This is a genomic window from Kitasatospora sp. NPDC006697 (genome assembly GCF_042869935.1).
GTDB lineage: Bacteria > Actinomycetota > Actinomycetes > Streptomycetales > Streptomycetaceae > Kitasatospora.
In genome coordinates, this window is sequence record NZ_JBIAGU010000030.1 from 1 (window position 1) to 54,988 (window position 54,988).

At 73.5% G+C, this 54,988-nt stretch carries 50 protein-coding genes, 1 tRNA gene and 1 pseudogene (1 of these 52 cut by a window edge); 25 read left to right on the top strand and 27 right to left on the bottom strand.

The annotated features are described in order from the left end of the window. Positions 1-106: 106 nt before the first annotated feature. From ACFYNO_RS31575 to ACFYNO_RS31590, 4 genes are all read left to right on the top strand, one after another. Entirely contained in the window at positions 107-583 is a 477-nt protein-coding gene (locus ACFYNO_RS31575) for a (2Fe-2S)-binding protein (RefSeq protein WP_388020424.1), read from the top strand. Positions 584-627: 44 nt separating this feature from the next. Further along, on the top strand, positions 628-1,200 hold the full coding sequence (locus ACFYNO_RS31580) for a DUF1990 family protein (RefSeq protein ID WP_388020427.1): 573 nt from the start codon (positions 628-630) through the stop codon (positions 1,198-1,200). A gap of 33 nt (positions 1,201-1,233) precedes the next feature. Further along, positions 1,234-1,839: a GrpB family protein gene (locus tag ACFYNO_RS31585; protein ID WP_388020430.1), complete on the top strand. Its 606-nt coding sequence runs from the start codon at positions 1,234-1,236 to the stop codon at positions 1,837-1,839. Positions 1,840-2,058: 219 nt separating this feature from the next. After that, positions 2,059-3,051 (top strand): aldo/keto reductase, encoded by a 993-nt coding sequence (locus ACFYNO_RS31590; protein ID WP_388020433.1) that lies wholly within the window; start codon positions 2,059-2,061, stop codon positions 3,049-3,051. Between the two features lie 68 nt (positions 3,052-3,119). On the opposite strand, the gene ACFYNO_RS31595 is transcribed toward ACFYNO_RS31590, so the two are convergent. After that, entirely contained in the window at positions 3,120-4,430 is a 1,311-nt protein-coding gene (locus ACFYNO_RS31595) for a M16 family metallopeptidase (RefSeq protein WP_388020436.1), read from the bottom strand. Then, positions 4,427-5,743: a M16 family metallopeptidase gene (locus ACFYNO_RS31600; RefSeq protein WP_388020439.1), complete on the bottom strand. Its 1,317-nt coding sequence runs from the start codon at positions 5,741-5,743 to the stop codon at positions 4,427-4,429. Before ACFYNO_RS31600 ends, ACFYNO_RS31595 begins: the two co-directional genes overlap by 4 nt. 334 nt (positions 5,744-6,077) lie before the next feature. Here ACFYNO_RS31600 and ACFYNO_RS31605 point away from each other — a divergent pair, with 334 nt between their 5' ends. After that, entirely contained in the window at positions 6,078-7,076 is a 999-nt protein-coding gene (locus ACFYNO_RS31605; RefSeq protein WP_388020442.1) for a LuxR C-terminal-related transcriptional regulator, read from the top strand. 7 nt (positions 7,077-7,083) lie between these two features. Here ACFYNO_RS31605 and ACFYNO_RS31610 read toward each other — a convergent pair whose 3' ends face one another. From ACFYNO_RS31610 to ACFYNO_RS31630, 5 genes are all read right to left on the bottom strand, one after another. Then, positions 7,084-7,353, bottom strand: coding sequence for a hypothetical protein (locus ACFYNO_RS31610; RefSeq protein ID WP_388020445.1), 270 nt, complete (start codon positions 7,351-7,353; stop codon positions 7,084-7,086). A gap of 17 nt (positions 7,354-7,370) precedes the next feature. Further along, on the bottom strand, positions 7,371-8,660 hold the full coding sequence (locus ACFYNO_RS31615) for an MFS transporter (RefSeq protein WP_388020448.1): 1,290 nt from the start codon (positions 8,658-8,660) through the stop codon (positions 7,371-7,373). Positions 8,661-8,673: 13 nt separating this feature from the next. Continuing rightward, positions 8,674-9,513, bottom strand: a complete 840-nt coding sequence (locus ACFYNO_RS31620; RefSeq protein ID WP_388020451.1) for a phytanoyl-CoA dioxygenase family protein — start codon at positions 9,511-9,513, stop codon at positions 8,674-8,676. Continuing rightward, on the bottom strand, positions 9,510-10,664 hold the full coding sequence (locus tag ACFYNO_RS31625; RefSeq protein WP_388020454.1) for a hypothetical protein: 1,155 nt from the start codon (positions 10,662-10,664) through the stop codon (positions 9,510-9,512). The genes ACFYNO_RS31620 and ACFYNO_RS31625 overlap by 4 nt, the downstream gene beginning before the upstream one ends. Before the next feature lie 120 nt (positions 10,665-10,784). Further along, the gene (locus ACFYNO_RS31630) at positions 10,785-10,913 is read right to left on the bottom strand and encodes a hypothetical protein (protein WP_388020457.1); all 129 of its coding nucleotides are present in this window, start codon (positions 10,911-10,913) and stop codon (positions 10,785-10,787) included. 325 nt (positions 10,914-11,238) lie between these two features. Between ACFYNO_RS31630 and ACFYNO_RS31635 the strand changes: the two genes are divergently transcribed. Then, on the top strand, positions 11,239-12,420 hold the full coding sequence (locus ACFYNO_RS31635; protein ID WP_388020460.1) for a cytochrome P450: 1,182 nt from the start codon (positions 11,239-11,241) through the stop codon (positions 12,418-12,420). A gap of 139 nt (positions 12,421-12,559) precedes the next feature. Beyond that, complete coding sequence (locus ACFYNO_RS31640) at positions 12,560-14,227, top strand: beta-1,3-glucanase family protein (RefSeq protein ID WP_388020463.1); 1,668 nt, start codon at positions 12,560-12,562, stop codon at positions 14,225-14,227. Positions 14,228-14,288: 61 nt separating this feature from the next. On the opposite strand, the gene ACFYNO_RS31645 is transcribed toward ACFYNO_RS31640, so the two are convergent. After that, positions 14,289-15,359: a glycoside hydrolase family 19 protein gene (locus ACFYNO_RS31645; protein ID WP_388020466.1), complete on the bottom strand. Its 1,071-nt coding sequence runs from the start codon at positions 15,357-15,359 to the stop codon at positions 14,289-14,291. A gap of 849 nt (positions 15,360-16,208) precedes the next feature. On the opposite strand from ACFYNO_RS31645, the gene ACFYNO_RS31650 reads away from it, so the two are divergent. Next, positions 16,209-16,553 carry a DUF4232 domain-containing protein gene (locus ACFYNO_RS31650; protein WP_388020468.1) on the top strand — a complete coding sequence of 115 codons (345 nt, stop codon included), beginning with the start codon at positions 16,209-16,211 and terminating at the stop codon, positions 16,551-16,553. A 49-nt stretch (positions 16,554-16,602) separates the two neighbouring features. Here ACFYNO_RS31650 and ACFYNO_RS31655 read toward each other — a convergent pair whose 3' ends face one another. From ACFYNO_RS31655 to ACFYNO_RS31670, 4 genes are all read right to left on the bottom strand, one after another. Beyond that, positions 16,603-17,028: an ATP-binding protein gene (locus ACFYNO_RS31655; protein ID WP_388020471.1), complete on the bottom strand. Its 426-nt coding sequence runs from the start codon at positions 17,026-17,028 to the stop codon at positions 16,603-16,605. A 162-nt stretch (positions 17,029-17,190) separates the two neighbouring features. Continuing rightward, a complete protein-coding gene (locus ACFYNO_RS31660; protein ID WP_388020474.1) occupies positions 17,191-17,565 on the bottom strand; it encodes a CBS domain-containing protein in 375 nt (124 codons plus the stop codon). A gap of 95 nt (positions 17,566-17,660) precedes the next feature. Continuing rightward, entirely contained in the window at positions 17,661-19,175 is a 1,515-nt protein-coding gene (locus tag ACFYNO_RS31665; protein WP_388020477.1) for a DEAD/DEAH box helicase, read from the bottom strand. Positions 19,176-19,468: 293 nt separating this feature from the next. Continuing rightward, the gene (locus ACFYNO_RS31670) at positions 19,469-19,672 is read right to left on the bottom strand and encodes a cold-shock protein (RefSeq protein ID WP_388020480.1); all 204 of its coding nucleotides are present in this window, start codon (positions 19,670-19,672) and stop codon (positions 19,469-19,471) included. A gap of 375 nt (positions 19,673-20,047) precedes the next feature. Here ACFYNO_RS31670 and ACFYNO_RS31675 point away from each other — a divergent pair, with 375 nt between their 5' ends. Continuing rightward, the gene (locus tag ACFYNO_RS31675) at positions 20,048-20,278 is read left to right on the top strand and encodes a hypothetical protein (protein ID WP_388020483.1); all 231 of its coding nucleotides are present in this window, start codon (positions 20,048-20,050) and stop codon (positions 20,276-20,278) included. Positions 20,279-20,402: 124 nt separating this feature from the next. Here ACFYNO_RS31675 and ACFYNO_RS31680 read toward each other — a convergent pair whose 3' ends face one another. After that, positions 20,403-20,663: a MerR family transcriptional regulator gene (locus tag ACFYNO_RS31680; RefSeq protein ID WP_388020691.1), complete on the bottom strand. Its 261-nt coding sequence runs from the start codon at positions 20,661-20,663 to the stop codon at positions 20,403-20,405. A 555-nt stretch (positions 20,664-21,218) separates the two neighbouring features. After that, a complete protein-coding gene (locus ACFYNO_RS31685; RefSeq protein WP_388020487.1) occupies positions 21,219-21,380 on the bottom strand; it encodes a hypothetical protein in 162 nt (53 codons plus the stop codon). A gap of 292 nt (positions 21,381-21,672) precedes the next feature. Here ACFYNO_RS31685 and ACFYNO_RS31690 point away from each other — a divergent pair, with 292 nt between their 5' ends. Next, the gene (locus ACFYNO_RS31690; protein WP_388020490.1) at positions 21,673-22,092 is read left to right on the top strand and encodes a hypothetical protein; all 420 of its coding nucleotides are present in this window, start codon (positions 21,673-21,675) and stop codon (positions 22,090-22,092) included. Between the two features lie 140 nt (positions 22,093-22,232). Here the strand turns inward: ACFYNO_RS31690 and ACFYNO_RS31695 are convergent, their stop codons facing one another. Beyond that, positions 22,233-23,156, bottom strand: a complete 924-nt coding sequence (locus ACFYNO_RS31695; RefSeq protein WP_388020493.1) for a hypothetical protein — start codon at positions 23,154-23,156, stop codon at positions 22,233-22,235. Positions 23,157-23,239: 83 nt separating this feature from the next. After that, complete coding sequence (locus ACFYNO_RS31700; RefSeq protein ID WP_388020496.1) at positions 23,240-23,773, bottom strand: hypothetical protein; 534 nt, start codon at positions 23,771-23,773, stop codon at positions 23,240-23,242. 181 nt (positions 23,774-23,954) lie between these two features. On the opposite strand from ACFYNO_RS31700, the pseudogene ACFYNO_RS31705 reads away from it, so the two are divergent. The 3 genes and pseudogenes from ACFYNO_RS31705 to ACFYNO_RS31715 form a co-directional block, all read left to right on the top strand. After that, positions 23,955-24,653: pseudogene (locus ACFYNO_RS31705) on the top strand (DnaJ C-terminal domain-containing protein); the annotation flags it as partial. Positions 24,654-24,840: 187 nt separating this feature from the next. Continuing rightward, on the top strand, positions 24,841-25,365 hold the full coding sequence (locus ACFYNO_RS31710) for a hypothetical protein (RefSeq protein WP_388020499.1): 525 nt from the start codon (positions 24,841-24,843) through the stop codon (positions 25,363-25,365). 91 nt (positions 25,366-25,456) lie between these two features. Beyond that, entirely contained in the window at positions 25,457-26,629 is a 1,173-nt protein-coding gene (locus ACFYNO_RS31715) for a serine hydrolase domain-containing protein (RefSeq protein WP_388020502.1), read from the top strand. Positions 26,630-26,703: 74 nt separating this feature from the next. Here the strand turns inward: ACFYNO_RS31715 and ACFYNO_RS31720 are convergent, their stop codons facing one another. Next, positions 26,704-27,099 carry a nuclear transport factor 2 family protein gene (locus tag ACFYNO_RS31720; protein WP_388020505.1) on the bottom strand — a complete coding sequence of 132 codons (396 nt, stop codon included), beginning with the start codon at positions 27,097-27,099 and terminating at the stop codon, positions 26,704-26,706. A 339-nt stretch (positions 27,100-27,438) separates the two neighbouring features. On the opposite strand from ACFYNO_RS31720, the gene ACFYNO_RS31725 reads away from it, so the two are divergent. From ACFYNO_RS31725 to ACFYNO_RS31735, 3 genes are all read left to right on the top strand, one after another. Continuing rightward, positions 27,439-29,655 (top strand): CRISPR-associated endonuclease Cas3'', encoded by a 2,217-nt coding sequence (locus ACFYNO_RS31725; protein WP_388020508.1) that lies wholly within the window; start codon positions 27,439-27,441, stop codon positions 29,653-29,655. A 114-nt stretch (positions 29,656-29,769) separates the two neighbouring features. Continuing rightward, positions 29,770-30,210: an Lrp/AsnC family transcriptional regulator gene (locus tag ACFYNO_RS31730; RefSeq protein ID WP_388020511.1), complete on the top strand. Its 441-nt coding sequence runs from the start codon at positions 29,770-29,772 to the stop codon at positions 30,208-30,210. 34 nt (positions 30,211-30,244) lie between these two features. Then, entirely contained in the window at positions 30,245-31,576 is a 1,332-nt protein-coding gene (locus ACFYNO_RS31735; protein ID WP_388020514.1) for a flavin monoamine oxidase family protein, read from the top strand. A gap of 28 nt (positions 31,577-31,604) precedes the next feature. Here the strand turns inward: ACFYNO_RS31735 and ACFYNO_RS31740 are convergent, their stop codons facing one another. Next, positions 31,605-32,012, bottom strand: a complete 408-nt coding sequence (locus ACFYNO_RS31740; RefSeq protein ID WP_388020517.1) for a hypothetical protein — start codon at positions 32,010-32,012, stop codon at positions 31,605-31,607. 208 nt (positions 32,013-32,220) lie between these two features. On the opposite strand from ACFYNO_RS31740, the gene ACFYNO_RS31745 reads away from it, so the two are divergent. The 3 genes from ACFYNO_RS31745 (at position 32,221) to ACFYNO_RS31755 (ending at position 35,886) form a co-directional block, all read left to right on the top strand. Next, complete coding sequence (locus ACFYNO_RS31745; protein ID WP_388020520.1) at positions 32,221-32,598, top strand: hypothetical protein; 378 nt, start codon at positions 32,221-32,223, stop codon at positions 32,596-32,598. A 187-nt stretch (positions 32,599-32,785) separates the two neighbouring features. Next, complete coding sequence (locus ACFYNO_RS31750; RefSeq protein ID WP_388020523.1) at positions 32,786-33,283, top strand: RICIN domain-containing protein; 498 nt, start codon at positions 32,786-32,788, stop codon at positions 33,281-33,283. A gap of 95 nt (positions 33,284-33,378) precedes the next feature. Beyond that, positions 33,379-35,886 carry an ABC transporter gene (locus ACFYNO_RS31755; protein ID WP_388020526.1) on the top strand — a complete coding sequence of 836 codons (2,508 nt, stop codon included), beginning with the start codon at positions 33,379-33,381 and terminating at the stop codon, positions 35,884-35,886. 7 nt (positions 35,887-35,893) lie between these two features. Here ACFYNO_RS31755 and ACFYNO_RS31760 read toward each other — a convergent pair whose 3' ends face one another. Continuing rightward, the gene (locus ACFYNO_RS31760; protein ID WP_388020529.1) at positions 35,894-36,586 is read right to left on the bottom strand and encodes a 2OG-Fe(II) oxygenase; all 693 of its coding nucleotides are present in this window, start codon (positions 36,584-36,586) and stop codon (positions 35,894-35,896) included. Positions 36,587-36,785: 199 nt separating this feature from the next. Here ACFYNO_RS31760 and ACFYNO_RS31765 point away from each other — a divergent pair, with 199 nt between their 5' ends. Next, positions 36,786-40,265: a glycoside hydrolase family 3 C-terminal domain-containing protein gene (locus ACFYNO_RS31765; RefSeq protein WP_388020532.1), complete on the top strand. Its 3,480-nt coding sequence runs from the start codon at positions 36,786-36,788 to the stop codon at positions 40,263-40,265. Between the two features lie 132 nt (positions 40,266-40,397). Continuing rightward, a complete protein-coding gene (locus tag ACFYNO_RS31770; RefSeq protein WP_388020535.1) occupies positions 40,398-41,855 on the top strand; it encodes an amidase in 1,458 nt (485 codons plus the stop codon). Positions 41,856-41,894: 39 nt separating this feature from the next. On the opposite strand, the gene ACFYNO_RS31775 is transcribed toward ACFYNO_RS31770, so the two are convergent. The 4 genes from ACFYNO_RS31775 to ACFYNO_RS31790 all read right to left on the bottom strand — a co-directional run bounded on the left by ACFYNO_RS31775 (position 41,895) and on the right by ACFYNO_RS31790 (position 45,256). Beyond that, a complete protein-coding gene (locus tag ACFYNO_RS31775) occupies positions 41,895-43,082 on the bottom strand; it encodes a PrsW family intramembrane metalloprotease (RefSeq protein WP_388020538.1) in 1,188 nt (395 codons plus the stop codon). Continuing rightward, positions 43,079-43,627, bottom strand: coding sequence for a hypothetical protein (locus ACFYNO_RS31780; RefSeq protein WP_388020541.1), 549 nt, complete (start codon positions 43,625-43,627; stop codon positions 43,079-43,081). The genes ACFYNO_RS31775 and ACFYNO_RS31780 overlap by 4 nt, the downstream gene beginning before the upstream one ends. Positions 43,628-43,831: 204 nt before the next feature. Then, a tRNA-Leu gene (locus tag ACFYNO_RS31785) sits at positions 43,832-43,918 on the bottom strand. Positions 43,919-44,023: 105 nt separating this feature from the next. Further along, positions 44,024-45,256, bottom strand: coding sequence for an ABC transporter substrate-binding protein (locus tag ACFYNO_RS31790; protein ID WP_388020544.1), 1,233 nt, complete (start codon positions 45,254-45,256; stop codon positions 44,024-44,026). 231 nt (positions 45,257-45,487) lie between these two features. On the opposite strand from ACFYNO_RS31790, the gene ACFYNO_RS31795 reads away from it, so the two are divergent. Continuing rightward, positions 45,488-46,036, top strand: coding sequence for a DUF6328 family protein (locus ACFYNO_RS31795; protein ID WP_388020547.1), 549 nt, complete (start codon positions 45,488-45,490; stop codon positions 46,034-46,036). Positions 46,037-46,049: 13 nt separating this feature from the next. Here ACFYNO_RS31795 and ACFYNO_RS31800 read toward each other — a convergent pair whose 3' ends face one another. Next, positions 46,050-46,754, bottom strand: a complete 705-nt coding sequence (locus ACFYNO_RS31800; protein ID WP_388020550.1) for a TetR/AcrR family transcriptional regulator — start codon at positions 46,752-46,754, stop codon at positions 46,050-46,052. A gap of 103 nt (positions 46,755-46,857) precedes the next feature. Between ACFYNO_RS31800 and ACFYNO_RS31805 the strand changes: the two genes are divergently transcribed. Beyond that, complete coding sequence (locus tag ACFYNO_RS31805) at positions 46,858-47,721, top strand: NAD(P)H-binding protein (protein ID WP_388020553.1); 864 nt, start codon at positions 46,858-46,860, stop codon at positions 47,719-47,721. 202 nt (positions 47,722-47,923) lie between these two features. On the opposite strand, the gene ACFYNO_RS31810 is transcribed toward ACFYNO_RS31805, so the two are convergent. After that, complete coding sequence (locus ACFYNO_RS31810; RefSeq protein WP_388020556.1) at positions 47,924-48,610, bottom strand: maleylpyruvate isomerase family mycothiol-dependent enzyme; 687 nt, start codon at positions 48,608-48,610, stop codon at positions 47,924-47,926. Positions 48,611-48,828: 218 nt separating this feature from the next. On the opposite strand from ACFYNO_RS31810, the gene ACFYNO_RS31815 reads away from it, so the two are divergent. Further along, the gene (locus ACFYNO_RS31815; RefSeq protein WP_388020559.1) at positions 48,829-50,553 is read left to right on the top strand and encodes a carbohydrate binding domain-containing protein; all 1,725 of its coding nucleotides are present in this window, start codon (positions 48,829-48,831) and stop codon (positions 50,551-50,553) included. A gap of 401 nt (positions 50,554-50,954) precedes the next feature. On the opposite strand, the gene ACFYNO_RS31820 is transcribed toward ACFYNO_RS31815, so the two are convergent. After that, the gene (locus tag ACFYNO_RS31820; protein WP_388020562.1) at positions 50,955-52,697 is read right to left on the bottom strand and encodes a carbohydrate binding domain-containing protein; all 1,743 of its coding nucleotides are present in this window, start codon (positions 52,695-52,697) and stop codon (positions 50,955-50,957) included. Positions 52,698-53,016: 319 nt separating this feature from the next. Further along, positions 53,017-54,414: a hypothetical protein gene (locus ACFYNO_RS31825; protein ID WP_388020565.1), complete on the bottom strand. Its 1,398-nt coding sequence runs from the start codon at positions 54,412-54,414 to the stop codon at positions 53,017-53,019. 133 nt (positions 54,415-54,547) lie between these two features. Here ACFYNO_RS31825 and ACFYNO_RS31830 point away from each other — a divergent pair, with 133 nt between their 5' ends. Then, positions 54,548-54,988: the 5' portion of an alpha-ketoglutarate-dependent dioxygenase AlkB gene (locus ACFYNO_RS31830; protein ID WP_388020568.1), read on the top strand. It continues 189 nt past the right edge of the window; only the first 441 of its 630 coding nucleotides appear in the window; it begins with the start codon at positions 54,548-54,550; the stop codon falls past the right edge of the window.

The following is a 54,988-nucleotide window of genomic DNA, read 5'->3' on the forward strand; positions in this document are numbered from 1 at the left end:
AGCTACCTTGCCGGCCTCCACCTTCGCGGCGCGATGATCTGGATCAAGGACCTCACCAACGCCATCCATTGATCACAACCAAATACGCGCCCTAGGAGCCAGCACCGTGCCCCAGCACACCTTCATCCTGAACGGCTCCCCCGTCACGGTGGACGTCGCCGACGACGTGCGCCTGCTCTGGGTGCTGCGCGACGTGCTCGGCGTCACCGGGCCCAAGTACGGCTGCGGGCTGGGCGTCTGCCAGGCCTGCACCAGCCACGTCAACGGCAAGGCGTTCAACCCCTGTTCGGTGCCGGTCAGCGCCCTGCAGCCCACCGACGAGATCACCACCATCGAGGGTCTGCCCGCCACCGTCGGCAAGGACCTGCACCCGATGCAGGAGGCCTGGCTGGCCTACGACGTCGCCCAGTGCGGCTACTGCCAGCCCGGCCAGATCATGGCCGCGGTGGCCAAGGTCCGCCAGGCCCGCGCGGCCGGCCACGAGATCGGCGAGGCCGACTTCGACGAGATCCGCAACATCTGCCGCTGCGGCACCTACCACCGCATCCGCGAGGCGATCACGGCGGCGGCGAAGGAGTTCTGACCCCGGCCGCACGCCCGGCGGGCCGGCATCGTACAACTTGGTGCATGCCGTCGAACGCCCTGCACCACCGCTACCTCGCCGCCCGCGCCGCCGCCCCCTCGTACCGGGAGGTCGGCGGCACCCGGGCGGGCACGCTCCCGCCGGGCTACTCCTGGCTGCGCCGCCGGATCCACCTCGGCACCGGCCCCGAGACACTGGCCCGGGCCGGCGGATACGTCCTGGCGTGGGGCGCCCAGTTGGGCTCGGGCTTCGGCGTCTACCCCCCGCCCACACCGGCCGCGGCGGGCGACACCGTGCTGCTGCGCCTCAGCCTCCCGGGCATGCGGGTGCCGCGCCTGGTGATCCCCTGCCGGGTGGTCTGGACGGTCGACCGCCCCGACCGGATCGGCTTCGCCTACGGCACCCTCCCCGGCCATCCGGAGTGCGGGGAGGAGTCCTTCCTGGTGACCATGGACGCGGACGGCGAGGTCTGGTTCGAGGTGGCCGCCTTCTCCCGCCTCGCCGCCTGGTACGCCCGCCTCGGCCGCCCGGTGGCGCTGCTGCTGCAGCACCTGGCGATCGAGCGCTACCTGCGGGCGGTGGCCCGGGCGGCCGCGGTTCCCGGGCCGAGGGCCTGACCATGCAACCGCACACGCACTAGACTCACGCGAATGGCCACTGACACCCGGCGCATCGTCCTCGTCCCCCACGACCCGAGCTGGCAGGAGCGCGGGCTCGCCCTCGCTGCGGAACTGCGGTCCGAACTCGCGCCGTTGCCGGTGCACATCGAGCACATCGGCAGCACCGCGATCCCGGGCATGGCGGCGAAACCGGTCTTCGACCTCCAGATCACCGTGACCGATCTGGCGGAGGCCGAGCTCGCTTTCGACCGGCCGTTGGCCGCCATGGGATTCCAGCGCTCCCCGTACCAGCACGACCACGTCCCGGCCGGACTCGACGACGACCCCGAGCGCTGGGCCAAACGTTTCTGGTCGCGGCGGGGCCGGGCAGGCGCCGACTGCAACCTCCATGTCCGCCTCCTCGGGTCCCCCAACGAGCGCCTTGCCCTCCTCTTCCGCGACTGGTTCCGCGCCCATCCCGAGGCGGTGCCCGCCTACGCACACTTCAAGACCATCCTCGCGGATGCGGTCGGCGACCTCGGCACGTACGCCGAGGTCAAGGATCCAGTCGTCGATCTCGTCATCGCCGTCGCCAACACCTGGGCCGCGGCGACAGGCTGGGCCCCGCACGGCCGGACCTCGCACCAAAGCCGGTGACGCACGGATGCGGCTGCGGCACTGACCCGAGGGTCATCGACAGGTCGTCCAGGTAGCCGTCGTCATCGGTGCCGCCGACATGGCGGCCTCGACTCCCAGCCGCCGGGGCGGGCTGTGACAAGATCAGCGGGGCGGCACGGCGGCCGGTGGCGACAGCGCCGGGCGCATGCCGTCCGAGCAGCCGGGACAGCGATCGGAACGAACGGAAGGGACGTGGCGATGTCGGCCGCATCCGTCAGTGGACACCCCGCCGGCCCGCCGGTCACCCGGTTCGGCCTCGGTACGGCGGCTTCCGGGCGCCCCGGCTACATCAACCTCGGTCGCGAGCTGGACCTGCCCGCGGACCGCACGGTCGAGGCTATGCGCGAGCGCACCCACCGGCTGCTCGACGCGGCGTACGCGGCCGGGGTGCGGTACTTCGACACCGCCCGGTCCTACGGGCGCGCCGAGGAGTTCGTGGGCGAGTGGCTGGCCGGGCATCCGGCGGCCGCCGACCTCACGGTGGGCAGCAAGTGGGGCTACACCTACACCGCCGGCTGGCGGACCTCCGGCGTGGCGGCGCACGAGGTGAAGGAGCACTCGGTCGCGGTGTTCGACCGTCAGGTCGGCGAGACCCGGGCGCTGTTGGGCCGGTATCCCGACCTCTACCTGGTGCACTCCGTCACCCCGGACAGTCCGGCGCTGACCGACCCCGAGCTGCACGCCCGCCTCGCGGGGCTGGCCGCCGAGGGCGTCCGGGTCGGCCTGTCGACCAGCGGCCCGGACCAGGCGGGCACGGTCCGCGCGGCGCTCGGCGTCACGGTCGACGGCCGGCCGCTCTTCACGGCCGTGCAGTCCACCTGGAACCCGCTGGAGCCCTCCGCCGCCCCGGCGCTGGCCGAGGCGCACGCGGCCGGCTGGTGGGTGGTGGTCAAGGAGGCGATGGCCAACGGCCGCCTCGCCGACCGCAACGCCACCGGCCCCGACACGGCGGCGCTGCGCGCACTGGCCGCCCGCACCGGCCACGGCAGCGACGCGCTCGCGCTGGCGGTGGCCGCCGCGCAGCCCTGGGCGGACGTGGTGCTCTCCGGCGCGGCCAGCCCGGAGCAGCTGGCCTCCAACCTCACCGCCACGGGGATCGCCGTCACCGACGGCGAACTCGACGAGCTCGCGGCGCTGGCGGAGCCCGCCGAGGTGTACTGGGCCAAGCGCTCGGCGCTGCCCTGGGGTTAGGGAGCCGGGCTTTCGGGACGACGCAGGAACCGCCCACGGATCCGACGTCACTCACAAGCCAGGTCCCCCTACGCGACCTCCTGACACACCGTCACCGGCATCACCGCCGCCACCGCCCGCTCCACCCGCGCCGCGTCCGCGACCAGCACCGCGACCGCGCCCGACGGCGCGAGGTGGGCGCGCGCCGCCTCGTGCACCTCGTCGACGGTGGCGCCGGCGAGCCGGTCGACGTGTTCGGCCAGGTAGCCGAGCGGCAGGCCGCCGTCGACCAGGCCGGCGACCAGGTTGGCGAGGTCGCGGTGGGTGGACATGCCGAGCACGGCCAGCGCGCCGAGGGTGTACTGGCGGGCGCGGTCGACCTCGGCGCGGGTGGGGGGCAGGCAGGCGAGCCGGCCGAGTTCGTGGAGCGTTTCGACCAGGGTCGGCGCGGTGTACTCGGTGGCCACCTCGACGGCGGCGATCAGGCGGGCGCCGGCCGGGCGCTCCTCTATGGCCGAGTGCGGGCCGTAGGTGTAGCCCTTGTCCTCCCGCAGGTTGGCCACCCAGCGCGAGCAGAAGTAGCCGCCGAAGACCAGGTTGGCCAACCGCAGCGGCGCGTTCTCCCGGTGGCCGCGCGAGACGGCCGGGAAGGCGATCCGCAGCGCGGACTGGGTGCTGCCGGGCCGGTCGAGCAGCAGCAGCGGGCCGGGTCGCAGCGGCGGGACCGGGGGCAGCACGCAGGCAGGGGCCGTCCCGGTCCAGTGCGCCAGCCGCCGGGCGGCGGTCTCGGCGGCCGCCTGCGGGTCCAGGGCCCCGACGATCACCAGGGTACTGCCCACCGGCCGCACCAACTCCCGGTGCAGCGCGGCCAGTTCCCCCTCCGTGACCGCGCCGACGGCCGCGGGCTCCGGCGTGGGCCGCCCGTAGGGGTGCCCGTGGTGGATCCGCCGGGCCAGCGCCGCCGCGGCCTGCTGGGCGGGCCGTGAGCGGTCCGTCCGCAACTGCTCGGCGAGCCCGGCGCGGGCGCTCCGGACCTCCGCCGCCGGGTAGCTGCCCGCCTCCAGCGCGTCGACCAGCACCGCGAGCAGCCGGTCGAGCGCACCGGCCGGTGCCCGGCCGCTGATCCGCAGGCGGTCCCGGTCCACCTCGGCGCCGAGCGTGCCGCCGAACCGCTGCGCAGCCGTCGCCCCGGCCGGGACGGTCCGCGCCAGCAGGGTCCGCGCCAGCAGCGCCGCCCGCGCGCCGTCCGCCCCGGCGAACGGTATCCGCAGCCTGGTCTCGGCCAGCGGCTCGCCCTGTCGGCGAACGGCCAGCACGGTGAGGCCGCTGGGCAGCACCACCTCCACGTGCTCGGGTATCCGCACGGGCCGGGGCGCGCCCAGCGCGGGCAGTCGGCTCACCGCGGCCCCCGCCCCGGCACGACTTCGACCGCCGCGCACCGCTCCGGGGTCAGCGTGGCCGCGGCCGCGCGGATCTGCCCGGCTCCGACCGAGGCCAGCAGCTCCGGCAACTCCCCCACCAGGTAGGGGTTTCCGCGCTGCAGTTCGAAGACCGCCAGCCGGTCGGCCCGGCCGCGCGGCGAGTCCGAGCGCTCCAGCTGCTCCACCGTCAACCTGGCCGCCACGCCCTCCAGTTCGCCCGGCTCGGGGCCGTCCAGGGCGAGCCGTGCCAGCTCCTCGGCGGCGGTGTCGAGCAGCCTCCAGGGGTCGCCGCCGGCCGGCAGCCGGGCCTGCAGCACCAGGGCGGTGGGGTCGCGCACGGTGAACGGGTCGCCGAGGAAGCCGAGTCGGCCGCTCACCGAGGTCGCGGTCCGGTCCGCGCGGACCAGGCGCCGGACCAGCCGGGAGCCGTCCGTGCCGACCAGCAGTCCGGCCAGCAGCAGGAACGGCAGGTACCCCCGGAGGTCGCCGACCGGGTCCGGCACCCGCCAGCCCCAGGCGACCGCCGGGCGCGCCGCGAGCGGGTCCCGGTAGCAGGCCCGGCGCGCCCCGGTCCACTCGGGCTCCGCGAGCTCGGGCGCCAAGGCCGCCGGCCGCGCCGGGATGTCGCCGAACCAGCGCTCCGCCTCCGCCGCCACCCGGTCGGGGTCGAAGTCCCCGCAGACGCACAGCACCGCGTTGCCGGGGCCGTAGTGGCCGTCGAAGAACTCCGCCGCCTCCGCCGCGGTCGCCGCCTCCAGGTCGGCGAACGAGCCGTGCCCGTCATGGGTGTTGGGGTAGCTCCCGAACATCAGCTCCGGCAGCCGCGGCCAGGGCAGCCCGCCGTACGGGCGGTTGAGCACCTTGGTCCGGATCTCCTCCTTGACCACCGAGACCTGTGCGGCGAGATCGGCGGAGCTCAGCCGCAGGCCGCGCATCCGGTCGGACTCCAGGTAGAGCATCCGCCGCAGCGCGGGCGCGGGAGCGACGGTGCCGTACCGGGTGAAGTCCAGGTGGGTGGTCGCGCTGAAGCTGCCGCCGGAGCGCTCCACATGCCGGGCGTAGGCGCCCCTCGGCAGGCCCACCGACCCCTGGAACATCAGGTGTTCGAAGAGGTGGGCGAACCCCGAGCGGCCTTCGGGCTCGGTGCGCGAGCCCACCCCGTAGACCACCGCGACGGCCGCCACCAGCGCCTCGCGGTCGGGGGCGAGCACCAGGCGCAGCCCGTTGCCGAGTACACCGCGCTCGATCCGGTGCCCCGGGCGGGGCGGGCCGGTCCGGCTCATCAGCGTCATGCCTCCTGGATACGCGAGCGGAACTGCCTTACGGAAGTGGTCGGTTGCGGCCAGCGGGGCAGGACGGACGGAACCGGCCACCCGGGACGGGGCAGGCCGCTTGCTGCCGGTGCAGCTTCCGGCCACCGGGTGACCCGTGCTGCGGGCGAACCGACGGACCGTCCAAAAACCGTCATTCGACAGAACTGGTAGGCCGCCCGTTCACTTGTGAGATGCCTCACGGGGTGCCATCCTGTGCTGGCTGGCCGTCAGATGTGTTACAGGCGTAGCGAATTACCGAAGGAGAGGTGCGCGCGACCACCACTCGCCGGACCCGACAGGGGGAGAGTTCTCCATGTTCGAAGCACTTGGGCTGAGTCAGCTCGCCGAGTCCGTCTACCTGGCAATGCTCCAGCACCCGGACGAGGGCCTCGACGTCCTCGCCGACCGGCTCGACGTCGACCACGACCAGCTCCGGGTCGCACTCGACGAACTCACCAGCATCTCCCTGCTCCAGGTCCGCCCGGGCCGGCCGGCGCCGCGGGTGGTGAGCCCGGAGGTGGGGCTCTCCGCGCTGCTCGCCCGCCAGCAGGCCGAGGTGGCCCGCCGGCACCAGCAGATCGAGGAGGGCACCGCCGCCCTCTCGTTGATGCTGGCCGGGCGCGCGAAGACCCGACCGGCGACCGGCGACTCCGACATCGAACGCCTGTGCGGCATCGACGCGATCCGCGACCGGCTGAGCGACCTCGCCCGCACCTGCGAGTGGGAGGCGAACTCCTTCATGCCGGGCGGCGCCCAGTCCGAGGAGAACCTGGCGTCCAGCCGGGAGCTGGACGCCGAGGCGATCGAGCGCGGGGTCCGGGTCCGCACCGTCTACCAGGACAGCGTGCGCAACCACCGCCCCACCCTGGAGTACGCCCGCTGGCTGGGCGGGCTCGGCAGCGAGGTCCGCACCACCGCCTCGCTGCCGCTGCGGATGCTGATCGTGGACCGCCGGGTGGCCGTGGTGCCGCTCGACACGGCGGACGGCGAGACGGCGGCGATCGTGATCTCCAGCGTCGGCGTGATCACCGGGCTGACCGCGCTGTTCAACTCGGTCTGGCGGTCCGCGACCCCGCTCGGCGCCTCCCGCCGGCGCGACGACGACGGGCTCTCCGCCCAGGAGCGCCAGGTGCTCAAGCTGCTGGCGGCGGGCCTGACCGACGAGGCCATCGCCCGCCAGCTGGGCGTCTCGGTGCGCACCGCCCGCCGGGTGGCGGCCGACCTGCACACCAGGCTCGGCGCGCGCAGCAGGTTCCAGGCCGGGGCCCAGGCCCTCTCCCGGGCCTGGATCACGGCGGACGACCTGGAGTGAGTCCCGCTCAGGGGCCCACCTCGGTGGACCGGACGGCCCAGCCCCGGCAGGTGCTGGCCATGGTCCGGCAGCACAGCTGCTCGGCCACCCGCGCCGCGTCCAGCAGGTCGCGGGCCTGCAGGAAGAGGCTGAACACCACCCGGTCCCGGTGCACCTCGATGTGCGCGTGCTGGAGGCAGTCGGTGCCCGCCGTGCTGCGCAGCAGCTGACGGTGCATCTGCTGCGCGGTGTGCGGCACGGCGGTGGGGGTGTCCACCGTGGTCTTGGCCAGGTACACGAGTCGGCCCGCCCTCGCTAGACGGTGATCGGCGGATCGGGGGCCCACCGGGTGAGCGCCCAGCGGACCAGCTGCGGTGCGAGCACCGCGGCGAGCACCGCGAAGGCGGCGACCATCGCCCAGCGCGTCCCGAAGGCGATGGCCAGCGCCCCGCCCACCGGCACGCCGAGCAGGTCGGCGGCCTGCAGCTGCACCGAGGCCATCGCCATCACCTGCGCGATCCGGTCCTGCGGCGCGGCGGCCTGCAGACCGCCGAAGACCGTGGCGACCAGCAGGGTACCGCCGAAGCTGCCCGCGAGTTCCAGCAGCACCAGCCCGGCCATCGCGCTCGCCCCGGCGGAGGCGAACGGGAGCAGCGCGAGCGAGGCCAGGCTGGTGACGGCGCTCAGGGCCAGCGTCCGCCCGGAGCCGAGCGCCTTCAGCGTCCGGCCGACCAGCATGCCGCCGGCCACCCCGCCGACGGCCCCGAGGGCCAGCAGGGTGCCGACCAGGGAGGGCCGCAGGTGCACGGTGCGCACCAGGTAGAGCACCAGCACGGGCTGCGTCACCCCGTTGGCGAAGGCCACCGCGACCATGGCCCGCACCCCGGACTGCCGGCCCATCGCGGCGGCGAGCCGCAGGTTCGCAGCAGCGCCCGGTTTCTGCCTCGGGGGCTTCTTCCCCGGGGTGTCGGGCTCCTCCCGGGGGGCGGTCCGCACCCGGCTCAGCAGGGCGGCGGAGAGCAGGAACGACAGGGCGTCCACCAGCACCACGGAGGGGGCGGCGATCCGGGCCAGCAGCGCCCCGCCGAGCGCGGGGCCGCTGATGTCGGCCACGCTGCGGGTGGCCGACAGCTTGCCGTTGGCCGCCACCAGGTGTTCCTTGGGCACGAGTTGGACCAGCAGCGGGCTGGCCAGCGCGGAGTAGACGCCGAGCGCGAAGGAGGCCACGGCCGCCAGCACCAGCAGCAGTCCGATGGTGAGCGCGCCGAGCCACCAGAGCAGCGGGATCAGCCCCATGATCGCCGCCTGCACCAGGTTGCAGGCCGCCATCACCGGCGCGCGCGGGCGGCGCAGTCCGTCGGACCACGCCGCCGCGGGGAGCCTGACCAGCAGCGAGGGGACCAGCTCGACGGCCGCCAGGCAGGTCATCTCCAGCGCCGAGGCGCCGAGCGTGACCGCCGCGCACACCGGGATGGTGACGTTGCTGACCGCCGAACCGGCCTGGGAGAGCCCGGTGGCCGTCCACAGCGCCCGGAACGGGCCGCCGGGGAAGGCGGGTTGCTCCGCGCTGCGGTCCTGCCGACCGGTCGGCGCCGTGGTCGTCATGCCGGCCGCCCGCTCACAGGGTGACGATCCGGACGGCCGCGTCGGCGGCGCCCTCGGCGAACCAGGCCGGGAAGTCCTCGGGGTGGCGCAGCCGGGCGATCTCGGCCAGCCTCGGGATGGGCCGGGAGACGCCGTTCATGGTGCGCACCGAGTCCACCGCGATCTGGCTCATGAAGCGGTGGTTGTCGCGCGGGTGGCGGCGGGCGTAGCTGAAGAAGACGCCGAACTTCTCCCGGCCGGCGTCCTGCAGCACGGGCGTGCTGGTGTGCATCAGCCGGGCGTTCCACACCACCAGGTCGCCGGCCCGGGTGTCCACCCGCTCGCGCAGTGCGGACTCCCCCAGGGTGCGCGCCGGGATGTCGAACTCCGGCTCCCTGGTGCCGTATCCGTCGAAGGACATCAGGTGCGAGGCGCGCACCACGTCGATCCCGCCGCCGGCGGCAGGGTCGTTGTCCTGGAGGTAGAGGCCGCACTGGAGGTGGGCGAACCCGGGCTCCCAGACGTAGCCGGCGGTCGGGCCGACGAAGGTCGCGTCCACGTGCCAGGGGACGTAGACGTTCTTGCGCGCGGTGCAGTTGGGGTAGAGCACGGGCTCGTCGTCGCCCAGCAGCTCCTTGACGGCGGCCACCACGCGCTCGCGCAGCACGATGCCGGCCAGGAAGTCGTCGGCCAGGAAGTCGCTGGTCAGCATCTCGCGCGAGCCCGAGCCGGTGAGGTAACCGGTGCACAGGGCGCGGGCCTTGGCGACCTCCTCGGCGTCGAGCACGCCGCGCAGGATCACGTAGCCGTGCCGGGCCAGCCGCTCGGCCGAGACCTCGGCCGTCGCGGCGGCGGTTCGGGTCGCGGCCGTCATCGCCGGGTCCGTACCGGGCCGCCGGGGACGGCGCAGTTGGCCAGCCCCTCCAGCTGTCCGTAGCCCAGGCCGCAGCAGTCGCCGGTGATGTCCTCGTCGAGCGCGTCGGCGGGGTGCGCGGCGTCGGTGGCGGCGAAGCTCTCCAGGTCGATCGGGTCCGGGTCGTCGTCGATCCAGAGCTGCGCGCCCGCGGTGATCAGGTCGAGGTGCACGTCGGCGATGTACGGCACCCGGCTGACCCGCTGGTTGTGCTGGCCGAGGCCGATGTGGACTCCGCAACGCCGCTCGTTGATGTGCGAGTTGGCCGGAATGAACGCGTCGATGCCGCGGTTGGTGCCGAGGCCGAACTCGCCCACGTTGCGGCCGTAGGGGCTGCTCAGGCAGAGCTGGAACATCTCGTCCAGCTTGGGGTCGGCGCAACTCAGGCTGACGGCCTTGCCGTTCTCGATCTCCACCCGGACCGGGTTGCCGGACAGGTCGGCGTTGAGCGAGGTGATGATGTTGGCGTTGAACGCCCCGTCGGCGACCAGCACGCCGTCGACCGTGACCGGGTAGGTGGCGATCTCGCCGGCCGGCAGGATGGTGAAGCCGCCGGGCCGCCACAGGCCGCGGTTGCTGATCCAGTGGTACTTCTCCGCGTCCAGCTCGACGGTCAGGTCGGTGCCGCCGCGGCTGGTCACCCGCACCTTGCGGGCCGGCTTCACCCGCTCGAGCAGTGTGGCGTTGTAGCGCGAGAGTTGGTCCGGCGTCAGGTTGAGCGACTTGGTGAAGAACTCGGTGGAGGCGCTGATGATCCGCAGGATCATCGTGCGGTCGCCGCCGAACCGCTGCAGGGCGGCCTCGAAGACGTTGAAGTGCGACATGGTGTCGCGCTCCAGCGTGAGCACGACCAGCCGGCCGGGCAGCGTCTCCCGGGGCGGCAGCGCGGCCTCGAACCGCCCGGCGAACTCCGGGTCCTGGAGCTTGCGCATGGCCACGATCCCGACCGGGAAGCCCCGGTGCTTGAGCGCGATGGCCAGCCAGGCCGCCGGGTCGCGGCTGTCCGGGGTGTAGGCGATGACGAAGGTGTCGGTGCTCTCGGCGCGGACGTAGTCGTCCAGCAGGACCTTGATCCCCTGCTGGACGTTCTCGTCCGGAACGACGAAGTTCATGTGCGAGCTCCTCGGGTGGACGGTGCGGGACGGGTTCGCCGGACGGACCCGGGGCACCCGTCGCCGGGCGGGAGGGCGGACCCTCCGGCGCCGTGCGACGGGTGCCCCGGCGGACAACTCCTAGGAGTTGTAGAAGGTCGAGTACGAGATGCGCCACGCGACGTCGCCGACGCCGTCCTCGTCGTGGTCCTCCGGCTCGGCCGCGACCATCAGGTTGACCAGGTTCTCGAGCTCCTCGAACGCAGACATTGCAGTCTCCTTCGGTGGTGGTCGGTGCCAGCTGCTGCTGACAGGTCCAATGCTGTGGCCCGGGCTCGACCCGGCGGAAGTGGTCACATCCTGCCGCGGCCGGCGCTGGCCTGAACCGGCCTCCCGCCGGCCGCGCGGACTGTCCCTGCCATGTCCGCCAACTGCCAGTCCGCCGTGCTGACCTGCCCGGACGCCGGCCGGTATACAGGTTCTCGACAGCCACTCGCAGACTCCTCAGGAGGCACCAGATGCTCGAGTTCCGTGGCACCGAGACCGCTGCGTTCCGCTTCGCGTCGGGCGACGACGAGGGCTTCGGCTGGCAGCGGTGACGCCTCCCGACCGCACCCCGGAGGTGCCGCGCTACCCCTTCGGGGAACCGCACCTCCTCGCGCTGGACAGCCGCTACGCCGGCCTGCGCGACCGCGAGGGGCCGAGCCGGGTCGAGGTCGGCGGCCTCGGCGAGGCGTGGCTCTGCTCCCGCTACGCCGACGTCCGCCGGCTCCTCACCGAGCCCCGGTTCGCCCTCACCCCGCCGGCCGGCACCCCGGACCTCGCGGCCGAGCAGGCCGTCCGGATCGCCGCCGCCGGCCTCAAGCCGCGCCGGATCGAACGGCTGCGCGGGGCGACGGAGTCGATCGCGGACGGCCTGCTCGACCGGCTGGCCCCACCGGCCGACCTGATGGCAGCGTTCGTCAAACCCCTGACCACCGCCGTCCTCTGCGAACTGATCGGTGTCCCCGCCGCCGACCGGCCCGGGGTGCAGGCCCTGCTGCTCGGTGCCGCCACCACCGCCGACCCGCCCTCGGAGGCCGAACGGCAGGACCGGCGCGGGCTCTTCCGCTACCTGGCCGGCCTGCTCGCGGAGCGCACCGGCGAGAGCGAGGACCTGCTCGGCTCGATGGTCCGCGACCGCGGCGAGGCCGACGACCGGCAGTTGGTCCGGGCGGCGATGCGGCTGCTGCTGCCAGGGCTGCAGAACACGGTGCTGATGCTGGCCAACTTCGTCTGCGCCCTGGCGCACCACCGGCCGGACCTGGCCAGCCTGCGCCGGCACCCGGAGCTGGTGCCGACCGCCGTCGAGGAGCTGATCCGCTTCACCCCGTTCCACAGCACCTCGACCTTCCCCCGCTACGCGGCCGAGGACATCGAGCTCGGCGGCACCCTGCTCCGCCGCGGCGACGCGGTGCTGGGCGCGCTCTGCGCGGCCAACCGCGACGAGCGTGCCTTCGCCGCGCCGGACGCCTTCGACATCCGGCGCACCGAGAACGCCCACCTCGGCTTCGGCATGGGCCCCCACCACTGCCCGGGCGCCGCCCTGGTCCGCCTGCAGCTCCAGGTCGCCCTGGGCGCCCTGGCCCGCCGGATCGACGGCCTGCGACTGGCTCCCGCCGGTGATCGGGACGGCCGGGTGATCCGCTGGTCCGATCCGCTGCCGGTGACCTGGGCCGCGATCAACGGGCGGACCGGCGGCCCGGCCGGCTCCTCCCCCGACCCCAGCGACTGTTAGGAAACTGAACAGATAAACCATTCAGGCGCAGTCTTGGTTACAACTCTTGACGGGTCGTCACGGCAGGACCCATAGTCCTAGGTGGTCTATACCAGCCGTGTGTGGGGGCACGGTCCCTTCGACTTGTCTGGAGTCCCAGGTGCTCTCAAGACGCGGACTGCTCCTCGCAGCGACGGCTGCCCTGACCGCCCCCGGCTGGCTGCCGGGGCTCGGCGGCCCGGCCTCGGCGGCCGGCTCCCTGCCCGTCACCCTGCAGAACGACTCCGGTTCCAGCCAGCCGGTCTATGCCTACATCTCCGGCTCCGACACCAGCGGCTGGCCCGGCTTCGTCACGGCCGACGGCAGCTTCCACCGCCTCGCCAGCCCCTCGTCGACGCTCACGCCCGTGCCCGACTATGCCATCGCGCTCGGCGGCTCCGGTGGGTCCGCCACCGTGAACCTGGGCCAGTACGTGATCGGCGGGCGCGTCTGGTTCTCGGTCGGCAAGAAGATCCAGTTCTTCGTCAACCCGCCGAGCGGCAACGGCGTCCCCGGTCTGGTCCAGCCCGGCTTCACCACCAGCGACCCCAACTGGACCACCGACTGGACCTTCTGCGAGTTCACCTACAACAGCGCGAACCTGTACGCGAACATCAGCTACGTCGACCTGGTCGCCTCCCCGATCTCCATGCGGACCACGGGCGCCGCCGGCAACCAGAGCGTGAGCCCGCTGCCGGCCGGGGCCCTGGGCGCCATCGCCTCGGGGCTGATCGCTCAGCACCGGAGCGACGGTGCCCCCTGGGACACCCTGGTCGCCACCGACGCGAGCGGCGCCGTGCTCCGGGTGATGGCCCCCACCCACGCGACCACCGACTTCGGCGGCTACTGGAACCCCTACCTCGACAAGGTCTGGAACCGGTTCGCGAGCACGCCGCTGACGATCGACACCCAGTCGCAGGGCGTGTTCACCGGCACCGTCTCCGGCGGCGTGCTGACCTTCGCCGGCCTGAACGCCGACGGGGTGCCCTTCACCAGGCCCAGCGCGGCGGACATCTTCGGCTGCAGCAGCGGCCCGCTCTACAACTCGGGCTCCGACGCGCGCGGCGCGGTGGCCGCCCGGCTGGGCGCGGCCCTCAACCGCAGCACCCTGCTCCTGGCGGGCGGCGAGAACCAGCCCGGCGGGGTGGGCAGTTCGCAGTACTACACGGACCCGATCACCAACCACTACGCCCGGCTGGTCCACAAGTACTCGTCGATCGGCTACGCCTTCCCGTACGACGACGTCGGCCCCACCGGCAGCGCCCCCGTCGACGGCCATCTCCAGGACCCGGCCCCCACCTCCTGGACCATCTCGCTCGGCAGCGGCGGCAGTTCCGGCGGCGGCGGATCCACCGAGACGGTCTCCTGGAGCACGCCCGCCGCCCAGAACAGCACCGTCGGCACCGCGGTCTCGCTGCAGCTGAGCGCGACCGACTCGGCGGGCAAGGCGCTCACCTACAGCGCCCAGTCGCTGCCGCCGGGGCTGACCGTCTCCGCCGCCGGCCTGGTCAGCGGAACCCCGACGCAGAGCGGCAGTTGGACCGTCACCGCGACAGCCGGCTCGGGCACGGCCAGCGCGACCGCGAGCTTCGGCTGGACCGTCAGCGCGGCCGGCACCGGTACCGGTGGCTGCGGCGGGCTGGCGGCCTGGAGCGCCACCACCTCCTACGTCCCCGGCGACAAGGTCGGCTACGGCGGCCACCAGTGGAACTCCATCTGGTACTCCACCGGGGCCGTTCCCGGTGCGGCCCAGTCCTGGGCCTGCTGGAGCGATCTCGGCCCCTGCTGACCGGACACGGTTGTGGCCCCCGCCCTCTCGGGGCGGGGGCCACAGTCATTCTGACGGACCGTCAGCAGGTGAGGTTGGCGCCCGCCGGGACGCCCAGGATCGCGGTGAACGCCTGGTAGTCGTTCACCCGGTCCTGCATCTCGGCGGTGTTGCCGCCGTTGCACTCGATGCTGCCGTTGATGGAGCGGATGGTCTCGCCGAAGCCGGCTCCGTTGACCATCGCGTTGTGCGGGGTCATGGTGCCCGGACCGGTCTGGGTGTCCCAGTACCAGAGACCGGTCTTCCAGGAGATCGCCGCATCGGTCTCCACCAGGCTCGGATTGTCGAGCAGGTCCACGCCCAGCGCGTCGCCGGCCGCCTTGTAGTTGAAGTTCCAGCTCAGCTGGATCGGCCCGCGCCCGTAGTAGGCGTAGGTGCCGGCCGGGCAGCCGTAGGACTCGCTGGCGCAGTAGTTGCCGGACTTGTCGATCTCGGTGATGTAGACCAGGCCGCCGGTCTCGTGGTCGACGTTGGCCAGGAAGGCGGCCGCCTCCTGCTTCTGCACGGTGGCGCTGCCGGTGGTCGCGAAGCCCGGGTAGGCGCTCAGCGCGGCGACCAGGCCGCTGTAGGTGTAGAAGGAGTTCCGGTTCGGGAACATCTGGTTGAACTGGGCCTCGCTGACCACGAATCCACCCGATCCGCCGGTCCCGCCGCCGGAGCCCGAGCAGCTGTAGGGCGACCAGTACCAGGTGCTGATGATCGGGTCGTAGCCCGGGTTGTCATGGGTGGCGATGTAGTACTGGCCGTTCGCGCTGTACAGCACGATCGCGCCGGTCGCGTAGGACTGCCCGGCCACCCAGGCGGGGTACGAGCAACTGCCGCCGCCCGTACCGCCGCCGGAGCCGGAGCCGCAGGCGCCCTGGTCGGCCCAGACCCCGACGCTGCCGCCGGGGGTGTCGCCCTGGGTCCACCACTTGGCCTGCCAGTTGTGGCCGTTGTACGAGCTGGTGTTGCCGCCCACGTAGACCGTGGACGAGCTCCACGCGGCGGCACAGGCCGTCGCGGCGGAGGAGGAGGTGGCCGGGACCAGCACGGCCAGCCCGATCGCGAGGAACAGGGCCGACAGGAAGGCCCCGATACGCCGTCCGTTCATGGTGTCGCTCCTTCGTGCGGGTGGGGCCGCACGTCATCGAGGACTGGGGGAGGGCTTCCCCTGAGGGCGGCCGGCTTCTGGCCGGCCGAGGCAGCCAATCGCACTTAAGCGGAACCGGTCTAGACCTGTCAATGGGTCCGTCAGCAACCGCTGGTGAATGGGCATCAGGCAGCGCGGTGGTGGTCATTTCGTAGGCGAAGTAGCGCAGTTGGCACCCCAGGCTGCTCTGACCGACTCGGCGGGCCGCCCGTTCGCAATCTGTCAGGAAACCTTCCTTCTTATCGGAGGGCCAAAAACTCGGCGGAATTCCCCGAGCACCCGCCACCCGATTCCTTCGGCGGCACCCTGCTCGCAGCCGCCCTGCTCGACGCGCACGACCACGGCAGGCTGTGACCGGCGCCCGCTCCGCTCTCCCTCTCCCCACCGTGTTCCAGCTCCGTATCAGTGGCCGGCACGGAGTGGACGCGAGTGATCGTTTCTGTGACTCGTCCGGTGAACGCGGCGGGGGCCGTGGTCCAGTGTTCTCGGGAGAGGCTTCGGATGCGTGTTCAGCGGGCGTTGACGGCGGGTGCCGTACTGGTCGTCACGGGGCTGGGATTGACCGCCTGTCAGGGCGACTCGCACAAGTCGGCGAGCGGCGGGGGGACGACCGCCCCCGTGGCCGCGCCGAGCAGCGTGGTGCCCGTCGGCGCGGCCTCGACGCCGGCGGCGGGGGGAAGCGCGAGTGCGGGAGCGCCCTCACCCAGTGGTGGGGCCGGTGGCGGCGCGGGACCGGGTGGGACCTGTGCTTCCTGGGATCTGGTCCTCGACGACGAGGCCGGTCAGGAGACGGCACCCCCGGAGGCGGGCATGGCCTCGGTCGTCGTGACGATCGACAACACCGGTGACAGCTGCACGCTGTTCGGCTTCGCGGAGATCGAGGTGAGCATGAACATGGGTCACACCTCCATTCCGCACGGTTCCGCCCAGCCGGCCGCCGTCGTCCTGGCCAAGGGTCAGCGCGCGACGGTCACCATCTGGTACCACCCCAACCCGGCCGGCCGGGTGGGGACCAAGGTGGGGCTGATGAACGTCACCCCGCCCGGGGGGACCCAGCGGGTCTCCATGCTGTGGCCCGGCTCCGACCTGGCCGACGACCCGGACACCTACGCCACCACTCCCCTCTACCAGGAACCGATCACTCGCCAGGGCTGAGGTGGTCGCGGCGACCTCTGGCGAGCGCGAAGGCTGCGGTTCGGCGCCCTCAGCCGCAGCCGGTGTCCAGCTGCGCCCAGACCGCTTTTCCCCCGGCCCGGGGGCTGACGCCCCAGCAGGTGGTGAGCCGGTCGAGGATGCGCAGACCGTAGCCGCCGGGCTCGCCGGGGACGGGATCGCGGCGCTGTGGCGGGTCGGGATTGTGGTCGCTCACCGTGATGCGCACGATGCCGGGGCTGCTGTCGAGGACGACTTCGGCAGGGCCATGGCCGTGGCGGCAGGCGTTGACCACGAGCTCCCCGAGGACCAGGAGAGCGTCCTCGGCCAGATGCGGCCGGCCGGGCGGTGTCGCGAGCAGATCCCACTGCGCCAGCGCCTGGCGGGTGAAGGCCCGCGCGGCGCTGCTGGGGCCGTCTGCGGGAGGTGGGCGCAGCGGCAGGCACAGCTGCCCGTGCTGGGTGGAAGCGCATCGCATGGTGACCTCGTCTGCAGTCGCAGGTTCATCACCTGTGCGGCTACCCCGGCCGTGCGCGGCAACACGTCGCGGCTCGCAGGACCCGGCTTCAGCGGACGTGGAACCGGTCGACCCACGTCACGGCGGGTTTGCCGCCCGCCGCTGGGGCCCCGCGATCCGGGTCTAGAGGCTGAGCAGGCCGATGGCGTGGCCGTCGTGGTCGACTACCGGCCAGGCGCGCAGGTCGCGGGAGCGCATGGCGGCTGCCGCGGTGGTGGCCGGCATGTCGGCCGTGGCGAAGGGGGCGCGGTCGAGGGCCACGTCCCGGACCGGGATGTGGTCGGTGTACCAGGACCGGGCGTGGAACGGTGCGAGGTGCGGGCGGGTGAGGAGCCCGGCGCAGCGGCCGTCCTCGTCGCGGACCAGGAGGTGCTCGGCGCCGGAGCTCTGCAGGATGTGCATCGCGGTGTCGACCGTGACGTCGTCGCTGATCTGCAGTGCCGGGAGGCTCATGAGGTCGCCGACGGTGGCGGTGGGGTGTTCGAGGGCAACGGTCATCGTGGCGTCCTGGTCTCGATGGGGCGGGGGATGCGACGCCCGGTGTCAGCCGGGCGACGCATCGTTCGCGGTTCGGCGCGGGGCGCTCGCCGCTGCTACCGGGCGGCTACCGGCCGCCCGCCTGCGCGGCGGCGCTCCGAGGAGCTCTGGTCGTGGCGGCCGCCGGCAGTGCGGGGGCCTGCGGCGTTGCGGGCGGGCCGGCCGTATCGGTCACGGCCGCCGGAGGAGCCGCGCCGCGGCCGTTCGATGACGGGGTCGGGGATGGTGGTGGGGATGCCGGTAGGCGTGCGGGCGCCGGTGATGCGGGCCAGCTCCTCGTCACCGGCGCGGACCTTCGTGGTGGCGGGGGTGATGGCGGCCCTGGCCATCAGGCGGGCCATCTCGCGGCGCTGGGCGGGCAGCACCAGGGTGACGACGGTGCCGGACTCGCCGGCGCGGGCGGTTCGCCCGCCCCGGTGGAGGTAGTCCTTGTGGTCGGTCGGCGGGTCCAGGTTCACCACGAGGTCCAGCCCGTCGACATGGATGCCGCGGGCGGCGACGTTGGTGGCGACCAGCGCGGTCACCATGCCGGTGCGGAACTGGTTCAGGGTGCGGGTGCGCTGGGGCTGGGACTTGCCGCCGTGCAGGGCCGCGGCCTTCACCCCGTTCGCGAGCAGGACGTCCACCAGGCGGTCCGCGCCGTGCTTGGTGTCGGTGAACATGATCACCCCGCCCTCACGTGAGGCGATGTGGGCGATCGTGGCGTCCTTGTCGAAGGACTGCACGTGCAGGACGTGGTGCTCCATCGTGCTGACCGCAGCGGTCGACGGGTCCACCGAGTGCGTGACCGGGTCGGTCAGGAAGCGCCGCACCAGGCGGTCCACGTTGCGGTCCAAGGTCGCGGAGAACAGCATCCGCTGACCGTCCGCGGCGACCTGCTCGAGGAGCTCGGTGACGCTCGGCAGGAAGCCCATGTCGGCCATCTGGTCGGCCTCGTCCAGCACCGTGATGCCCACCTGCTCCAGCTGGCAGTCGCCGCGCTGGATCAGGTCCTTGAGCCGCCCCGGGGTGGCCACGACGATCTCGGTCCCGCGGTTCAGCAGCCGTGCCTGGCCGCTGATCGACATCCCGCCCACCACGCTCGCCATCCGCAGCCGCAGGGCGTCGGCGAAGGGGGTGAGCGCCTGGGTGACCTGCTGCGCGAGCTCGCGGGTCGGCACCAGCACCAGCGCCAGCGGGCGGCGCGGCTCGGCCCTGCGCCCGGCGGTGCGGGCCAGCAGCGCGAGCCCGAACGCGAGGGTCTTGCCCGAGCCCGTCTGTCCGCGCCCCAGCACGTCGCGACCCGCGAGCGAGTTCGGCAGCGTCGCGGCCTGGATGGGGAACGGCACGGTGACGCCCTGGCGGGCCAGCACCGACAGCAGCGCCTTCGGCATGTCCAACTCGTCGAAGGACGCGACGGGCGCAAGCACCGGCGTGCTGCTCACCGGCATCGCGAAGTCGCCCTGGCCGGACGCTCCCTGACGGTCGATCCGGCGAGCGGAGGGCCGGCCGGCCTGGACGGTGCCGCCGCCGACGGGGCGGCGGCGGGCGTCGCGGTGCGGAGTGCGGGTGGGGTGGGTGGAGCGGTTCATGCGGGAACCTTCCTCGGAGCGGCGCGTCACGAGGAGGCCTCGGCCGACGCTGGGCGTCGGCGAAGACCGCAAGGAAACGGGCCGGGAGATGCGGCGGGCGGAGCGTGGACGGGAGAATCCGTGCGACACGTCACCTGCCGGCGGGGCTCACCGCGCAGGGCGGGAGCGGAGAAACGCGCAGCCGTGAGGCATGGCGTGGGCGATGCGGTGCGTCGTCGTGCGATGCCGAGGGGCCCGCACTGGCATGTAAGCAGTGCGGGCCCCTCGCTGCCAGGCAGGGTGCCCCGGCAGTACTACAGCGGGCGAATGTTCTCGGCCTGCGGGCCCTTCTGGCCCTGCGTGACGTCGAACTCGACCTTCTGGCCCTCGAGCAGCTCACGGAAGCCGTTGGCCTGGATGTTCGAGAAGTGGGCGAAGACGTCGGCGCCGCCACCCTCCTGCTCGATGAAACCGAAGCCCTTCTCCGAGTTGAACCACTTCACAGTGCCATTAGCCATAAAAATCTCCTTCAAGGGGCTGTTCGAAGTACGCGGATCACGGACCTCGAGTACGCCGCATGGAGAACCCGCCCGGGGAAGAGCCGGGGGAACAAAAATGCGCCCGCTACACAGGCAGGCGCACACAAAGTTCATGGGAACCACTACTGCAACTACGACGACTCTAGCAGCCGGGAGCCCGAAGCGGCGGGATTTTTCCACCCGGGTGCCACGCGAGCCCAGCTCCCAGGGCCTCGTCCGCCCAGTCAGATCAGGGCCAAGTAGCATGATCAGAGGGCCATTTGGGCATGTCGGCACGGTCTTGCCGGGCGCCCCGAAATTCCCGTGCAGCACCAGGGGTGTCCATATTCTGTTTTCCGGCGCACACTGACGGCAATGACAAATTTCGCAGCACCTCGCCGCGTCATCCCGACCAGCCCCTTCAAGAGCCGGACGCAGACCCCGCCGCGCAAGCACTTCGCCGTCGGCGACCGCGTCACCCACGACCGATTCGGCCTCGGCCGGGTCATCGACGTCGAAGGAGAGGGCGCCATCGCGGCCCTCGTCGACTTCGGGACGAGCCAGGAACGCCTCACCCAGCCGTACCCCGCGATGTACAAGCTCTGACTCCGGCTGCGCCGCCCTCGGGCCCGCCGCCCGCAGAACAGCCCGGCCGCCGCCCTGCCCGGGAGGCGGCCGGGCTGCGCCGCGCCCGCAGACGAGCGCGAAGACCGTGCGGGGCGCGTGGGCGCTAGCCGGCGTGGTCGCGGCGGAGTTCGGCGTTGATGCGCAGGGCCTCTTCGAGTTGGTCTTCCAGAATGATGATGCGGCATGCCGCGTCGAGGGGAGTCCCCTGGTCGACGATCTCGCGGGCGCGGGCGGCGATGCGCAGCTGGTAGCGGGAGTAGCGGCGATGGCCGCCGGCCGAGCGCTGCGGGATGATCAGCTTGGCCTCGTCGAGGCTGCGCAGGAAGCCCGGCGTCGTGCCCAGGATCTCCACGGCCCGGCCCATGGTGTAGGCGGGGAAGTCGTCGTCGTCGAACTTGCTCTCCGCGCTCACGGGGTCCGCCTTCTTCGGGTCTGCGGCCTGGGTGGACTGTTCCACCGGCACCTTCCTTTCCGGGAACGGGTCGAGGGCCCCGGCGCGATGTGCGCCGGGGCCCAGGGGTACAGGGCTTTGCTTCACCATCTACTGCGCTACTGCCGCCGCCCGTCGGGCCGGCCCGTAGCATCCGCACCGCCCAGGGGATGAGCGGGATGCGGGGATCGCGTATGCGTGACCGAGAACCACCTCTTCCATGACGTTCCATGACGATGGGTACTGCGGTGACCGCCTGGCGGTGGATCCGCGCCGAGGCGGGCGATCCGGGTGGTGAACCCTTCCCTTCCTCTGTTGTGCATGGTGCGAACTGACGACCTGCACGCCTCATGCATCACTGCTGGGCCTGCTCGGGCAGTTCGTGTCTGCCCGTCCTTCGGTCCTGCTCTTCCAACACGAAGAACACTACACAGACCGCTGGGCAATGTCTACTTTCGCCAGAGCAGGTTTTCGCATTCGGGTGGGGCACTAACGTTCGTGGCCATGCGGGCCGGAGGTCTGCGGTTGCTGCGAGAGGGCGTCGCGCAGGGCATAGAGGTCGGCTGCGGTGGCCTGTTCGGCCAGGCGTGACAGCAACCGGCGCAGGACCCGCTCGTCGCCGTCGCGGACAGCCTCCACGATTCCCGTCAACACGGAACCGTCGGGGCGCTGGGGGCGCTGCCTCAATCTCCGCTCTCCTTCACATCCGGTGGGTGCGCGTCCCTGCCCGCGGCGTCGGGCGCGCGGGTCGCTCGGGAGACTACCCCCCGCGCATCGCCGGCCAGAACCGCAACCGTCGCTGCAGATCTCACTCGGCCACACCAGATTTTCGCCCCCGCTCATCACGACGGAGTCGGCGCGGCGCGCCGAAGCCGGCCGTCGACGAGCCGGGGACGGAGGCCGTGTCGGCCGCGGGCCACGGCCGGAGCTATCCTCTGGGGCCATGTCGAACCCTGATGCGCTGCTCGTCGAGATCGCCTCGATGGTGGAGTCCGAGCACAGCAACCAGATGCCCCTGACGGTCGTCGTGCCGGGCGCGGTGATCACCGGACGCCTGGCACCGCAGAGCCTCTGGCACGAGCGGGTCGCCGAGGTCCTCACCGCCTCCGACCACCTGAAACCCTTCGCCGCCCTGTTCTCGAACCCCGCCGCCGAGGACGCCGAGGACGCCGACGACACCGGCGACACCGGCGACACCGGCGACGGCAGCTCGCACCCCGGCCGGCCGACGCATCTGCACCTGCACGTCGCCCGCATCCTCCAGGGCAGCTACGCCCTGCCCCACACCGGAGGCATGTACCGCATCGCCATCGCCGACATCAGCAGCTGGACGGTGGGCGACCTCAGTTACACCGATCAGTGACGCACCGCCCGGGGCGGAGTCCGCGGACTCCGCCCCGGGCAACGGCGGCGGTCCGGACGAAGCCGGTGGCACCGGCCTGGCCGCCCGGCCCTGGTGGTGCCGGACGTTCCAGGGCCGGGCTGCCGCCGCCGGTGCAGGTGTCAGCTGGAGGTGCCGTCGGAGCCGGAGCCGAGGGCGTCCTGCATCGCGCTGCCGAGGTCGCTGGTGTCGCCGGCCGCAGGCGCGGTGATGGTGACCGGGGTGGTGCTGTAGTCGGTGTAGTCGACCGTGACGTCGAGCTTCGTGGTGGCGGTCGGCGGGGTGGTCTCGTGGATGCGGACCGGGAGGTTCTGGTCGTTGACCCACAGGTCGACGTTCATCGAGGTGAGGCCGAGCTTGGTGGACTGCGCGAGCAGGGACTTGAGGGACGGGTCCTGCGAGGCCGCGAGCTTGGCGAGGTCGACGCTGCCGGAGTAGTGCGTCGTCTCGACGCCGTCCACGTTCTCCTTGCCCACCCGGGTGATGTCGGCGGAGGAGGTGAAGAGCTTCAGCTGGGTGGCCGGGTCGTTGCCGGAGTTGCTGTTCATCTGGTCGGCCATCGCCTGGCCCGCGGCGCCGAGGGAGGAGAGGTCGATCTTCATCCAGTGCTTGCCGCCGAGCTTGGCGGCCGCGGCGTCGCCCATGTTCATGTACATGGTGGTGCCGCTCATCAGCATCCGGATCGAGCCGTCCCCGCCGAGCTCGGCGGAGAGCTGAGGCATGGTCATCGACATGTCCATCGCGATCGGCTTCCAGGACAGGGCGCCCGAGCCGGTGGTGCTGACGTCCTGGCCCCGGGCGTGGACGGTCTCGGAGATCTTGACCTTGGCGGAGGTGTACTGCGAGGTGGCCTTGGTGCTCTGGGACATCGCGTCGGCCACCGTGACCATCGGCACGGAGGTGCCGCTCGCGGCCTGAGCGGCCCCCGAGGCGGGCGAGGCGTCGAGCGCGGTCGTGGTGGACGCGGACTTGGCCCCACCGCAGGCGGCGAGCCCGGCGGTGGCCAGGAGCGTGGCGGTCGCGGCGAGAGTACGGGTGTGGCGCATGGAATCCCCCCAGCTGGCGAACAGACTGTCCGGCTACCGACGCTACACCCGCTCCAGGACGGCGGGCGGGACAACAACTGTGGCTACGCGGAACGCCCCTGACTCCCCCGGGCGTGCTGGGAGGGGGCGGCGGCGAGGCGGCCGAGAAGGGCGATGACGTTGATGCGGGCCGTCTTGTCGTTCGTCGCCGCCTGGTGGGCGTCGACGGCGCGCAGGTCGACGTCCTCGCCCGGGGCGGCCAGGCCGACCCGCATCAGATCGACGGAGTAGTCGACGTAGCGGGCGTAGTCGGCGGCGGCGCTCGCGGCCGTGACGTGGTCGATGTGGGCGGGGTCCGCGCTGCGGATCAGTGCGGGGGTGGGCGGCGGGCCGAGGGTGTCCGTGATCCACTGCGCGACGGCCTCCCGGGAGCAGCCGCGTTCCAGGTCGCAGGCCGCCGAGGCGGCGAGGGCCACGTGGAGGACGAGGAGGGCGAACCACCGGCCGGCCTCGTCCGGGGGCGTCCTCCCGCCGGCCGGTGGCATGACGGCCCCGTACAGCGCGCCGGTGTCGCCGGCCCGTACGGCGGCGACGACGGCCTGCACGGCCTTGTTGATGTCGTCCTGCTCGTTGGTCACGCCGCCGTCTCCTCACGAAGGTGTCCCCCGGAGCACCAACGTAGCGCTCCGGTGGACGGATTCGTGCCGATTCGCCGGGGTTCACTCTCCGGCGGGACGTTCGGTCAAGTTCGGTACCGTGTGGCGGCGTTGGCTCTACGATGGCGGAGGGGCCGAGGATGGGGGCGGCGGTATGGGCGGCGGCCGGGACGTGCTGGTCCGGTTGGAGATCACCCTGGAGGAGGCCGCCTTCGGCACCGTCAGGGAGGTCGAGGTCGAGGTCGAGCTGGCCGGCGCTCCCCCGGAGCGGAGTTGCGGCGGGTGCGGCGGCAGCGGCGCGGTCTCCCGGCCGGTCGACTCCGCGTACCTGGGACGGGTGACGACCTCGCGCCCGTGTCCCGACTGCGCGGGTGACGGCCGGGTCCGCGGCCGGGCCGGCCGCACCCTCGCCGTCAGGATCCCCGCGGGGGTCGACCACGGCACCCGGATCCGGCTCTCCGGCCAGGGCGGGGCGGGTGCCGCCGGCGAGGCCGCGGGCGATCTGTACGTGGAGATCGTGGAGCTCGCCCACCGGTACTTCCGGCGCCGTGGTGATGACCTGCACTGCACGGTGACCGTTCCGATGACCGTCGCCGTGCTCGGCGACCGGGTGCCGCTGCCCACCCTGGAGGGGCCGGCGGAGGTGGAGGTCCGCCCGGGTACCCGATCCGGCGAGTCCCTCGTGCTGCCCGGCCGCGGTGTCACCCGCCTGCGCGGGCGCGGCCGGGGCGACCTGGTCGTGCACGTCGACATCCAGACCCCCACCGGGCTCGACGCCGAGCAGGAGGCGCTGGTCCGCCGGCTCGCGGTGCTGCGCGAGGAGGGGCGGCATTCCGCCGTGGTGACGCCCGGGCCGGCCTGACGGTCCGTCGGCCGCCTCTGCCGAGGAGCCCTGACCGTGCGTCAGGATGCGACTCGGGGAGGAGTCCGGCACCGCCGGAAGTCGCGGGACGGGCGGGTGAACAGCGCTCTGGCCTGCACCTGGAGTGGCATGCGCGGGCGACTTCGGGCCGATGTGGCGGCAGGGGCGCCCGGCCGAGAATGGCCGGATGAACGAGATCATTCCGGGGGTGTCGATGTCCCCCCTCGAGCTTCTTGCCGTGCTGGCCGCCGTCGTGCTGGTGGTGGTGCGGTGGCTGCCCGCTGCCGCCCGGGCGCGGGTCACGGTGGGGGCGGGGGCGGTGCTCCTGGTGTCCGCGGCCGTGCTGGCCGTGCCGGGGATCCGCTGGCAGCTGGTGCCGGTGCTGGTCGGCGGCGGCGTGGCGCTGCCGTTCGCGGTCGCGCCGCTGATGCGGACGGGCCGGCGGGTGCGGTGGTGGCTGGCACTGCCGGGGACGGTGGCGGGGGTCGGGCTGATAGCGACGGGGCCGGCGGCCGCCTGGGCCTTTCCGGTGCCCGTGTTCCCGGAGCCGTCGGGCTCCAAGCGCGGCGGCCTACCGGCTCACCGTGCCCGGCGCCGCCCGCAGGTCGTCGCCGCGAGCACGCTGGCCTTCCTGGACGCCACGCTGCGGCAGGCGCCCGGGGACCTGGATCGCGCGTTGTCGGCGTACGGAAGCCTGAGCGTGCACCGCTGATCCCCCCGCCGCGGCCGTGGCGTTGAACCGTGCGAGCGCCGTCCTTCGTCCTTCCGGGTAAGCCTCGGACACGTCGAACAAGGGAGTTCGGATGAAGATCGGTGGAACGGCTCGGCGGCACCTGCGGCGGCTGGCGGTGGGCCTGCTCGCGGGCTCGGTGCTGCTTGCCCTGGCGCCGGCCGCGGGGGCGGCCGGCGTGGGGGCGGCGCCGGTCGACGGGGCGGCGCTGCAGCAGGACCTGGACGCCATCACCGGTCAGGCCGGCGCGACCAGCGCGATCGGCGAGGTGCTGGAGCACGGCCGGGTGGTCTGGCGCGGCGGCTCCGGGGTGCGGGAGCTGGGCACGCGGGCCCCGGCCGCGGTGAACGGGGAGTTCCGGGCCGGCAGCGTGACCAAGATGTTCGTGGCCACGGTGGCGCTGCAGCTCTCCGCCGAGGGCCGGATCGGTCTGGACGACCCGATCGAGCGCTACCTGCCCGGTGTCGTGCCGAACGGCGGTGCGATCACGGTGCGCGAGGTGATGAACCACACGGCCGGCCTCCACGACTTCCTGGACGACCCGCAGTACAGCTACGACACCGAGGCCGAGCAGCAGCGGTTCATCGACGGTGAGCGCTGGAACTCCTACCCGCCGGAGCAGTTGATCGCGGAGGCGACCGGCCACGCGCCGTACTTCGCCCCGGGCACCGGGTGGCACTACTCCAACACCGACTACCTGCTGCTGGGCGAGCTGATCGACCGGGTGACCGGGCACTCGTGGCGGACGGAGGTGCGGCGGCGGATCCTCGGGCCGCTCGGGCTGCACCACACCTCGCTTCCGGGGGAGGACGTCTCGGTGCCCGGTGTGCACAACCACGGGTACCTGCCGCTGAGCAGCGGGCCGGCCGACGTGACCGAGTTCAACCCCTCGGTGGCCGGTGCCGCGGGCGAACTGATCTCCACGACGGACGACTTGGCCCGGTTCGACGCGGCGCTGCTGGGCGGGCGGCTGCTCGCTCCGGCCCAGCTCGCCGAGATGACCGCCACCGTGCCGGCCGACTCCTACCCGCCCAGCCGGTACGGCCTGGGCCTGATGCGGCTCGCGCTGCCCTGTGGCGAGGTGTGGGGGCACCCGGGCGGGATCTTCGGCTACACCACCTATGTGTTCGGGGACCGTGCCGGGACTCGGCAGATCGCCGTGTCGGTGACGCCGTACGACCCGGTCAAGTCGGCGGCGCTGCTGCCCGATGTGCTGGGGCTGCTCGGCCACGCGTTCTGCGGATAGCACAACGGCCCGGCGTGCGCCGGCCTTGCGCCGCCTGGACGGCGCGGTGGACGAAGGCCGGCGGACGGCGGGTCTCAGGACCAGAACTCGTCGGTCGCCGCCATGTCCTCGACGCACTCGTCGAGATCGGTGATCTTCTCGCCGATGATGCGGAAGACGATGCCGCCCAGCATGTCGATCGTCCGGCCGGCCCGTTCGGCGGTGAAGCGGTGGACCGACATCACGTGGCCCCGGCCGTCGACGAACAGGTGCTCCATCTCGACCCGAAAGGTGCCGACGGTCTCGGCGGCCAGCCTGCCGTAGTAGCCGAGGACGGCGTCCACGCCCTTGAAGTCGCCGGACATGGTGCTGGTGCCGGGGACGTGCTGGGTGCAGTCCGAGGTCATCATGCCTCTCAGGGCCTCCATGTCACCCCGTGAGAACGCCTCGTACCCCTGGCGGACCAGCGCGGCGTGCGGGTGTTCAGCCATGGCTCCTCGCCACCTTCCGATGCGGGTGGGAAATGCGGCTGACCACTCCAGCGTGGCACTGGGCGGGCGCGGATTCTACCCGGGGCGCCGGTGCGGCGCTCCCGGTCGGGCGGCCGGTGCGCGCCGCCCGACCGGCGGGAACTGTCGGACAGCTCTCTGTTGATCGGGGTACGGGCTCGAGAACGGCTCTGCGATCGGCAGTTGATCGTGGACGGGCGAGAGCACCCGTCCGGTGCGCCACCCACCTCGGTGGGGGATCTCCGCGGGTGTCCCCCGGGCCGTGTGCGCAATAGGGTCGGGCGACGGTGCCCGGTGTTCGGGCCGAGGGAGGAGCGGGCCATGGCGGACACGTTCGAGGAGTTCGTCATCGCGGCGGTCGGCGCGGCGCCGCGTCCGTTCCAGGGCCGGCTGGCCGCGGAGGGGCTGCCCGGGGTGCTGCAGGCGCCCACCGGGACCGGGAAGACGGCCGGGGTGGTGCTCGGCTGGCTGTACCGACGGCTGTACGGGGCGCCGGAGGGGACGCCGCGGCGGCTGGTGTACGTCCTGCCGACGGGGGCGCTCGCCGCCGAGACCGCCGGGCGGATCGCCGGCTGGCTCGGCCGGCTCGGTCTGGAGGAGCAGGTCGGGCTGCACGTGCTGGCCGGGGCCGGCGCGCAGGAGGGCGGCTGGCGGCGGCGGCCGGAACGGACGGCGATCCTGGTCGGCACGCAGGACCTGCTGCTCAGCCGGGCGCTGATGCACGGTCAGGCGGACCAGCCCCGGATGGCGGCCATCTCCTACGCGCTGCTGCACAACGACGCCCAGTGGGTCTTCGACGAGCTGCACCTCTTCTCCCCCGCCGCCCGCGCCGCCGGGATCGCGCTGCAGCGCAGCCGCGAGGCGCTGGGCACGGCGGCGCCGACCGCGACGCTCTGGCTGGGCTCGACCTGGGACGGCCGGGGGCCGGACGGTCCGGTGCTGCGGGCGGCCGAGGGCGTCGGCGAGGTGCGGCGGCTGCGGGTGCGCGAGCTGGTGCTCCCCCGCTCCGAGCCGTACGCCGCCGCGCTGGCCGCGGCGGTCCGCGCCGCGCACCGGCCGGGGACCCGGACGCTGGTGGTGGTCAACACCCCGGCCCGGGCCCGGGAGCTCCACCGGGCGCTGGCCGGCTCCGCGGACGGGGGCCCGGCGCGGCCCGACCCCGTGCTGCTGCACCCCTACCGGCGGGCCGGGGAGGAGCCCGAGCCGGGACCGCTGGTGGTGGCCACGGCGGATGCGGCCGCCGGGCTGGAGCTGTCGGCCCGCACCGTGCTGACCGAACTCGCCCCCTGGAGCGCGCTGGTGCGGCGGGCGGGGCGCTGCAACCGGTACGGCGAGCATCCCGGGGGCGGCGACCTGCTCTGGTGCGTGCCGCCGGAGGGCGGCGGGGAGCCGGCGGTGGTGCAGTGGCTGACCGCCCGGGACGGGGCGGAGACCACCGGGGAGGAGTTCTTCGAGGCGCGGATCGCCGAGCCGCGGGAGGACGGGACCGGGCCGGCCCCGGCGGCGCTGCTGGCGCTCTTCGACGAGGGTGCCCCCGGCGGTGCGGCGGCCGCCGACGCCTGGTGCGCGCCGGTACGGGATCCGGTGGCGCTGGTCGCCTGGCGCTCCTGGGCGGCCGGGGACACGGCGGGCCCGGCCGAGGACGAGCCCGATCCGGGCCGGGGCGAGCTCTGCCCCGTCCCGCTCGCCGAGTTGGAACCGCTGCTGGCGGACCGGGGGTGGCTGCGCGACCGGATGGACGGGCGGTGGCGCCGGGCGGCGGCCGGGGAGCTGCGGCCCGGCTCGGTGGTGCTGCTGGACGCCGAGGGCGGCGGCTACCGTCCGGCCGAGGGCTGGTGGCCGGAGGACCGGACCCCGGTGGCGGTGGCCGGCGGCCCGCCCGCACCGTCCTGGACCTTCGCGTGCGCCGCCTGGGTGAGCCTGGACCAGCACCTCCAGGAGACCGAGGAGGAGGCGGCCGTCCTGCTGGCCGCGCTCGCCGACGACCGGGACCCGCTCGATCCCGCACACCGGGAGGCCGTGCTGCTGGCGGCCCGCTACCACGATCTCGGCAAGTGCCACGAGGTGTTCCAGCGGATGCTGCGGTCCGGCGGCGGGGACCCGCCCGCCGGGTTGCTGGCGAAGTCCAAGGCCCCGTGGAGCACCGGGATCAGCGAGCGGCCGTACTTCCGGCACGAGTTGGTCAGCGCGCTGGTGCTGCTGGCCGAGGGCGCCGACTTCCTGGTCGCGTACCTGGCGGCCGCCCACCACGGCAAGGTGCGGCTCGCGGCCCGTCCGGGCCCGGACGAGGCGCCGCGCCTGCTCGGTGTCGAGGACGGCGACCCGGTGCCGGAGGTGCTGCTCTCCAGTGGCGAGCGGTTCGCCGCCCGGGTGCTGCGGACCGGGGAGTTCCGTCCGGGCGGCGGCTGGACCGGGCGGGCCACCGCCCTGCGGGACCGGGCGGACCTCGGCCCGTTCCGGCTGGCGCACCTGGAGATGCTGGTCCGGATCGCCGACTGGCGCTCCAGCGCGCGCCACGACGGTCCGGTGCCGGAGTAGCGGACGCTCGATTCGAGCGCCCGGACGCTTGAATCGAGCGCCGTGATCGGGCATTGTGCTCGTCACAGCGGTTCGGGCTGCTGTTCGCACCGTCGTAGGGAGATGGGCTCCGGCATGGACGAGATCGACCAGGCGATCCTGCGCGAGCTCCAGGTGGACGGCCGCATCCCCTACGCCGAGCTGGGGCCGAAGGTCGGCCTGTCGCCGTCCGCCGCGCGGCTGCGGCTGCAGCGGCTGATCGACGCCAAGGCGGTGCAGGTGGTCGGCGTGACCGACCCGATGACGATGGGCCGTCAGACGATGGCGCTGCTGGGCCTGCGCGTCGACGGCGACCCGCGGGCCGTGGCCGACGAACTCTCCCGGCACGACGAGGTCATGTACGCGGTGCTGACGGCCGGCGGTTTCGACCTGTTCGTCGAGGTGGTCTGCGACCGCCCGGCCGGCCTGCTGGACTTCGTCAACGACGTGGTGCGGGCCGTCGAGGGCGTGGCGTCGGTGGAGAACTTCCCCTACTTCGCGATCCACACCAACCGCTTCCGCTGGCCCGCGCGCTGAGGCGCCGCCCCCACCCCCTCACTGGAGCAGAACCATGGACACGATCGTCGTCGGCGCGGGAGTCGCCGGCCTCACCGCAGCCCGCCTGCTGCACGCCGCGGGACAGCGGGTCGTCGTGCTGGAGGCGCGCGACCGGGTCGGCGGGCGGGTCTGGACGGACCGCACGGCGGGGTTCGCGGTCGACCGCGGGGCCTCCTGGATCCACGGCCTGACCGGCAATCCGCTCACCGGGATCGTGGCCGAACTCGGCATGGCGACGCACGAGTTCACGGTCGGCAGCTTCCAGGCCGGCGGGCGGCCGATCGCCGACCTGGACGAGTCGCGGCGCCCCTTCGACGCCGCGGCCACGCGCGGCTGGCACGCGGATGTCGCCACGGCGGACGGCCTGCTGCAGAAGGTCGTCGCGGACTCCGGGCCCGGCGAGAGCTACGCCGCCGTCACCGAGCGCGCCCTCGCCGCCACCGGCTGGGCACCCGAACGCGCCGACCGGCTCCGGGTGTTCTACCGGCACCGCACGGAGGAGCAGTGCGGGGCGGAGATCGGGCAGGTCGCCGCCCACGGGCTCGACGAGGACGCCATCGAGGGCGACGAGGTGATCTTCCCGGACGGCTACGACGCGCTGCCGCAGGCGCTCGCGCAGGGCCTCGACGTGCGCCTGGGCACGACCGTGACCGCGATCGCCCGCTCGGCCGCCGGGGTCCGGGTCGAGACGGCGGACGGCGCCTTCGAGGCCGCCCAGGTGATCGTCACGGTGCCGCTGGGCGTGCTCAAGGCGGGCGCGATCGCGTTCGAGCCCGCGCTGCCCGCGAGCGTCGCGGGGCCGATCGACCGGCTCGGGATGGGCGTCTTCAACAAGGTCTTCCTGCGGTTCCCGGAGCGCTTCTGGGAGGACGGCGTCTACGCGATCCGCCAGCACGGCCGGGCCGGCGTGCCGTGGCACTCCTGGTACGACGTCTCGGCGGTGAGCGGCGAGCCGATGCTGCTGACCTTCGCCGGCGGCGCCTGGGGGCGGGAGATCGAGCAGTTGACGGACGAGCAGGTCGCCGCCTCGGCGCTCGCCCCGCTGCGCGAGGCCTACGGCCCGGCCGTCCCCGAGCCGGTGGGGCACTGGATCACCCGCTGGGCGGCCGATCCGTTCGCGCTCGGCTCGTACTCCTACGTGCCCGTCGGCTCCTGCCTCGAGGACCACGACGCGCTGGCCGGCCCGGTGGACGGCGTCCTGCACTTCGCCGGCGAGGCCACCAGCGGCGACGAGCCGGCCACCGTGCACGGCGCGCTGATGTCGGGCCACCGCGCGGCCGAGCGCGTTCTCGGTGCGGCGGTCCCGCTGGCCGGCCTCACCCGGGGCGTGCGCGCCGAGGGGTGAGGCCGGCCGGGATGGAAACCCGGGGGCCTCAGGGTGCCTCGAGCGCTTGGGCGCGCAGGCCGGCCAGCAGCGGGAGGACGCAGCTCTCGTCGCCGTTCTGGGTGAAGCTGAGGATCGCGTCGATCACCGCGCGGGCGATGTCGCCGGAGGCCGCGTCCGGGGCCTCGGCAGCCCAGGAGGTGAGGGTCCGTCCGAGGGTGGCGCACATCCGGGCGGTGACGTTCTGCTGCAGCAGGGTGTCCAGTTCGGCGGGATCGGTGGTGCCGGAGGCGATCAGCACCATGGCGTCCAGGGTCCGGACGCCGTAGGCGGCGAGCAGGACGGGCAGTGCGGCCTCGTCCGGTGCGCGCTGGGACAGCGCGGCGAGCGCCGCCTCGTCCCGCCGGAAGCCGGCTTCCAGCGCGGCCAGTGCCCGCAGGTTCTCATCGGGAGTCACCCCGCCCACGGTAGCGGGCCGCCGTCGCCGCCGCGGACGCGAGCCGGAAGTGGCGAGCGGGGGCGGGTGTTGTGCGGGAGTGTCCGGAAAGCGGTCCGGCCCTTGTCAGTGCGACCGGTGATTGGAAGCATCCTGTCGTCCGGCCGAACCGCGGCGGGGGCCTCCCGCCGGCGCGTGCGCCGGGATCCGGTATTCGGGGGAACCACTGATGCTGTCTCGCCGTACCTCGCTGCGGTCCACCGTCGCCGTGCTGGCCGCGGGCGCCGCGCTCGTCCTGGCCGTCGCCTCGCCGGCCTCCGCCACCGAGGGCGACTTCCAGATGCCCAGCACGCAGAACTGCGACGCCATCCAGAAGATCGAGCCGCGCCTGTCCAGCGACGGCCTCTACCACGACTACCAGGCCATCGACCCGACCCGGACCAACGGGCACTGCGAGTTCCTGGTCTGGGACAGCGGCAACGGCCGGCCGGTGTACGACTCGATCAGCGGCTCGCAGTCGCCGTGGATCTACGACGGGCCGGGCCACTCGGTCCGCACCGAGATCATCGACCACTTCGGCGGTCTCTCCTGGGGCATCTGGAACTGATCCGGAGCCGCTGACCACGGGCCAAGCGCCGAGCGGAGCGCGGGGGTTGAACGCCCGGCCGGGTGAATTCTGATCATATGACTGTGTCATTAGCAGATTACACAGCGTCAGAGGTGAGGCTGGGGGCTGTCCCATCCCTTCACCGAAAGCGATCCCCGTGAACGTGATTCGACTCCGCTCCGCCGTCGTGGCCGCTCCGCTCCTCACCCTGGTGGCGGCAGCGGCCACGCCGGTTCCGCAAGCGCTCGCCGCACCAGCCGCGAAGGTGACGGTCAAGCCGGGCACGCTGGTGACGGCGGGGCTCCGGTGCGTCGACGTCGCCTGGAGCCAGATCACCGACGGCACCGACATCCGCCAGTGGGACTGCAACGACTCCGACGCCCAGCAGTTCTCGATCAGCCCGAACGCCAACGGCACGCTGGAGATCCGCACCTCCTTCGGCAAGTGCGTCGACGTGCGCAAGCGCAACCCCGACGACGGCGCCCGGATCCAGCAGTACACCTGCAACCAGACCCCGGCGCAGTGGTTCACCTTCCGTCCGGTGGCCGGGCAGCAGGCGGTCCAGATCGTCACCTTCGCCGACAAGTGCGTGACCGTCGCCGGCTACCTGGGCACCAACGGCGAGCCGCTGGAGCAGCAGCCCTGCGACGCGGGCGACCCGGCGCAGCGGTTCCTGCTCGGCTGACGGCGGCCGCGGGCCGGGTCCTGCGGGCCCGGCCCGTCACCCGATCACCGGCCGCCCCGCGCCGGGCCGGCGGACGGGCGGATACGTTACGGGGTATGGCAGCAGAAGCACCCGACGGCGGGTACGGGATGATCGAGGTCCGCGGCGCCGCCGAGCACAACCTGCGCCGCCTGGACATCGACCTCCCCCGCGACCTGGTCGTCGCGTTCACCGGGGTCTCCGGCTCGGGGAAGTCCTCGCTCGCCTTCGCCACCGTCTACGCCGAGGCGCAGCACCGGTACCTGGAGTCGGTCGCGCCGTACGCGCGGCGGCTGATCGAGCAGGGCACGGCGCCGCGGGTCGGCTCGATCAGCGGTCTGCCGCCCGCCGTCGCGCTGCGCCAGCAGCACAGCGGCGGGAGTTCGCGCTCGACCGTCGGCACGGTGAGCCGGGTCTCCAACGTGCTGCGGATGCTCTACTCCCGGACCGGCACCTTCCCGCCCGGCGCGGCGCCGCTGGACTCCGACAGCTTCTCCCCCAACACCGCGGCCGGCGCCTGCCCCGACTGCTCCGGCCTGGGCCGGCTGCACTCGGTGGCCGTGGAGCGGCTGGTCGGCGACGACACGCTGAGCATCCGGGAGGGCGCGATCGCCGCCTGGCCGGGTGCCTGGCAGGGCAAGAACTACCGGGACATCCTGGCCGAGCTCGGCGTGGACATCGACGTGCCGTTCCGCACCCTGCCCGCCGGCCAGCGCGAGTGGCTGCTGACCACCGACGAGCAGCCGGTGGTCACGGTGCACCCCGTGCGCGAGGCGCACCGGGTGACCCGCCCCTACCAGGGCACCTACCTGAGCCCCCGCAAGTGGGTGCTGCACACCTTCGCCACCACCAAGGCGGCGCACCTGCGGGCCAAGGCCGCCTCCTTCATGACCGAGCAGACCTGCCCGGCCTGCCAGGGCCGGCGGCTCAACCCGAAGGCCCTGGAGGTGACCGTCGCGGGCCGGGACATCGCGGCCGCCGGCGCCATGCCGCTCACCCGGCTCGCCGAGCTCCTGCGCGAGGCGGCCACCCACCCGGAGACCGCCGCACTGCCCGCCGAACGGGCCCAGGCCGCGCGGGCCATGATCGGCGAGCTGCTGGACCAGTTGGCGGCGCTGACCGGTCTGGGGCTGGGCTACCTGGCGACCGGCCGCGCCACCACCACGCTCTCCGCCGGGGAGCTGCGGCGGCTGCACCTGGCCACCCAGCTGCGCAGCGGGCTGTTCGGGGTGCTGTACGTGCTGGACGAACCCTCGGCCGGCCTGCACCCCGCCGACACCGAGCTGCTGCTCACCGCGCTGCGGCGGCTGCGCGCGGCCGGCAACAGCGTCTTCGTGGTGGAGCACAACCCGCAGGTGCTGGGCGCCGCCGACTGGATCGTGGACCTGGGGCCGGGCGCGGGGCGGCACGGCGGGCAGGTGCTGTACAGCGGGCCGGCGGCGGGTCTGCGGTCGGCCCCTGGGTCGGTGACGGCGCGTTACCTGCCGCCGGCCGCCGTGCCCGCCCTGCCCGGTCCGGGGCAGGCCCGCACGCCGCAGGGGGTGCTGCGGCTGACCGGCGTCACCGGGCACAACCTGCACGAGGTCGATGCCGCGTTCCCGCTCGGGGTGCTGACGGCGGTCACGGGGGTCTCGGGTTCCGGCAAGTCCACGCTGGTCGGGCGGGCGCTGGCGGAGACGGTGCGGGAGCACCTGCACCCGGGCGAGGCGGTGGTCACCGACGGCGAGGACGAGGAGGACGGTGTCCCGGAGCCGGTGGACCGGGTGAGCGTGCGGTCGGCGGCGGGGATCGAGCGGATCGACCGGCTGGTGGTCGTGGACCAGAAGCCGATCGGGCGCACGCCCCGGTCGAACCTGGCCACCTACACCGGGCTCTTCGACAGCGTGCGCAAGCTCTTCGCCGCCCAACCCGAGGCCCGGCGGCTCGGCTACACCGCCAGCCGGTTCTCCTTCAACCTCGCGCAGGGCCGCTGCCCGCGCTGCCTGGGCGACGGGGTGGTCAGCGTCGAGCTGCTCTTCCTGCCGACCGAGGCCGCGCCCTGCCCGGTCTGCCACGGTGCGCGGTACAACCCGGGGACGCTGACGGTCCGCCACCGCGGCCGCAGCATCGCCGAGGTGCTGGCGATGAGCGTGGAGGAGGCGCTGGACTTCCTGCGCGAGGTCCAGCCGGCCGCCCGGATCCTGGAGCTGCTCGCGGAGATCGGCCTCGGCTACCTGACGCTGGGCCAGAGCGCCACCACCCTGTCGGGCGGGGAGGCGCAGCGGATCAAGCTGGTCAGCGAGCTGCACCGGGCACCACGCGGGCACACCCTCTACCTGCTGGACGAGCCGACCAGCGGCCTGCACCCGGCGGACGTCGACCTGCTGGTCGGTCAGCTGCAGCGGTTGGTGGCGGCCGGGAACACGCTGGTGGTGGTCGAGCACGACCTGCGGACGGTGGCCGCCGCGGACTGGGTGATCGACCTCGGCCCGGGCGCGGGCGAGGAGGGCGGCCGGATCGTGGCCGAGGGCCGCCCGCACGAGGTCGCCGAGCGGGGCGAGGGCGCCACGGCCCGGCACCTGCGCGAGCACCTGGCGGCGGGCTGAGTCCCGCTCAGGCGTCGTGGAAGACCAGGCCGAGCGCGTGCCGCCGGCCGCTGCGCACCGTGCTGACGCCGTGTCGGACGGGGCCGGCGCGGTGGCCGCGGGCCGAGGGGACGGGGCGGTCGCGGGTGGTGAAGACCAGGCCGTGGCCCTGGGGCAGCACCGTCGCGGTGCCGCGGGACTGGGCGCGGGGGCGCTGTTCGACCAGCAGGAACTCGCCGCCGGTGTAGTCGGTGCCGTACGCGTCGAGGCCGATGACCACCTGGAGCGGGAAGACCAGCTCGCCGAAGAGGTCGCGGTGCAGCGCGTTCCAGTCGCCCGGGCCGTAGCGCAGCAGGATCTGCGAGCCCTTGTCCTGCCCCGCGGCGTGGCAGCGGGCGGTCCACTCGGCGAGGGTGTCGGGCCACGGGGCGGGGCGGCCCAGCTTCCCGGCCCAGCTGCGGGCGATGGGGAGCAGGCGGGGGTAGAGGGCTTCGCGCAGGGCGGCGACGGGCTCGGGCAGGTCGTGGGTGAAGTAGCGGTACTGGCCGGAGCCGAAGCGGTGGCGGGCCATGTCGACGGTGCTGCGGAACAGCTCCGGCCGGTCGTAGAGGGCGGTGATCGCGCGGCACTGGACGGGGTCGAGCAGGCGCGGGGTGAGGGCGCAGCCGTTGGCGTCGAGTTCGGCGGTGAGGGCCGGCCAGTCGGTGGTGCTGAGGGTCATACCCGCACTCTGCTACCGGTGGCCGCCGGGTGCTGGCGGCATTCGGACGTCGCGGCGCGGGCGGCCTGCGAGAGCGCTCTCCTCAGGAGCCCGCCCTGTTCGAAGCCTTGACACCCCGTTGAGCCAGGAGCATCCTGCGCAGCGGGTGAGAGAGCGCTCTCTCACCCACTCCCTTCCCCCACCCGGAGAGGACCGGCTGATGCTCCCTCGAAGAAGGCCCGCCGCCCGTCGCCCCTTACCGTCCAGGCCGCTGCTGCGCGCCCTGCTCGCCGTCGCCGCACTGGTGGCCGTCCCGCTGGTCGGCCTGCCCGATGCGGCGTCGGCGGCGGGCGGTGCGGCGTTCGGCGGGACGCCCGCCGCCGTGCCGGGCACCGTGCAGGCCGCGAACTACGACACCGGCGGCCAGGGCGCGGGCTACAGCGTCACCGCCGCCAACGGGACCGCCAACGCCTACCGTCCCGACGGGGTGGACCTGGAGGCCACCGCGGACAACCAGGGCACCGGCGTGCCCGGCGGCGCCTACGACCTGGGCTGGGCCACACCCGGCCAGTGGTTCGACTACACCGTCCAGGCGGCCGCCGCCGGCAGCTACACCGTCTCGTTCCGGGTCGCCTCGCCGTACGGCATCGCCGACGCCTTCCACCTCGCCGACGCGGCCGGCGCCAACCTGACCGGCGCGGTGGCCGTGCCCAACACCGGCGGCTACCAGACCTGGAGCACCGTCACCGCCACCGTCACGCTGCCGGCCGGCCCCCAGACGCTGACCCTCGCCGAGGACACCAACGGCTGGAACCTGCACTCGCTCGCCTTCGCCCAGGGCGGTGGCGGGACCGGCGGCACCGGCGGCGGCCCGACCGAGTACTGCGGCATCCAGGACCTGGCGCTCGACCAGCCGACCACGGCCTCCTCCACCCAGGACGCCACCGCCTACCCGGCCTCCGCCGCCACCGACGGCAACCCGGGCAGCCGCTGGTCCAGCGCGGCCGCCGATCCGCAGTGGCTGACGGTGGACCTCGGATCGCCGCAGCAGATCTGCGGGGTGGGCGTCCTCTGGGAGGCCGCCTACGCCACCGCCTTCCAGATCCAGGTCTCCGGCGACGGCGCGAACTGGACCACGCTCTACTCCACCACCACGGGCACCGGCGGCAACCAGAGCATCCCGGTCACCGCGACCGCCCGCTACGTGCGGCTGTACGGCACCGCGCGCGGCACCCAGTTCGGCTACTCCGTCTTCGAGTTCAGCGTCCACGGCCTGACCACCACGGCCCCGGTCTCCGGCGGCAACGGGAGCGGCGGCAACGGCGTCTGCCCCTGGGTGGGCTCCACGGCGCCGGTCGCCCAGCGGGTCCAGCAGGTGCTCGACACCATGGACCGGGCCGAGGAGGCCACCCTGGTCTCCGGTGACGGCAGCAGCAGCTACATCGGCCAGGTCGGCGGCATCCCCAACCTCTGCCTGCCGCCGCTGAACATGGAGGACGGCCCGTCCGGGGTCGGCGACGGCAACGGCGGCGTCACCGCCTTCCCCGACGGCGAGAGCGCCGCCGCGACCTGGGACCCGGCGCTGATCCAGCAGGAGGGCGCGGCCAAGGGCGCCGAGTTCGCGGGCAAGGGCGTGAACATCTCGCTCGGCCCGACCACCAACCTGGTGCGCGACCCACGCTGGGGCCGCACCTACGAGACCTACGGCGAGGACCCGTACCTGGCCGGCCGGATCACCTCCGCCGAGGTCCGGGGCCTGCAGGGCCAGGGGGTGATGGCCGACGTCAAGCACGCGGCCGCCTACGACCAGGAGCAGTACCCGAACGGCGCCAACAACGAGACGGTCGGCCGGCAGGCCCTGGAGGAGCTGTACCTGGCGCCGTTCCAGGCCGCGATCGAGCAGTCCGCGCCCGCCTCGGTGATGTGCTCCTACGCCGTGGTGAACGGCGCCCCGTCCTGCGCCAGCGCCCAGCTGCTGCAGCACGGACTGGACGACGAGGCCGGCTACGGCGGCTTCGTGGTCTCAGACTGGGGCGCGGCGGGCAACGCCGTCGCGGACGCCCAGGGCGGGATGGACATCGCGATGCCGTTCTCCAACGCGAGCGACATCTCCGCCGCACTCTCGGCGGGCACCCTCGACCAGGGGACGCTCAATGCGATGGTGGCCCGGATCCTGACCCAGATGTTCGCCTTCGGCCTCTTCGACAACCCGGCCGCCGGCTCGCTCTCGGCCACCGTCACCACCCCGGCGCACCAGCAGACCGCGCTGCAGCTGGGCGAGGAGGGCACGGTGCTGCTGAAGAACAACGGCATCCTGCCGCTGGACCCGAAGGGCAGCGAGTCGATCGCGGTGATCGGCACCGACGGCGGCGCCGCGGTGGAGATCGCCGGTGGCGGCAGCGGCGGGGTGAACAGCCCGAACGCGGTCTGGCCGCTGACCGGCATCCAGAACGCGGCCGGCCCGAACGTCAAGGTCGGCTACACGGCGGGCGACGACAACGGCACCGCGAACATCCCGCAGGCGGTGGCGGCCGCGCGGGCCGCGACCGACGCCGTCGTCTTCGTCAGCGCGCCGGAGGGCGAGGAGTCCGACCTCGCCACGCTCAACCTGTCCGCCACCGAGGAGGCGCTGATCACGCAGGTGGCGGCGGCCAACCCGCACACCGTCGTGGTGGTCAACAGCGGTTCGCCGGTGGTCATGCCGTGGCTGAACTCGGTGGCCGGGGTGTTCGAGAACTGGTACGGCGGCCAGCCGACCGGGGCGGCCGTGGCGGCGCTGCTGTTCGGCAACGCCAACCCCTCCGGCAAGCTGCCGGTGACCTTCCCGAGCAGCCTCGGCCAGGTGCCGGCGCAGACCACCGCGCAGTGGCCGGGCACCGCGACCGGGACCACCTACAGCGAGGGCGTGGACATCGGCTACCGCTGGTACCAGTCCCAACACCTCACCCCGGCCTTCCCGTTCGGCTTCGGGCTCTCCTACACCTCGTTCGCCTTCGGCAACCTGGCGGTCGGCCCGTTCGACGCCAACGGGGACGCCACCGTGACCGCGACGGTCACCAACACCGGCCCGGTGGCGGGCGCGGAGGTGGCGCAGCTGTACGTCGGCGATCCGGCCGCGAGCCAGGATCCGCCGGAGCAGCTGCGCGGCTTCCAGCGGGTGGTGCTCAACCCCGGGCAGAGCACCACGGTGAGCTTTCCGCTGACCGTGCACGACCTGGCCTCCTGGTCGCAGGCGGACAACCGGTGGGAGGCGCCGGCCGGCAGCTACTCGATCAGGGTCGGCGACTCCTCCGCCAACCTGCCGCTCAGCGGCTCGACTTCGCTCGCGCAGACGCTGACCGGGCAGGTCGCCGCCGGCGCCTCGGGGGCGGGCGTCTCGCTCGCCAACACGGCGGTCAGCGCGAACGTCGCGCCCGGCTCCGGCCTGCCGGGTGCGGAGACGGTCGGGGTGGTCAACCCGTTCGGCTACAGCAGCCCGAAGGGCGCGGCGGTCTCGTTCGGCGTGCAGGCGGTCGACTCCGACTCCGCGCAGGCGCTCACCTTCACCGCGACGGGCCTGCCGCCGGGCATCGCGATCGCGCCGAACGGCACGTTCTCGGGCGCGGGCAGCGCGCTGGGGACGTACACGGTCACGGTCACGGCCACGGACCGGGCGGGGGTGTCGGGGACGGCGACCTTCGTCTGGTCGGTCGTGCAGTGAGGCCGAGGGGCTGAGCTCCGGTGGACCGGCGGCGCGCTGTGGCGGGCCGCCGGTCCACCGGACCCGGCCGGGGATTCCCTTGCGGCGGGCGGCGTTTCGTGGCTCCGTCGCGACCCGGTTACGGTCCGCTCCATGGATTCGATCTTTCGTACGGCAACCGAGCTCGCGACCGCCCTCCGGGCCGGCGAGGTGAGCTCGGTGGAACTCACCGACCAGGCGATCGCCCGGATCGAGCAGGCGGACGGGCAGGTCAACGCGGTCTGCGTGCCGGACTTCGACCGGGCCCGGAGCGCGGCGCGGACCGCCGACCGGGCCCGCGCCGACGGGGTGGACCTGCCGCTGCTCGGCATCCCGGTGACCGTCAAGGAGTCGTACGACGTCGCCGGGCTGCCCACCACCTGGGGCCTGACGGAGCACCGGGACCACCGGCCGGCCGAGGACGCGGTGCAGGTGGCGCGGCTGAAGGCCGCGGGCGCCGTGCTGCTCGGCAAGACCAACGTGCCGGTGGGGCTGCAGGACATCCAGACCTTCAACCCGCTCTACGGCACCACCGGCAACCCGTGGGACCCCACCCGCACCTCGGGCGGCTCCTCCGGCGGCTCGGCGGCGGCCCTGGCCTGCGGGTTCGGCGCGCTCTCGATCGGCTCCGACCTGGCCGGCTCGCTGCGCACCCCCGCGCACTTCTGCGGCGTGTACGCGCACAAGCCGACGATCGGGCTGGCGGCGACCCGCGGCATGGTCCCGCCGGGCGAGCCGGCGCTGCCGGGCGAGCACGACCTCGCCGTGGTCGGCCCGATGGCGCGCTCCGCCCGCGATCTGACGCTGCTGCTGGACGTGATGGCCGGGCCGGATCCGCTGACCACCGGGGTGGCCTACCAGCTGCGGCTGCCGCCGGCCCGGCACCGGGAGCTGCGCGGGTTCCGGGTGCTGGTGCTCGACGACCACCCGGTGATCCCGACCGGGGCCGCCGTGCGGGCGGGGGTCGAGCGGGTCGCCGGGGCGCTGGCCGAGGGCGGCGCCCGGGTCGACCGGAGCAGCCCGCTGCTGCCCGACCTGGCCGAGGCCGGCATGCTCTACCTGCTCTTCCTCTTCTCCGGCTCGCCCGCGCGGTTCCCGGTGGAGACGCCGGCGCAGGTGCGGGAGCGCGCGGCCGCGCTGGACCCGGCGGACCAGGGGTTGGCGGCGGTGCTGCTGCGCGGCATGGTGCTCAGCCACGCGGACTGGCTGGCGGCGAACGCCCGGCGCGAGCTGCTCCGGCAGACCTGGCGCCGGCTCTTCGCCCAGTACGACGCCGTGGTCTGCCCGGTCACGCCCACGCCGGCCTTCCCGCACGACCACGCCCCCGACCCGCGGGGCCGGCTGCTCGACATCGACGGCGCCGCGTACCCGTACTTCCACCAGCTGGTCTGGGCCGGCCTGGCCACGCTGGCCGGTCTGCCGGCCACCGCCGTGCCGGCCGGCCGCTCGCCCGAGGGCCTTCCGGTGGGGGTGCAGATCATCGGCCCGATGTTCGAGGACCGCACTCCGCTGCGGCTGGCCGAGCTGCTGGAGCAGCGGATCGGCGGCTTCCAGGCGCCGCCGTCAGGGTGAGCCGTCGTCCGGTTGAGCGGCCGTCAGGGTGAGCGGCCGTCAGGCGGGTGCCCGCAGGCCGGTGATCTCCTGCCGGGCCCGGGTGACGGCCTCCTCGGCGCCGCCCCGGGCGAAGGCGAGCTCGCGGGCCAGCCGGCGGGTCGCGCGGAGCAGGCGCTTGCCCTTCTTCCTGCCCGCCCGGCCCTGCCAGGCCCGGAGGTAGGCCCGGCGCTCCTTGCGGCTGCCGGTGGCGGCGGCCACCTCGATCGGCCAGAGCAGGCCGGCCGCCGCCTCCGGGAGGAGGATGTCGCGCAGCCACTGCCGCTCCTGCGGCACGGCGAGCCGGAAGGTGCGCCAGAGCAGCAGCAGCGAGGCCGCCGGTGCCAGCACGGCGACGGCCAGCACCCCGAGCACGCCGAGGGCGGCGGTGCCAAGCGCGGCGAGGTCGTCCCAGACCCCGTGCATCAGCATCGCGCCGGCGACCAGCAGCAGGCCGGTCACCCGCCGGCCGGGCCGGCCGCGGCCGATCGCCCACATCAGGCCGGCGAAGAGGACTCCGCTGAACAGGGCGTGCGAGACCGGACCGACCACCGCGCGGACCACCGCCATCTGCAGCGCGACGGGGACCTGGTCGGCGCCGAAGGCGGCCACGGTGGCGTTGTAGGTGTAGAGGACGTCCTCCATGACCTGGAAGCCGAGCCCGGTAAAGGCCCCGATCAGCAGCCCGTCGTACGGGGACCGGATCAGCCGCGGTGCCAGGCCGAGCAGCAGGATCAGCGCGGTGGCCTTGGCCGGCTCCTCGGTGAACGGCGCGGTCAGGCCGGCGCCCCAGTCCCTCGCCCAGCCGTGCCCGAACAGCTTGCCGTAGAGCGAGAGGCCCGCGCTGTTGGCCCGCAGTGCCACCACGAAGGTGGCGGTCAGCGCGCCCCAGGCGAAGGCGACGGCGAGCAGTTTCGCCGGCAGCCCCGTGTACCGCCGGTTGTGGCGGCGCAGCAGGAGCACCCAGGGGACCGTGAAGAGTGCGAACGCGATCACGCCGATGGCCAGGCCGGTGCCGTAGGCGGCGGCGCCCGGCCGGTAGTACCGGACCGTCTGCACCGCACCGGCGGCCAGGCCGGCGAGCAGCAGCCAGAAGCAGGCGTTGCGCCACTGGAGGAGGGCGAAGGGCGTGCCCCAGCCGGAGTCCTCGATCGCGGCGGTCCGGGCCGCCTCGAGGTCCGGACCGGCGGCCGCGGTCTCCGTCGTCACGACCGGTCCCCCGTTCCGGTCAGCGCCAGGCTCGACAGCATCCGCTGGACCTGCTCGTTGCGGGCCGACAGCTGCCCGCCGTCCGGGGCCGTGACCGCCACCACGAGGCCGCGGTCGCCGGGGAGCGCGAAGGCGGTCAGCGTCCCCTCGCCGGAGTCGGCGGTGTACCGCTCCTGCACGCCGTCGAGGCCGTCGGTCGAGACGACCGCCGTCCGCTCGCCCCGTGCCGTGAACCCCGCCTTGGTGGTCGAGCGGACCGCGTTCCGGTTCATCTGCTCCAGCAGCCGGACCGAGTCGCCGCGGAAGGGCCCCACCTGGAGCACGGCCTTCACCGGCCCGTCGGTGAGCAGGGAGGTGGACTTGGGCTGGGCCGGCACGAGCGTCGGCATGTCGACCGTGACCCCCTTCGTCAGGCGCCAGCCCTCGGGGGGCGCGATCGTCAGCCCGTCGCCCAGCTCCAGCCGGTCCCCTGCCGCCACCACCGCGTTGTCCTTGACCGACCGGTCCAGCAGCGGGAGCCCCACCGCCAGGACCAGTCCGATCACCACGACCACCACGGCCGGGAGCACACTCCCCCGACTCGGCCTCACCGCACGCACGCCGGCCGTTCCTCTCCGCCTGATCCGACAGTCCCTCAGGATGCAGGATGTGAAAATCGTATGAGCGAAGAGTATAGGGAGCGAAGATCGACTCGATGAGCCCGGGAACCAGAAGAGGCTGGTCGAAGCTTTCGCTTCGACCAGCCTCAGTGGTGCGCGAGGGGGGAGTTGAACCCCCACGCCCTTTCGGGCACTGGAACCTGAATCCAGCGCGTCTGCCTATTCCGCCACCCGCGCATCGGTGCTGAAAGAAACTATATACGGTCTTCGGGCTGCTCCGCGCCAAGCCCCCGACCGTCCCGCCGGCGCGGGCGGCGCAGCAGGGCGGGTCACTGCGGCGGGTCACTGCGGCGGGGCGGCTCCGGTGAAGGCCCAGCGGGTGTCGGCGTAGCCGCTCTGCTGCTCGGTCAGCTGGCCGGAGGAGACCTGCTGGTACGTCACCCAGGTGTTGACCAGCCGGGGCGACTCGGCGTTGGGCAGCATGTCGCCCCAGCTCAGCGGCGGGGTGACGCCGCCGTCGTCCAGGGTGTCCCCGCTCTCCAGCAGTTCGCGCAGGTGCTGGGCGGTCATCGGCGTGCCCGCCCCGTGCAGGCGGTCGGCCGCGGTGAGGAAGACCTGGTAGGCGACCCAGGTGGTCTGCACCGCCAGGTCGGAGAGGTCGATCGGGTTGCCGCCGATGGTGGAGCGCAGCGCGTCCCAGGCGTGCGCCGAGGCCGGCGGGTACCAGCCGGTCACGTAGGCGCCGTTGAGCACGCCGTCGGCCGCGCCGTTCGGGCTGAGCACCGACTGGGGGACGCTGCCGATCACCGCGCCGAGCAGGGTGTGCGCGGCCTTGAGGTGGTGGAAGGCGTCCAGGAACCTGCCGCTCTGCTCGGGGGCGAGCGCGTCGCTGACGCAGTTGCCGGCCCGGTCGTCGCCGAGCGCCTTGCGGGCGGCGGCGGCGTAGTCCGGGGTCTTCTCGCTGACCCGGACGTCGACCAGCTTGCCGTTCTCCGGCTTGATCGCACCGGCCAGGTAGCCGGTCAGCCGGTCGCCGGCCGAGCTGTCCGGGCGGACCAGCGCGACGGTGCGGCAGCCGGCCGCGACCAGCTGGCGGCCGTTGCCGATCACCAGGGTGGCCATGCCGCCGGCCACCGGGTAGGAGAGCGGGCTGGTGAACTCGGCGCCGGTCAGGCCGTAGCCGCCGAGGTAGGGGATCTCGGCGTTCTCCAGTCCGGGCAGCAGCGCGTCGCTGTTCAGGCTGTAGGAGCCGATCACGGCGACCGCCTTCTGCGCCACCGCCTCGTCGACGCAGGCGATCCCGCCGGCCACGGTGTTGTGCTCGTTGCAGGTGAGCACGCGCAGGCGGTGGCCGTCGATCCCGCCCTTGCTGTTCACCTCACGGCCGATCAGCTCGGCCAGCGCGGTCACGCCGGTCCGGTCGAAGGCGCCGGTGCCGGAGGGGGCCCAGGTCATCACGGTGTAGGCACCGTCGTCCGTCGCCGCCGCCCTGCCGCCGCAGCCGGTGGCCGCGAACAGTGCCGGCAGCAGGGTGAACGCCGCGAGGGCCCGACCTGGACGGGTCCAGCTGGTCATGCCGTGTACCTTCCTCGAACTGCGATGCCACACCGGGCGGGAAGTGGACCAGTACAGCCAACTCGGCTGGCTGCACGGGGAACTAGTACAGCCAACTCGGCGTGGTGCACGGCGGGAGGTACCGCACGTGAACGGCCGGCGGACACAGCGGCAACAGCGGGCGGGGAAGGGCACCCGGGAGGCGGCGCGCGGGATCGGCGCCCGGGCCGGCGGGGCGTGAGAAGCTGGCGCATGCCCAGCACCGCGCCCGAGCACGACCCCGACCCCGACGCTCCGCGTCAGCCCGCGCCCGCGCCCGCGTCGGCGGAGCAGGAGAGCCCGAAGATGCGGGCCGATCGGCGGCTGGTGGAGCTGCTGCAGGAGCTGCGGGTGCTGCAGACCGGGGTGCAGATCGTCTTCGCGTTCCTGCTGGGGGTGGCGTTCACGCCGCGGTTCGCTTCGCTCGACGATGCCCAGCAGGACATCTACGTCACCACCCTGCTGTTGAGCGTGGTGGCCGCCGCCGTGTTCGCCACGCCGGTCGCCCTGCACCGCGGGCTCGCGCACCATCCCGCGAAGGCACGGATCGTCAGGGTGTCCGCGCGGGTCGCGCAGCTCGGGCTGTTGTTGCTCGCCGCCGCGCTGACCGGTGCCGTGCTGCTGGTGCTGGACGTGGTGCTCGGGGCGGCGCCGGCGATCGCGGTCAGCTGCGTGGTCGCGCTGATCTTCACCGCGCTGTGGTTCGTCCTGCCGTGGGCGGTACGGCGCGAGGCGGAGCGTGACGGGGAGGACGCCGGCTGAGCGTGGCGGGCCGTCAGCCGGCGGCGAGGCGGTCCAGCCACTCCGTCAGGAGGTGCTGTTCGCCCGGGCTGAGGGGGGCCTGCTCGGGCAGTGCGGCGCGCAGGGCGCGGGCGGCGCCGGCCGGCCCGGGGTCGCGGAGGGCGGGGCGCTGGTTGGTGACGGCGGTGACCATGGATTCGCGCATCGCGGCCAACAGGGCCGGGTCGCGGCGTTCTTCGGGCAGCGAGAGCCAGGTGAGCACGGTGCCGCGGGCCGTGGCGTGGATGATCTGGGCCGCCAGTTCCTCGTCGACGCGCAGCCAGCCGCCGGCCGCCAGGCGGCGGATGCGGCCGCGCAGGATCTCCATGCCGGCCTGGTAGGCGGCCGAGGCGGTGCCGCCCGGTTCGGTGTACATCAGGGTGAACAGGGCCGGGTTGGCGAGGCCGAACTCGACCGCCACATCCCAGCCGCCGCGCAGGTCCTCGATCGGGTCGCGCGGGTCCGGGTCGACGTGCTTGGTGGCGAGGAACGCGGTGAAGCCGTGCTCGGCGACCGCGTCGAGCAGCCCCTCCTTGTCGCCGAACAGCCGGTAGATGGCCGGCGGCTGCAGGCCCGCCGCGTCGGCGACCGCGCGGGTGGTGACGGCGTCGCGGCCGCCGCGGGCGAGCAGGCCGATGGCCGCCTCGATGACCCGCTGCCGGGTCTGCTCCTGCGTGGCGGAGGTGCGTGCTGCTGGCATGGATCAACGGTATCGCAGCGATGGTTCCATCGTTAGTATCGATGTTACTGTCTTGATGTTTCCGCTGGAATCAACGCCCGCCGTGCGGGCATGGGAGTGCACCATGATCATCGTGACCGGAGCCACCGGACTGCTGGGGCGCCAGACCGTCGAGCGGCTGCTCACCCGGGTGCCGGCCGAGCAGGTCGGCGTCAGCGTCCGCGACCCGCAGAAGGCACGGGCCCTCGCCGACCGCGGCGTGCGGGTGCGGCAGGGCAGCTTCACCGACCCGGCCGGCCTGGCCCACGCCCTCGAGGGCGCCTCGCAGGTGCTCCTCGTCTCCGTCGACCGGATGGGCGAGGCCTGCGTGGCCCAGCACCGCAACGCCATCGGGGCGGCGGTCGCGGCCGGCGCCCGGCGGATCGTCTACACCAGCCAGATGGGCGCCGACCCGGCCTCGCACTTCCAGGCCTGCCGCGACCACGCCGCCACCGAGGACCTGCTGCGCGCCTGCGGCGTCCCGTTCACCGCGCTGCGCAACGGCTTCTACGCGAGCAGCGCGGCGCACTTCCTGCAGCAGGCGCTGGCCTCCGGGCAGCTGGCGCTGCCCGCTGACGGGCCGTTCGCCTGGACCGCGCACGCCGACCTCGCGGAGGCGGCGGCCGCCGTGCTCGCCGGGGAGGTCCGCTTCGACGGGCCGACGCCGCCGCTGACGGCCGGCCCGGCGTACGACTTCGCGGACCTGGCGGAGCTGGCCGCCGGGGTGACGGGGCGGGCGATGAGCAGGAGCGTGCTCTCCGACGAGGAGTTCCAGGCGCAGCTGGTGGCGCACGGCACGCCGGCGGAGCTGGCGGCGCAGCTGGGCGGCATCTTCGCCGCCGCCCGGGCCGGGGAGTTCGCAACGGTGGATCCCGCGCTGGCGGCGCTGCTCGGGCGCGAGCCGGTGGGGGTGGGCGAGGTGCTGCGGGAGGCGTTGGCGCAGGGGTGACGGGAGCGGCAATCAGGGCGGCCCGTTTCCTTGTGAGCCGTTGAGGTGACCCTCCCGCCAGCCGTCCCGCCGGCACTCACCTCGTGCAGCGCACCGACTGATCCGGATGCGCCGCTCCGGCCTCGACGACGGCCGGGTCAGCTGGGTGTGAGCTCGAACGCGGCGGCCGGGCGCGCGGGCGGGAGTCCGCTCCGTCGGCCGGTCACGGCACCAGCGGGCCGGCCAGCGCGGCCAGTCCGGCCTCGCGGTCTCCCGTCCAGCTCAGCGAGCCGGCCTCGCGCGGGAGGCGGCCCCAGAGGGTGAGCAGCAGGTCCTGGGCGGTGCCCCGGAGTTCGGCGACCGGCTCGCCGGGGCCGAAGGTCCAGCTGCTCGCGGCGTCGGTGGCGGTGATCCGCACGGCCCGGGCGGGCGCGGTGGCGGCGCCGCGGGAGATCATCCGGGGGGCCATGATCTCGAAGACCTCGGCGACACCGTCGGCGGCCAGCTCGGGGTCGAACGGGGTCACCGCGCCGAGCGCGTGCTCGGCGTCCCAGCGGTGCACCAGGGTCTCCTGGGCGCGGCGCCGGTGCCAGAAGGCGACGGTGTGCGGCACGGCGAAGGTCCAGGCCTCGGTGTCGGGGTCCACCGACAGGGCCTCGATCAGCGCCTCCGAGGAGCCGGCGAACCAGGCCCGCAGGGCGGCCGGGTCGCGGGGCGCGGCGCCCTCGTCGTAGTCGCGGCCGTGCTTCTCGCGCACCGCGGTGACCACCCAGAGGTTGCCCGCGCCCACGTGCACGGCCAGGTCCGCCACCGTCCAACTGCCGCAGTGCTCCACCGGAGCGGTCAGGTCGCCGTCCAGCGCGGCACCGAGCAGGTCAAGTTCACGTCGAAGAGCGACCAGGTAGTCCATGGCGCCAAAAGTACCGCGACCGCCGGGACGCGGGGTGGCCCGGGAGCCTGTGGAGGAGCCGCGTGCCCGGCGTGTTGTCAGGATGCGGGTTGTCTAGTCCTCTTGACGCCGGGTATGGCAGGCGGTTTGGTATGTACCAACGTCAGGCTGGGCCTGACGGTTCTCTTCCCCCACACCCCCACAACGCCCCTCGGGCGTTCCCGGAAGGGTCCACTGCCATGCGTATGGCAAGAATCGTCGGCTCGGTCAGCGCGGTCGCGCTGGCCGCGGCCGGCTCACTGGTCGCACTGGCCCCCACCAGTAGCGCGGCCGGCACTGCCGCGACCGGCTCGAGCGTCTACTCCGTCGCGCCCTATGTCGACATGTCGAACAGTCAGGAGGGCATGCTCGACACCGCGATCACGGCGCACGGCCTGAAGGCCTACACCGCCGCGTTCGTGCTCGGGTCGGGCTGCAACCAGATCTGGGGCGACACCCTCCCGATCGGTGCCGACTCCTTCACCGACCCGGAGATCGCCAAGGCCAAGGCCGAGGGCGCCTCCCTGATCATCTCCTCGGGCGGTGCCTCCGGGCTGGCGCTGGCGTGGACCTGCTCCACCCAGAGCAGCATCGACGCCGGCTACCAGGCCCTGATCAACGACTACGGCGTCACCCAGCTCGACTTCGACGTCGAGGGTGCGGCCATCGCGGACACCGCCTCGGTGGCCCGCCAGATGCAGGCCATGAAGGACCTCAAGGCCACCAACCCGAGCCTGCAGTTCTCCATGACGCTGCCGGTGCTCGCGAACGGCCTCACCTCCGACGGCGTCAACATCGTGAAGGCCGCGAAGACCGCGGGCATCAAGATCGACGTGGTCAACATCATGACCATGGACTACTACGCGGGCGCCGGCACCGAGATGGGCCAGGGCTCGATCGCCGCGGCCCAGGCCACGCTCGCCCAGATGCAGTCGGTCGACCCGGGCTACACCTACGCCAACCTCGGGATCACCCCGATGATCGGCAAGAACGACGACGGCTCCACCTTCACCCTGGCGGACGCCCAGTCGGTGGAGGCCTTCGCGGCCCAGCACGGCGTCGGCCGGCTGGCCTTCTGGTCCGTCAACCGCGACCAGCCGTGCGCCGGTTCGGCCGGCTCGCTCTCCACCTGTAGCGAGCTGAGCCAGAGCAACCTGGCCTTCACCGACACCTTCGTGCCGTACGCGGGCACCGGCGGCGGTGGCGGCGGCACGACCGGCAGCGACTTCTCGCTCTCGGTGGCCCCGGGCTCGGCCTCGGTCGCGCAGGGCGGCTCCGCCACGGCGGCCGTCTCGACCACCATCACCTCCGGCAGCGCCGAGTCGGTGAGCCTCGCGGCCTCCGGGGCGCCCGCGGGCGTCGCCCTCTCGTTCAACCCGGCCTCGGTCAGCTCCGGCGGGAGCTCGACCCTGACGGCCGCGGTCGGCTCCTCGGTGGCGGCGGGCTCCTACCCGATCACCGTCACCGGCACCGCGAGCACCGGCAGTCACAGCGCCACTTACACGCTGACGGTCACCGGCAGCGGCGGTGGCGGCGGGACCGGCGGTGGCGGCCCGCTCGTCAACCCGGGCTTCGAGACCGGCAGCCTGAGCCCCTGGACGGGCAGCGGCACGGTGGTCTCCAGCCCGGTGCACTCCGGCAGCCACGCGCTCCAGGCGACCCCCACCGCCGGCAGCACGGGCGAGGTCGACCAGACGGTCACCCTCTCCCCCAACCACAGCTACACGCTGACGGCGTGGGTCCAGGGCCCGTACGCCTACGTGGGCGTCTCGGGCGGCGCAACGGCCTCCGCCTGGTCCAACAGCACCGCCTGGAACCAGCTCTCGGTGCCGTTCACCACCGGCGCCAGCGGCACGGTGACGGTCTACGTGCACGGCTGGTACGGCCAGGCCGCGGTGACCGCGGACGACTTCACCCTGAGCTGACCGCCCCGCCCGTCCCCCGCGCTGCCCCGGTCGGCCCGCCGACCGGGGCAGTTCGGCGTTCGGTGGCCGGTGGTGCGGACGGCGCCGGCCGCCAGGGTGGTGCAGCGCATCGTGAAGCCGCCGCCGAGGGCGTCGACGGCCTGGCCCACCGCGCCGAGTACGGCGGCCGGTTAGCCGGGGCGCACCAGGGGTGAGCAGACCGGTGGTCGAACCGCCGCTGCTCGGGCTCCTCGAACTGCCCGGTCCGGCGCAGGGTTTCGGCGGTCCCGGCGCAGCCGGCGAGGTGCGCTCTTCGGGCCGGTGCCGGTGGCGGCATCGCGAGGTGCGGCGCTGACACGCCCGCGCCCCGGAGCTCGGCTCCGGGGCGCGGGTGCGGTCCGACTGTGCTGTCTGACGAGGCGTCAGCGACCTTGGAGAGCCTTGACGTTGTCGCCGAAGCTCCAGCCCTGGGAGCCGTCCCAGTTGATCGACCAGGTCATCAGGCCCTTCAGCGAGCCGCTGAAGGAGTTCCACGACTGGCTGACCAGGCTGGGAGCCATGTAGCCGCCGCCCGCGCCGTTCTGGGCCGGCAGGCCGGGCACCTGCTTGTCGTAGGGGACCTTGATGGTGGTGCCCTGGATGGTCAGGCCGTTGTTCAGGCAGGTGGTCTGGGTGGTGAAGCCCTGCACCGTGCCGGCCTGGTACGAGTCGCCGGAGCAGCCGTACATGCTGCCGTTGTAGTACTGCATGTTCAGCCACCACAGCTGGCCGTTGTCGGCGTACTTCTTGATGATCGGCAGGTATGCGCCCCAGATCGAGCCGTAGGTGACGCTGCCGCCGGTGACGTACGCCGTCTCGGGGGCCATGGTGAGGCCGAAGCCGGCCGGCATCTGCGAGAGCACGCCGTCGATGATCCGCTCCAGGTTGGCCTGCGAGGCGGAGAGCGTGCCGATCGAACCGCTACCGGAGAGGCCGGTCTCGATGTCGATGTCGATGCCGTCGAAGTTGTACTGCTTGAGGATCGGCACCACGGTCGCCACGAACCGGTCGGCGACGGTGCTGGAGCTGAGGTCGATGCCGGCGGAGGCGCCGCCGATCGACATCAGGATCGTCGCGCCGGCCGCCTTGGCGGCGCACATCTCGGCGGGGGTGGCCACCTTGACGTTGGTGTCCATGCCGTTCTGCCACTCGACGGTGCCGTCGGAGAGGATGACCGGGAAGGCGGCGTTGATGACGTTGTAGCCGTTGGCGGCGATCCGGCTGTCGGTGATCGGGATCCAGCCCATGCCCGGGTGGACGCCGTTCGAGGCGCCGTCCCAGTTCTCCCAGTAGCCCTGCAGCACCTTGCCGGCCGGCCGCGGCTTGGTCGGGCAGGTGGCGCCGCTCGGCGGGGTGGTGGTGGGCGGGGCGCTGGTCGGCGGAGTGGTCGTGGGCGGCGCGGTGGTGGGCGGCGCCGTGGTGGTCGGCGGGGCGGTCGTGGGCGGCGCGCTGGTCGGCGGGGTGCTGGTCGGCGGCGCGGTGGTCGGGGTCGGGCTGCCGCCGCCGGCGGGGCCGGTGAGCGACACGTCGTCCGCGTAGTAGGCGGGCTGCCCGTACCAGCCGTGCAGGTAGACGGTGACGCTGGTGGTGCTCGCCCCGGTGGTGAAGCTGACGCTGAGCTGGCCGTAGCCGCTGTTGCCCGGCGTCCAGGTGGACGGGTCGCTGCCCGCGCCGGTCCCGGTGGCGCCCAGGTAGACGTAGCTGCCCTGGACGTAGGCGCTCAGCGTGTACTGCGAGTTGGGCTGCACGCTGATCGTCTGGCCGCACTGCGCGGTGTCCTGGCCGGTCGGCGTGGCCTTCAGCGCGGAACTGCCGGAGTGGACGGGGGTGCTGACCGCCGCGGCGGTGCCGGCGGAACAGCTCCAGCCGCTCAGCCCGCTCTCGAAGCCGGGGTTGTTCACCAGGTTGGTGGTGGCGGCGCCGGCCGAGACCGAGCCGGCCACGGCGAGGCCGGTGCCGATGACGGCGGCGGCGCTGACGCCCGCGAGCGAACGCCGCAGGACGGACGGCGTGCTGCCGGGCCGGGCGGTGCGGTTGACCTGTGGCGCGCGCTCGACGGCCGCGCGCTGCGGAGCGGGGCCGAACCCGCCCGACGGACGCGGAGTACGGGGCCTCCGACGGAACATGCTGCGTTCCCTTCCGCCGGACGCCGTGGTCGTGACCGACGCGTGGGGGCGTGGCGCCCGGCTCTGGGTGAAGTGGGGGGACATGTGGGGCTGTGCCGGTCCGGATCGTAGGAGCGGCGACCGGGCCCGTCAATAGGTCTGGACCAATTGCAAGGGGTGAGGGCCGTCCGGACCAGGGTGGCACTGGGATACGGACACGAACCTTCGGCTGTCGATGCGTCAGCCGGTACCCGCGTTCGATACCCGGGGCACGGCACTGACGGACAGTCAACTCCCGTACGGCACACCGCGCCTGACCGCAACGGAGCCGAGCGGGTCCTCAGGCCGTCTTGACCCGGCTCAGTTCGGCGTGGACGTGCATGGCCAGAGACCGGCTGGTGCCGCTGATCCAGCCCGGCAGCGGATCGGTGAGGCGGGCGTTCAGTGCGGCGATCCAGGCCGCCAGCCGGGCCTTGTCGGCGTACTGGTCGCGGATCACGCTCGCGTTGAGGTGCACGGTGGCGTAGTTCAGCCCCTGGAGCAGCGCGGCCTGCAGCGCCCTGTTGTTGGCGGCGGCCGCGACGGCGGCCTGGTTGTCCTTGGCACCGGCGCTGAAGTAGCGCAGTCCGTTCAGACCGTGCGGTTCCACTACGAACGAGATCGCGTTGGCGAACGCCTTGGTGTGCGGGGCCGGCAGCGCCCACTGCTCGTGCCAGCTGCGGCCGGGGTCGGCCGAGTACGCCTGGAAGTAGAAGAGGCCGTCGCCCTGTCCCGCGCTGTTCTCGCCGTTGCGGGCGTAGTTCTCCAGCGTCAGGTAGTCCGTCCCGTCGGTGGCGATGACGCCGCCCCAGTGGAATCCCCACAGCACCCGGTTGAGGTCGGCGGGATCGTGGATGTTCCGGGTGTTGCTGTGGTCCTGGATCTGCCAGCCGGGCAGCGGAGCGGCGGGTTGCCGGTTGCCCATCGAGCCGGTGTAGAGGGCCTGGCCGACGGCGGTGGGACGGGCGAACTGGTTCACCCGGACCGAGGCCAGCCTCGCGGCCATGGTCGGCGTGTGCGGGGGCAGCGTGCCCAGGGCGAGGGCCTGGATGTCCTGGCCGAAGTCCTGGGCGACGGAGTCCTGCTCGGCCCGCAGGGTGGCGACCGCGCCGAGCGTCAGGTTGCCCACGGCCTGGGTCGCGACGAGGTACTTGGCGACGTGGTACTCGGCGAACATCTGCTGCCCGGGCGTGCCGTCCCCGAGCGGGACCTTCTCGCCGAGGCGGGGCAGCGGGGTGAGCGCCGACCCGATGACCTCCGTCACGGCCACGTCGCAGTTCTCGGTGGTCGTCATGTCGTTGCCGGCCCGGCCGGAGTCGAGGTTGGCGGCCCGGACCCGCATCAGCGTGGTCTCCTTCGCCGCGTGCGGCAGGGTGAAGGTCACGGTGCCGGGCGGGTCGAAGAAGAACTGGAAGAGCGAGCCCTGGGCCGCGAGGGCCTGGTTCCACCTGGTGAGCGCCTTGGGGTCGGCGTAGAAGTGCGTGGGCTGGCGCTGGGTCAGGTCGGCGGCCTCGATCGCGAAGAGCCCGTTCTGCGAGACCAGGAGCTGCGGGGACGGCAGGGTGGCGAAATTGGGCACCCCGGCCGGGGTGACGAAGGTGTGCCCCACTCCGGCGGCCGCGTCCGGCAGGGCCGAGTGGGCCTCGAACGGCTTCGACGAGGTGTAGGTCAGTGGTCCGGCGGTGCTGTAGAGCAGCATGAGAAATCCCCCCTGTGTGGCCCCCGCCCATGTGATAGCACCCCCGTCCGGCCTCCACCAGGGCGTGCGGCGGGCGCAGAGCGCCACGTCCACGCGTTCGAGCATGTGTTCGAATCAGGAGTACGCTGCCCTCATGAGCACCCACCTCCAGGCCTCCCTCTTCGCCGCCGACGCCGAGCCCGGCCTCGGCTCGCTGGACGGCGTCGGGCGGGTGCGGCTGGGGCGCGGCGGCTGGGTGGACCACCTGCCCGGGTGGGTGACCGGAGCCGACGAGGTGTTCGAACACCTGCTCAGGGAGGTGCCCTGGCGGGCCGAGCGGCGGCAGATGTACGACCGCGAGGTGGCGGTCCCGCGCCTGCTGGCCTCCTACCGGGGCGGGCAGCGGCTGCCACATCCGCTGCTGGACCGGGCGCGGGAGGCGTTGAGCGCGCACTACCGGGCGGAGCTCGGGGAGCCCTTCGTCTCGGCGGGGCTCTGCTACTACCGGGACGGGCGGGACAGCGTGGCCTGGCACGGGGACCGGATCGGGCGCGGGGCGGTGGCCGACACCATGGTGGCGATCGTCTCGCTCGGG

Coding starts and splice junctions, on each gene's coding strand:
- ACFYNO_RS31820 (WP_388020562.1), bottom strand. CDS start 52,697: ATGTTCCGTCGGAGGCCCCGTACTCCGCGTCCGTCGGGCGGGTTCGGC.
- ACFYNO_RS31770 (WP_388020535.1), top strand. CDS start 40,398: ATGGATTCGATCTTTCGTACGGCAACCGAGCTCGCGACCGCCCTCCGG.
- ACFYNO_RS31670 (WP_388020480.1), bottom strand. CDS start 19,672: ATGGCTAATGGCACTGTGAAGTGGTTCAACTCGGAGAAGGGCTTCGGT.
- ACFYNO_RS31795 (WP_388020547.1), top strand. CDS start 45,488: ATGCCCAGCACCGCGCCCGAGCACGACCCCGACCCCGACGCTCCGCGT.
- ACFYNO_RS31690 (WP_388020490.1), top strand. CDS start 21,673: ATGTCGAACCCTGATGCGCTGCTCGTCGAGATCGCCTCGATGGTGGAG.
- ACFYNO_RS31650 (WP_388020468.1), top strand. CDS start 16,209: ATGGCCTCGGTCGTCGTGACGATCGACAACACCGGTGACAGCTGCACG.
- ACFYNO_RS31600 (WP_388020439.1), bottom strand. CDS start 5,743: ATGACGCTGATGAGCCGGACCGGCCCGCCCCGCCCGGGGCACCGGATC.
- ACFYNO_RS31755 (WP_388020526.1), top strand. CDS start 33,379: ATGGCAGCAGAAGCACCCGACGGCGGGTACGGGATGATCGAGGTCCGC.
- ACFYNO_RS31590 (WP_388020433.1), top strand. CDS start 2,059: ATGTCGGCCGCATCCGTCAGTGGACACCCCGCCGGCCCGCCGGTCACC.
- ACFYNO_RS31680 (WP_388020691.1), bottom strand. CDS start 20,663: ATGGGCCGGGCCGTGGAGATCCTGGGCACGACGCCGGGCTTCCTGCGC.
- ACFYNO_RS31625 (WP_388020454.1), bottom strand. CDS start 10,664: ATGAACTTCGTCGTTCCGGACGAGAACGTCCAGCAGGGGATCAAGGTC.
- ACFYNO_RS31715 (WP_388020502.1), top strand. CDS start 25,457: ATGAAGATCGGTGGAACGGCTCGGCGGCACCTGCGGCGGCTGGCGGTG.
- ACFYNO_RS31630 (WP_388020457.1), bottom strand. CDS start 10,913: ATGTCTGCGTTCGAGGAGCTCGAGAACCTGGTCAACCTGATGGTCGCG.
- ACFYNO_RS31660 (WP_388020474.1), bottom strand. CDS start 17,565: ATGACCGTTGCCCTCGAACACCCCACCGCCACCGTCGGCGACCTCATG.
- ACFYNO_RS31735 (WP_388020514.1), top strand. CDS start 30,245: ATGGACACGATCGTCGTCGGCGCGGGAGTCGCCGGCCTCACCGCAGCC.
- ACFYNO_RS31665 (WP_388020477.1), bottom strand. CDS start 19,175: ATGAACCGCTCCACCCACCCCACCCGCACTCCGCACCGCGACGCCCGC.
- ACFYNO_RS31645 (WP_388020466.1), bottom strand. CDS start 15,359: ATGAACGGACGGCGTATCGGGGCCTTCCTGTCGGCCCTGTTCCTCGCG.
- ACFYNO_RS31695 (WP_388020493.1), bottom strand. CDS start 23,156: ATGCGCCACACCCGTACTCTCGCCGCGACCGCCACGCTCCTGGCCACC.
- ACFYNO_RS31825 (WP_388020565.1), bottom strand. CDS start 54,414: ATGCTGCTCTACAGCACCGCCGGACCACTGACCTACACCTCGTCGAAG.
- ACFYNO_RS31585 (WP_388020430.1), top strand. CDS start 1,234: ATGGCCACTGACACCCGGCGCATCGTCCTCGTCCCCCACGACCCGAGC.
- ACFYNO_RS31730 (WP_388020511.1), top strand. CDS start 29,770: ATGGACGAGATCGACCAGGCGATCCTGCGCGAGCTCCAGGTGGACGGC.
- ACFYNO_RS31765 (WP_388020532.1), top strand. CDS start 36,786: ATGCTCCCTCGAAGAAGGCCCGCCGCCCGTCGCCCCTTACCGTCCAGG.
- ACFYNO_RS31805 (WP_388020553.1), top strand. CDS start 46,858: ATGATCATCGTGACCGGAGCCACCGGACTGCTGGGGCGCCAGACCGTC.
- ACFYNO_RS31710 (WP_388020499.1), top strand. CDS start 24,841: ATGAACGAGATCATTCCGGGGGTGTCGATGTCCCCCCTCGAGCTTCTT.
- ACFYNO_RS31720 (WP_388020505.1), bottom strand. CDS start 27,099: ATGGCTGAACACCCGCACGCCGCGCTGGTCCGCCAGGGGTACGAGGCG.
- ACFYNO_RS31725 (WP_388020508.1), top strand. CDS start 27,439: ATGGCGGACACGTTCGAGGAGTTCGTCATCGCGGCGGTCGGCGCGGCG.
- ACFYNO_RS31620 (WP_388020451.1), bottom strand. CDS start 9,513: ATGACGGCCGCGACCCGAACCGCCGCCGCGACGGCCGAGGTCTCGGCC.
- ACFYNO_RS31760 (WP_388020529.1), bottom strand. CDS start 36,586: ATGACCCTCAGCACCACCGACTGGCCGGCCCTCACCGCCGAACTCGAC.
- ACFYNO_RS31790 (WP_388020544.1), bottom strand. CDS start 45,256: ATGACCAGCTGGACCCGTCCAGGTCGGGCCCTCGCGGCGTTCACCCTG.
- ACFYNO_RS31810 (WP_388020556.1), bottom strand. CDS start 48,610: ATGGACTACCTGGTCGCTCTTCGACGTGAACTTGACCTGCTCGGTGCC.
- ACFYNO_RS31655 (WP_388020471.1), bottom strand. CDS start 17,028: ATGCGATGCGCTTCCACCCAGCACGGGCAGCTGTGCCTGCCGCTGCGC.
- ACFYNO_RS31745 (WP_388020520.1), top strand. CDS start 32,221: ATGCTGTCTCGCCGTACCTCGCTGCGGTCCACCGTCGCCGTGCTGGCC.
- ACFYNO_RS31815 (WP_388020559.1), top strand. CDS start 48,829: ATGCGTATGGCAAGAATCGTCGGCTCGGTCAGCGCGGTCGCGCTGGCC.
- ACFYNO_RS31675 (WP_388020483.1), top strand. CDS start 20,048: ATGACAAATTTCGCAGCACCTCGCCGCGTCATCCCGACCAGCCCCTTC.
- ACFYNO_RS31615 (WP_388020448.1), bottom strand. CDS start 8,660: ATGACGACCACGGCGCCGACCGGTCGGCAGGACCGCAGCGCGGAGCAA.
- ACFYNO_RS31605 (WP_388020442.1), top strand. CDS start 6,078: ATGTTCGAAGCACTTGGGCTGAGTCAGCTCGCCGAGTCCGTCTACCTG.
- ACFYNO_RS31800 (WP_388020550.1), bottom strand. CDS start 46,754: ATGCCAGCAGCACGCACCTCCGCCACGCAGGAGCAGACCCGGCAGCGG.
- ACFYNO_RS31580 (WP_388020427.1), top strand. CDS start 628: ATGCCGTCGAACGCCCTGCACCACCGCTACCTCGCCGCCCGCGCCGCC.